The organism is Paraburkholderia sp., assembly GCF_049581445.1.
Lineage (GTDB): Bacteria > Pseudomonadota > Gammaproteobacteria > Burkholderiales > Burkholderiaceae > Paraburkholderia.
The window spans coordinates 1-56206 of the sequence record NZ_JBAURZ010000068.1 but is presented as its reverse complement, the minus strand read 5'-3'; the positions used below and the strand labels follow the sequence as shown (position 1 = coordinate 56206).

52 protein-coding genes and 1 tRNA gene are annotated in these 56206 nt (G+C 61.7%); 27 read left to right on the top strand and 26 right to left on the bottom strand.

The window, feature by feature from the left end:
• On the top strand, positions 1-1265 hold a 1265-nt coding region (locus tag WCA85_RS05490; protein ID WP_424062153.1), incomplete at its 5' end, for an ABC transporter permease.
• A 23-nt stretch (positions 1266-1288) separates the two neighbouring features.
• Entirely contained in the window at positions 1289-2635 is a 1347-nt protein-coding gene (locus WCA85_RS05485; protein WP_424062152.1) for an AAA-associated domain-containing protein, read from the top strand.
• A gap of 123 nt (positions 2636-2758) precedes the next feature.
• Here WCA85_RS05485 and WCA85_RS05480 read toward each other — a convergent pair whose 3' ends face one another.
• The 3 genes from WCA85_RS05480 to WCA85_RS05470 all read right to left on the bottom strand — a co-directional run bounded on the left by WCA85_RS05480 (position 2759) and on the right by WCA85_RS05470 (position 5293).
• Positions 2759-3298 carry a hypothetical protein gene (locus tag WCA85_RS05480; protein ID WP_424062151.1) on the bottom strand — a complete coding sequence of 180 codons (540 nt, stop codon included), beginning with the start codon at positions 3296-3298 and terminating at the stop codon, positions 2759-2761.
• 8 nt (positions 3299-3306) lie between these two features.
• The gene (locus WCA85_RS05475; RefSeq protein WP_424062150.1) at positions 3307-3876 is read right to left on the bottom strand and encodes a hypothetical protein; all 570 of its coding nucleotides are present in this window, start codon (positions 3874-3876) and stop codon (positions 3307-3309) included.
• A gap of 355 nt (positions 3877-4231) precedes the next feature.
• Positions 4232-5293, bottom strand: coding sequence for a sigma-54 interaction domain-containing protein (locus WCA85_RS05470; protein ID WP_424062149.1), 1062 nt, complete (start codon positions 5291-5293; stop codon positions 4232-4234).
• Positions 5294-5755: 462 nt separating this feature from the next.
• Between WCA85_RS05470 and WCA85_RS05465 the strand changes: the two genes are divergently transcribed.
• The 6 genes from WCA85_RS05465 (at position 5756) to otsA (ending at position 10455) form a co-directional block, all read left to right on the top strand.
• Complete coding sequence (locus WCA85_RS05465; protein ID WP_424062148.1) at positions 5756-6073, top strand: DUF883 family protein; 318 nt, start codon at positions 5756-5758, stop codon at positions 6071-6073.
• Positions 6074-6140: 67 nt separating this feature from the next.
• Positions 6141-6419 (top strand): hypothetical protein, encoded by a 279-nt coding sequence (locus WCA85_RS05460; protein WP_424062147.1) that lies wholly within the window; start codon positions 6141-6143, stop codon positions 6417-6419.
• Between the two features lie 329 nt (positions 6420-6748).
• Complete coding sequence (locus WCA85_RS05455; protein WP_424062146.1) at positions 6749-8155, top strand: sigma-54-dependent transcriptional regulator; 1407 nt, start codon at positions 6749-6751, stop codon at positions 8153-8155.
• A gap of 80 nt (positions 8156-8235) precedes the next feature.
• Positions 8236-8463, top strand: coding sequence for a hypothetical protein (locus WCA85_RS05450; protein ID WP_424062145.1), 228 nt, complete (start codon positions 8236-8238; stop codon positions 8461-8463).
• Between the two features lie 154 nt (positions 8464-8617).
• Positions 8618-8830: a hypothetical protein gene (locus tag WCA85_RS05445; protein ID WP_424062144.1), complete on the top strand. Its 213-nt coding sequence runs from the start codon at positions 8618-8620 to the stop codon at positions 8828-8830.
• A 200-nt stretch (positions 8831-9030) separates the two neighbouring features.
• Positions 9031-10455: an alpha,alpha-trehalose-phosphate synthase (UDP-forming) gene (otsA, locus tag WCA85_RS05440; RefSeq protein WP_424062143.1), complete on the top strand. Its 1425-nt coding sequence runs from the start codon at positions 9031-9033 to the stop codon at positions 10453-10455.
• A gap of 44 nt (positions 10456-10499) precedes the next feature.
• Here the strand turns inward: otsA and WCA85_RS05435 are convergent, their stop codons facing one another.
• The 5 genes from WCA85_RS05435 to WCA85_RS05415 all read right to left on the bottom strand — a co-directional run bounded on the left by WCA85_RS05435 (position 10500) and on the right by WCA85_RS05415 (position 15210).
• Positions 10500-11972, bottom strand: coding sequence for an MFS transporter (locus WCA85_RS05435; protein WP_424062142.1), 1473 nt, complete (start codon positions 11970-11972; stop codon positions 10500-10502).
• A gap of 132 nt (positions 11973-12104) precedes the next feature.
• Positions 12105-12608: a YbhB/YbcL family Raf kinase inhibitor-like protein gene (locus tag WCA85_RS05430; protein ID WP_424062141.1), complete on the bottom strand. Its 504-nt coding sequence runs from the start codon at positions 12606-12608 to the stop codon at positions 12105-12107.
• A gap of 201 nt (positions 12609-12809) precedes the next feature.
• On the bottom strand, positions 12810-13256 hold the full coding sequence (locus WCA85_RS05425) for a very short patch repair endonuclease (protein WP_424062140.1): 447 nt from the start codon (positions 13254-13256) through the stop codon (positions 12810-12812).
• The gene (gene dcm, locus WCA85_RS05420) at positions 13256-14554 is read right to left on the bottom strand and encodes a DNA (cytosine-5-)-methyltransferase (protein ID WP_424062139.1); all 1299 of its coding nucleotides are present in this window, start codon (positions 14552-14554) and stop codon (positions 13256-13258) included. The genes WCA85_RS05425 and dcm overlap by 1 nt, the downstream gene beginning before the upstream one ends.
• Before the next feature lie 350 nt (positions 14555-14904).
• A complete protein-coding gene (locus WCA85_RS05415; protein WP_424062138.1) occupies positions 14905-15210 on the bottom strand; it encodes a hypothetical protein in 306 nt (101 codons plus the stop codon).
• A gap of 153 nt (positions 15211-15363) precedes the next feature.
• Between WCA85_RS05415 and WCA85_RS05410 the strand changes: the two genes are divergently transcribed.
• From WCA85_RS05410 to WCA85_RS05400, 3 genes are all read left to right on the top strand, one after another.
• A complete protein-coding gene (locus WCA85_RS05410) occupies positions 15364-15555 on the top strand; it encodes a CsbD family protein (protein ID WP_424062137.1) in 192 nt (63 codons plus the stop codon).
• A 229-nt stretch (positions 15556-15784) separates the two neighbouring features.
• Positions 15785-16006: a hypothetical protein gene (locus tag WCA85_RS05405; RefSeq protein ID WP_424062136.1), complete on the top strand. Its 222-nt coding sequence runs from the start codon at positions 15785-15787 to the stop codon at positions 16004-16006.
• A gap of 223 nt (positions 16007-16229) precedes the next feature.
• The gene (locus WCA85_RS05400; RefSeq protein WP_424062135.1) at positions 16230-16931 is read left to right on the top strand and encodes a glutathione S-transferase N-terminal domain-containing protein; all 702 of its coding nucleotides are present in this window, start codon (positions 16230-16232) and stop codon (positions 16929-16931) included.
• Between the two features lie 80 nt (positions 16932-17011).
• Here WCA85_RS05400 and WCA85_RS05395 read toward each other — a convergent pair whose 3' ends face one another.
• Positions 17012-18733 carry a tetratricopeptide repeat protein gene (locus WCA85_RS05395; RefSeq protein ID WP_424062134.1) on the bottom strand — a complete coding sequence of 574 codons (1722 nt, stop codon included), beginning with the start codon at positions 18731-18733 and terminating at the stop codon, positions 17012-17014.
• 318 nt (positions 18734-19051) lie between these two features.
• Between WCA85_RS05395 and WCA85_RS05390 the strand changes: the two genes are divergently transcribed.
• Both WCA85_RS05390 and WCA85_RS05385 read left to right on the top strand, forming a co-directional pair.
• Complete coding sequence (locus WCA85_RS05390; protein ID WP_424062133.1) at positions 19052-19387, top strand: hypothetical protein; 336 nt, start codon at positions 19052-19054, stop codon at positions 19385-19387.
• A gap of 138 nt (positions 19388-19525) precedes the next feature.
• The gene (locus WCA85_RS05385; RefSeq protein WP_424062132.1) at positions 19526-20074 is read left to right on the top strand and encodes a DUF2867 domain-containing protein; all 549 of its coding nucleotides are present in this window, start codon (positions 19526-19528) and stop codon (positions 20072-20074) included.
• A 58-nt stretch (positions 20075-20132) separates the two neighbouring features.
• Here the strand turns inward: WCA85_RS05385 and WCA85_RS05380 are convergent, their stop codons facing one another.
• Complete coding sequence (locus WCA85_RS05380) at positions 20133-20384, bottom strand: hypothetical protein (protein WP_424062131.1); 252 nt, start codon at positions 20382-20384, stop codon at positions 20133-20135.
• 485 nt (positions 20385-20869) lie between these two features.
• On the opposite strand from WCA85_RS05380, the gene WCA85_RS05375 reads away from it, so the two are divergent.
• Positions 20870-21229: a DUF4148 domain-containing protein gene (locus WCA85_RS05375; RefSeq protein WP_424062130.1), complete on the top strand. Its 360-nt coding sequence runs from the start codon at positions 20870-20872 to the stop codon at positions 21227-21229.
• A 314-nt stretch (positions 21230-21543) separates the two neighbouring features.
• On the opposite strand, the gene WCA85_RS05370 is transcribed toward WCA85_RS05375, so the two are convergent.
• From WCA85_RS05370 to WCA85_RS05360, 3 genes are all read right to left on the bottom strand, one after another.
• Positions 21544-21816: a hypothetical protein gene (locus WCA85_RS05370; protein ID WP_424062129.1), complete on the bottom strand. Its 273-nt coding sequence runs from the start codon at positions 21814-21816 to the stop codon at positions 21544-21546.
• A gap of 174 nt (positions 21817-21990) precedes the next feature.
• Positions 21991-22065: transfer RNA gene (locus tag WCA85_RS05365), tRNA-Arg, on the bottom strand.
• A 395-nt stretch (positions 22066-22460) separates the two neighbouring features.
• The gene (locus WCA85_RS05360; protein WP_424062128.1) at positions 22461-22646 is read right to left on the bottom strand and encodes a rubredoxin; all 186 of its coding nucleotides are present in this window, start codon (positions 22644-22646) and stop codon (positions 22461-22463) included.
• 249 nt (positions 22647-22895) lie between these two features.
• Here WCA85_RS05360 and WCA85_RS05355 point away from each other — a divergent pair, with 249 nt between their 5' ends.
• The 4 genes from WCA85_RS05355 to WCA85_RS05340 all read left to right on the top strand — a co-directional run bounded on the left by WCA85_RS05355 (position 22896) and on the right by WCA85_RS05340 (position 30276).
• Positions 22896-24818: an ATP-binding cassette domain-containing protein gene (locus WCA85_RS05355; protein WP_424062127.1), complete on the top strand. Its 1923-nt coding sequence runs from the start codon at positions 22896-22898 to the stop codon at positions 24816-24818.
• A gap of 285 nt (positions 24819-25103) precedes the next feature.
• Positions 25104-27089: a DNA topoisomerase IV subunit B gene (locus WCA85_RS05350; protein ID WP_424062126.1), complete on the top strand. Its 1986-nt coding sequence runs from the start codon at positions 25104-25106 to the stop codon at positions 27087-27089.
• A gap of 62 nt (positions 27090-27151) precedes the next feature.
• Positions 27152-29476, top strand: coding sequence for a DNA topoisomerase IV subunit A (gene parC / locus WCA85_RS05345; RefSeq protein WP_424062125.1), 2325 nt, complete (start codon positions 27152-27154; stop codon positions 29474-29476).
• A gap of 341 nt (positions 29477-29817) precedes the next feature.
• Positions 29818-30276 carry a CopD family protein gene (locus WCA85_RS05340; protein WP_424062124.1) on the top strand — a complete coding sequence of 153 codons (459 nt, stop codon included), beginning with the start codon at positions 29818-29820 and terminating at the stop codon, positions 30274-30276.
• A 118-nt stretch (positions 30277-30394) separates the two neighbouring features.
• Here the strand turns inward: WCA85_RS05340 and WCA85_RS05335 are convergent, their stop codons facing one another.
• The 6 genes from WCA85_RS05335 to WCA85_RS05310 form a co-directional block, all read right to left on the bottom strand.
• Positions 30395-31603, bottom strand: a complete 1209-nt coding sequence (locus tag WCA85_RS05335; protein ID WP_424062123.1) for a chromate transporter — start codon at positions 31601-31603, stop codon at positions 30395-30397.
• 216 nt (positions 31604-31819) lie between these two features.
• The gene (locus WCA85_RS05330; protein WP_424062122.1) at positions 31820-34171 is read right to left on the bottom strand and encodes a bifunctional diguanylate cyclase/phosphodiesterase; all 2352 of its coding nucleotides are present in this window, start codon (positions 34169-34171) and stop codon (positions 31820-31822) included.
• Positions 34172-34677: 506 nt separating this feature from the next.
• Positions 34678-35562 (bottom strand): PhzF family phenazine biosynthesis protein, encoded by an 885-nt coding sequence (locus WCA85_RS05325; RefSeq protein ID WP_424062121.1) that lies wholly within the window; start codon positions 35560-35562, stop codon positions 34678-34680.
• 137 nt (positions 35563-35699) lie between these two features.
• Positions 35700-36164, bottom strand: a complete 465-nt coding sequence (locus WCA85_RS05320; protein ID WP_424062120.1) for a RidA family protein — start codon at positions 36162-36164, stop codon at positions 35700-35702.
• A gap of 35 nt (positions 36165-36199) precedes the next feature.
• Positions 36200-37408: a PLP-dependent aminotransferase family protein gene (locus WCA85_RS05315; protein WP_424062119.1), complete on the bottom strand. Its 1209-nt coding sequence runs from the start codon at positions 37406-37408 to the stop codon at positions 36200-36202.
• Between the two features lie 94 nt (positions 37409-37502).
• The gene (locus WCA85_RS05310; RefSeq protein ID WP_424062118.1) at positions 37503-38198 is read right to left on the bottom strand and encodes a VOC family protein; all 696 of its coding nucleotides are present in this window, start codon (positions 38196-38198) and stop codon (positions 37503-37505) included.
• Positions 38199-38511: 313 nt separating this feature from the next.
• On the opposite strand from WCA85_RS05310, the gene WCA85_RS05305 reads away from it, so the two are divergent.
• Positions 38512-39972 carry a PLP-dependent aminotransferase family protein gene (locus WCA85_RS05305; RefSeq protein WP_424062117.1) on the top strand — a complete coding sequence of 487 codons (1461 nt, stop codon included), beginning with the start codon at positions 38512-38514 and terminating at the stop codon, positions 39970-39972.
• 109 nt (positions 39973-40081) lie between these two features.
• Positions 40082-41980, top strand: coding sequence for a molecular chaperone HtpG (htpG, locus tag WCA85_RS05300; RefSeq protein ID WP_424062116.1), 1899 nt, complete (start codon positions 40082-40084; stop codon positions 41978-41980).
• A gap of 198 nt (positions 41981-42178) precedes the next feature.
• On the opposite strand, the gene WCA85_RS05295 is transcribed toward htpG, so the two are convergent.
• Positions 42179-42445 carry a hypothetical protein gene (locus WCA85_RS05295; protein ID WP_424062115.1) on the bottom strand — a complete coding sequence of 89 codons (267 nt, stop codon included), beginning with the start codon at positions 42443-42445 and terminating at the stop codon, positions 42179-42181.
• A 251-nt stretch (positions 42446-42696) separates the two neighbouring features.
• On the opposite strand from WCA85_RS05295, the gene WCA85_RS05290 reads away from it, so the two are divergent.
• Complete coding sequence (locus tag WCA85_RS05290) at positions 42697-44514, top strand: hypothetical protein (RefSeq protein WP_424062114.1); 1818 nt, start codon at positions 42697-42699, stop codon at positions 44512-44514.
• A 75-nt stretch (positions 44515-44589) separates the two neighbouring features.
• Here the strand turns inward: WCA85_RS05290 and WCA85_RS05285 are convergent, their stop codons facing one another.
• On the bottom strand, positions 44590-45093 hold the full coding sequence (locus WCA85_RS05285) for an OmpA family protein (protein WP_424062113.1): 504 nt from the start codon (positions 45091-45093) through the stop codon (positions 44590-44592).
• A 237-nt stretch (positions 45094-45330) separates the two neighbouring features.
• Between WCA85_RS05285 and WCA85_RS05280 the strand changes: the two genes are divergently transcribed.
• The 6 genes from WCA85_RS05280 (at position 45331) to WCA85_RS05255 (ending at position 50721) form a co-directional block, all read left to right on the top strand.
• Positions 45331-46086 (top strand): chorismate--pyruvate lyase family protein, encoded by a 756-nt coding sequence (locus WCA85_RS05280; RefSeq protein WP_424062112.1) that lies wholly within the window; start codon positions 45331-45333, stop codon positions 46084-46086.
• Positions 46086-46559, top strand: coding sequence for a DNA-deoxyinosine glycosylase (locus WCA85_RS05275; protein ID WP_424062111.1), 474 nt, complete (start codon positions 46086-46088; stop codon positions 46557-46559). Before WCA85_RS05280 ends, WCA85_RS05275 begins: the two co-directional genes overlap by 1 nt.
• On the top strand, positions 46556-47470 hold the full coding sequence (locus WCA85_RS05270; protein WP_424062110.1) for a spermidine synthase: 915 nt from the start codon (positions 46556-46558) through the stop codon (positions 47468-47470). Before WCA85_RS05275 ends, WCA85_RS05270 begins: the two co-directional genes overlap by 4 nt.
• A gap of 203 nt (positions 47471-47673) precedes the next feature.
• Positions 47674-47913, top strand: coding sequence for a DUF3311 domain-containing protein (locus tag WCA85_RS05265; protein WP_424062109.1), 240 nt, complete (start codon positions 47674-47676; stop codon positions 47911-47913).
• Positions 47910-49460 (top strand): monocarboxylate uptake permease MctP, encoded by a 1551-nt coding sequence (gene mctP, locus WCA85_RS05260; RefSeq protein ID WP_424062108.1) that lies wholly within the window; start codon positions 47910-47912, stop codon positions 49458-49460. Before WCA85_RS05265 ends, mctP begins: the two co-directional genes overlap by 4 nt.
• A 124-nt stretch (positions 49461-49584) precedes the next feature.
• Positions 49585-50721 (top strand): FUSC family protein, encoded by a 1137-nt coding sequence (locus WCA85_RS05255; protein ID WP_424062107.1) that lies wholly within the window; start codon positions 49585-49587, stop codon positions 50719-50721.
• A 71-nt stretch (positions 50722-50792) separates the two neighbouring features.
• Here the strand turns inward: WCA85_RS05255 and yjdN are convergent, their stop codons facing one another.
• The 5 genes from yjdN to WCA85_RS05230 form a co-directional block, all read right to left on the bottom strand.
• The gene (yjdN, locus tag WCA85_RS05250; protein ID WP_424062106.1) at positions 50793-51209 is read right to left on the bottom strand and encodes a VOC family metalloprotein YjdN; all 417 of its coding nucleotides are present in this window, start codon (positions 51207-51209) and stop codon (positions 50793-50795) included.
• Between the two features lie 223 nt (positions 51210-51432).
• Positions 51433-52386, bottom strand: a complete 954-nt coding sequence (gene tal, locus WCA85_RS05245) for a transaldolase (RefSeq protein ID WP_424062105.1) — start codon at positions 52384-52386, stop codon at positions 51433-51435.
• 226 nt (positions 52387-52612) lie between these two features.
• Positions 52613-53833, bottom strand: coding sequence for a benzoate/H(+) symporter BenE family transporter (locus tag WCA85_RS05240; protein ID WP_424062104.1), 1221 nt, complete (start codon positions 53831-53833; stop codon positions 52613-52615).
• 69 nt (positions 53834-53902) lie between these two features.
• Positions 53903-55078, bottom strand: coding sequence for a vWA domain-containing protein (locus WCA85_RS05235; protein WP_424062103.1), 1176 nt, complete (start codon positions 55076-55078; stop codon positions 53903-53905).
• Positions 55079-55192: 114 nt separating this feature from the next.
• The gene (locus WCA85_RS05230) at positions 55193-56035 is read right to left on the bottom strand and encodes an AAA family ATPase (RefSeq protein WP_424062154.1); all 843 of its coding nucleotides are present in this window, start codon (positions 56033-56035) and stop codon (positions 55193-55195) included.
• Between the last annotated feature and the right edge of the window lie 171 nt (positions 56036-56206).

The window sequence follows — 56206 nt, the reverse complement described above, 5'->3', positions numbered from 1 at the left end:
CGGTGCCGCGCGATCTGGATGAAGTCTCGCGCGGCTTTCACCTTACGTCGTGGCAGCGGTTCTGGAAGCTCGAGGTGCCGTTCTCGATGCCGGGCCTCATCTGGAACATGATGATGTCGATGTCGGGCGGCTGGTTCTTCGTGGTGGCCTCCGAAGCGATCACGGTGGGTAACAACACGATCACGCTGCCGGGCATTGGCGCGTATCTGGCGCAGGCCATCACTGACAAGAACATGCACGCGATCGGCTGGGTGATCCTGACCATGACGGTGGTGATCCTCGCGTACGACCAGTTCCTGTTCCGTCCGCTGGTCGCGTGGGCAGACAAGTTCCGCATGGAGAACACCAGTTCTGGGGATGCCCCCGAGTCCTGGCTGCTCGACCTGATTCGCCGTACGCGCCTGATTCACCGTCTGCTGGTGCCGATGGGCTGGGTCTTCGCCAACGCCGCGCGCGTGCCGATGCGCTTGCCAAGCTTCGACCGGGTGCGCTTTGCGATCCCCCAGCGTCAGAAGTCGTCGCGCCTGGGCGACATTGTGTGGGGCGCTCTGGTGATTCTCCTGACCGTGTACGTGGTCTACCGCGTCGTGGCGTATGTGCGCACCGGCGTCACGCTCGATGAAGTCGGACACGTGTTCGTGCTAGGCCTGATTACCTTGGTGCGAGTGCTCGTGCTGATCGCGATCGCTACGGTCATCTGGGTGCCGCTTGGCGTGCTGATCGGGCTGCGTCCTGCACTGGCCGAAAAGATCCAGCCGGTCGCGCAGTTCCTCGCCGCGTTTCCAGCCAACCTGCTGTTTCCGGTGTTCGTGATCGTGATCGTGCGGTTTCACCTGAACCCGGATATCTGGCTCTCGCCGCTCATCGTGCTCGGCACGCAGTGGTATATCCTGTTCAATGTGATTGCCGGCGCCAGTTCTTACCCCAACGACTATCGCGAAGCGGCGACCAACTTTGGCATTCGCGGCTGGCAGTGGTGGCGCAAGGCGATGCTGCCGGGCATTTTCCCGTACTACGTCACGGGCGCGATCACCGCGTCGGGCGGTGCGTGGAATGCGAGCATCGTGGCCGAGTTCGTCCAGTGGGGCAATACCAAGGTCGTCGCGCACGGTCTGGGCGCCTATATCGCGGAGACTACTGCCGCGGGCGACTTCCCGAAGATCATTCTCGGCATTGCCGTGATGTCCCTGTTCGTGACCTTGTTCAACCGCCTGCTGTGGCGTCCGATGTACGCCTATGCCGAATCCAAGCTTCGGCTCGATTGACACGAAATTAAAGGCAAAACGCGATGCAAAATCCTAAAGCTGCCGTAACCGCCGCGCCTGTTCAGACGCCGCCGAGGCCTCCGCGCCTGGGCGACGAGATTCTGAAGGTCAAGGACGTGTGCCGGGGTTTCAATAAGACCCAAGGCGAACTGCTGGTGCTCGACGACGTCAACCTGGCGCTGCGTGAAGGGGAGATCGTCGGCATGCTCGGCCGTTCGGGTTCGGGCAAGTCCACGCTCCTGCGTATCATCGCCGGTCTTATCGAGCCGACCGATGGCGAGGTCTCGTATCTCGGTAAGCCTCTTGAAGGCCCTGCCAAGGGCGTAGCGATGGTGTTCCAGACCTTCGCGCTGTTCCCGTGGCTGACCGTGCTGCAGAACGTGGAAGCCGGTCTCGAAGCGCAGGGCGTGGGCGCACGCGAGCGGCGCGAACGCGCGCTCGCGGCCATCGACCTGATCGGTCTGGACGGTTTTGAAAACGCTTATCCGCGCGAGCTGTCCGGCGGTATGCGGCAACGCGTGGGCTTCGCGCGCGCGCTGGTGGTCGACCCGACGCTGCTGCTGATGGACGAACCGTTCTCCGCGCTCGACGTGCTCACCGCCGAAACGCTGCGTACCGACTTGCTCGACTTGTGGACGCAAGGCCGCATGCCGATCAAAGCCGTGCTGATCGTCACGCACAACATCGAGGAAGCGGTGTTCATGTGCGACCGGATTCTGGTGCTGTCGTCGAATCCGGGCCGGGTGATCGCTGAGATCAAGGTGCCGTTCAACCATCCGCGCAACCGGCTTGACCCGGCGTTCCGCCGTCTGGTGGACGATATCTACGCCAAGATGACCGCGCGTCAGACCGACGAATCGACCAGGAAGGGGCTGGAACTGGGCAGCTGGCTGCCGCACGTGTCCACCAACCTGATGGCCGGTCTGATCGAAATGCTGGCCGCCGCGCCGTACCACGGCCGCGCCGACATGCCGGAAATTGCCCGTTCACTGCATCTCGAAGTGGACGATCTGTTCCCGGTGGCTGAAGTGCTGCAGCACCTGGGTTTTGCCGACGTGCGCGAAGGCGATATTTTCCTGACGCCGCCAGCGCGAGTGTTTTCGGAATTCGGCACCCAGGAACGCAAGATGATGTTCGCCGAGCATCTGCTGCGTCACGTGCCGCTTGCCGCGCGAATCAAGAAGGTGCTCAACGAGCGTCCGGGCCATCGTGCGCCGCGTGTGCGTTTCGAACAGGAGCTGGAGGATTTTCTGTCGGATAACGCCGCGGAAGAGACGCTTGACGCAGTCATCAACTGGGGCCGTTACGGCGAGATCTTCTCGTACAACGACCAGACGGAGATTTTCAGTCTGGAAGACGTCGAGTCCTGATCGCTAGCGTTGGCAGCGCAGTTGCAGCATCTGCTCGCAATTGCGCTGGTATTACGTTGTTGGTGCCGCGTCCCGCGCGGCGCTGCTTTAGGAGGCGCGGCCGCGCTTCAGACACCATCGGCATCACTGCAAATTGCCCCACCGTTCGACGGCAGGTTCGGCCGAGGCCCATTTCCAGCCTTTGTCTTGCAGGCACGCGCTGGCGGTGAACCAGGCCTCGTGGGCATCCGGCTTGTCCCCGTCAGCGACTGAAAACACGAAATCCTTGCAGATAGCGAGCGACGATGTGAACGCGCGCGTCACCCGGACCTCGCCATGGCCGTTCTCGATGGGCAGCGTGTGCTTGACGCGCCACGGCTTGGTGTCCCCAACCGGCATGCCGCCCGCGAGCGCCGCGATCTCATCCTGCTGATCGGTGTGCAGGACGAGCGTGTAGTGCTTGACGGCTGCGTCGGTGGCGGCTTGCACCGCGATACCGACGCCGATGCCGACTGCCGGATTCGAACTGACCAGACCGGTAGCGATACCGGCCGCTGCGCCGGTTGCCGCGCCCACCGACGCGCAACCGCTCGTCAGCAGACTCGCCCCGACGCATACCGCCCCGGCCAGCAGGAGGCGAAGGTTGATCGGCAAACCGAGTGGGACGCGTTCTGGGGCAGTCATGCGCGTACTCATTGCAGCGCGCCCCAACGCTCGGTGGCGGGTTCGGCCGAAGCCCACTTCCAGTTTTGCCCGTCTCGGCAGATCGAGGCGACGTAGAACGCGCTGGTTGCAGCGGCGTCCTTGGTGGCGTCGTGATCGACCGAAAAGACGATTTCCTTGCAGTCGAGTTCACCAGCGCTGATGTTCCGGCTGACAGTGACACGACCGTGTTCGTCGTCTTCAATCGGCACGGTGTGGGTCACGCTCCACGGCGCCACGGCGCCGACATCGAGCGGACCGGCCACCTTGGCGATGCCATCTTGCGAGTTAGTGTGGACCACTCGCTCGGAGTACTGCACGCCGGCTTCCGCGGCGGCGACGACGCCCAGGCCGATGCCGGTCGCGACCGTGGCATTGCGGGTGACCTGGGTGGCGATCGCAGCGCCTGCGATGCCGGCGCCGGTGGTAGCGCCCGCCGAATAGAGCGAGGTGCATCCGCTCAAGGCAACCGTCATCGCAACAGCGATGGCGACAAGTGAAGTGACGCTTGCGTGTGGCGCGCGCTGGGTCCAGCGCGCTATGGTGTGGTGGTTTTGCATGTCCCTGTCAGTGCTCCTGCGTGTGCCGTCCATCCCATTCGATCGCGGCGCGGCGGGCTGACAGCACGTCCTCTGCGACGCAGCAGCATTTTGCAGGATGCCATTTGTAATTGGCAGTGGGAAAATGCAAGCAATTGCAAAAGATGATGCGGCACCGAGCCTTTTCTGTGTGGGCTCAGTGCGCATTTAGACGTTACAGGAGGGGCTTTTACGCTGTCCGTGCGCAATGTTGGCCAGCGCGGTATTTATTGCGCGCGTGCAATGCGCAGCGGCGGCAAATGCTGCGACGGTCGAGGTGCTGCGCTCGCGTTAGCGGGTATCGTCGAACTAATCGCGCCGAGCCCGCGCGAAACACTCAGGACTCGCTTTCATCGTTGGGCGTTTCATCGCCGCCGTAAGTACTCAGCCGGTTGTACAACGTCTTCAGACTCACCCCGAGCGCCTTGGCGGCGCGTCGCTTGTCGCCGCCGCAGTACTTCAGGGTGCCGAGGATGATTTGCTTCTGCGCATCGGCGAGCGGCGTGCCGATCCATACGCTCATCGAATCACCCTGCGTCACCGCTTTCTTCACCCGCGAGGCGAGATGAGGATGCGGCAACTCGACGGTCTTTTCGGCGAGGATGAAGGCCCGGTAAATCGCGTTTTTCAATTCGCGCACGTTGCCCGGCCATGACCAGGTACGCAACGTTTCAAGCGAGCGTTTGCTGAAACTTTTGTTGGTGCTTTCCTGCGCGTTCAATGCAGCGAGGAAATGCTGCGCGAGCAGTTCGCGATCGCCGTCGCGTTCACGCAGAGGCGGTGCCCGCAATGGAAACACCGCGAGCCGGTACATCAGGTCCTCACGCAGACCGTTCTCCTTCACCGCAACGGCCGGGTCGCGATTGGTGGCTGCGATCACACGCACATCGCCGTGGATCAGTTCATTGCCGCCTACCCGAAAGAACGTGCCGGTCTCCAGCGCGCGCAGGAGTTTCACCTGGCGTACGGGGGCCATTTCAGTGATTTCGTCGAGAAACAGCGTGCCGCCGTTAGCATGTTCGAAGTAGCCGATACGTCCCTGGACAGCGCCGGTGAAACTGCCTTTCTCGTGCCCGAACAATTCCGCTTCGATCAACTCGTCCGGAATGGCGCCGCAATTGACGGCGATAAAGGGCGCGTTTTTGCGCGCGCTGTGATCGTGAATGGTGCGGGCGATCAGTTCCTTGCCCGTGCCCGATTCGCCAATGATGAGCGCGGTCGCGTCGGTCGAGGCGACCCGTTCGATTTGTTCGTATAAATCCCGCATGACGGACGATGAGCCGTACAGCAGACCATACGACTGCAGTCCCGCGACACCGTCTGTCGCGCGACGCTTCCCCTGTGCTGCCGCATCGCCTCCCGCAGCGACGGTGGGCGAGTCCAGATCGATTGACGCCATAACCAGGTTGTCCTGTGCAAATGTATTCGTTAGTGCCGCGCAGGCCTGTGGTGAGTGTGAGCCTGTGCCATCGCTCACTATCTCACAAATTACCGATTTAACCATCTGGCAAGGCGCAGAGCAATCCAAGTCTCACTCCTGATGCGGGCTCAGAAGCGGATGATGACGCGGCGCCAACTATCACCCTGTTACTCTGTCCAAGCTATATGACGACGTTGCGAAGCATGGGCGCGACGCTTCGGCAAACCTGACCGACGCGATGCAGGACAACGGCACAATTGACTTGTGAGAATACGCAGAATGATTCGGCCCGCGCTACTGAACGTCTTTAAGGCCACGCTGCGGATTGTTCCGACAGCGCAGGCATCGGGTACGCCGATTGCGTAGCTTAGGGTTTGGTGTTTGCGAAACGAGGCGAAGCGGCCTGACTGCCTTCGCCCCCAACCGACACAGGAGTGACGAATGACTGAAACCATCCAACAGCTTGGACTCGGCAAGCAGAAAATCGTCGAGGAGCTGCGCGTTCTGATTACGGACTCGGAGGAAATACTGCGCCTTGCCGCCACGGTTCCGGGTGAAGGTGTCGACGCGCTGCGTCAGCGTCTGGGTACCCATGTGGAATCGCTGCAAGCGGCGCTCGGCGATGCGCAGAATGCGGCGCAGCGGCGTTACCGGGTCGCCAGCGTCGGCGCCGAGCGCTACGTGCGCCGAAACCCGTGGCAGGCTGTAGGGATTGCCGCAGGCGTCGGCTTTCTGCTCGGCGCGCTGACGAAGCGCTGAAGCGCATCTGGCTGATCCAGCGAATGACTCCGAGATTGTCCCGAGATCGAATAGAAGGAGGTTGAAGATGGCACGGCCCAAAATAGGAATTTTTGGCACGCTGGCGATTGTTGGCGGCCTGCTGGCATTGCGCTGGGCGCAACGGCGGCGTGCGTCACAGGCGTATCTCGCCCGCGAATTGAACCGCTGGGAGGACGAGGGGGGATCCGTCGTGCCGACGTCGCAGGCAGCACCCGCAACTGAGAGCGCGCCGACGGCCGCCGCAGGCGCCCCGCGCGTCGGTCAGACGAATGGCGCGGCCCATCCAAACGGCATGGGGGAGGCATGGCCTTTCCCGCACAGTTGACGGTACTTTGAGCGGATTGGCGCGCCCGGCGCGGCGCGCTGATAAGGGCCGCGGGCATCGCTGATGAGCGCCGCGAACATTACAGTTTGTCCCAATAAAGCCGTATAATAGGGATATGCACAACAATAAGCCCGTTTGATTGCGCGTATTACGCGGATTGTTGCGAATTTGCACTAAGCCGAATTCGCGCAGCGGGGTGACGCATCCATTAAGTTGGTGTGCATTCACACCGTCACGTGCCGCATTCGTGGCGCGTTTTGCGCTCGGCTGTTTCTTCATGCCTTCACGCATGCCATCCACAACCAGAACTTTCGGGCTTTCGAGACGCGATGCCACACGTATTGATTGTCGATGACGACCCCGGCACCCGTGAGGCGCTTGCCGCCATCATTGGGGAGGACGGGCTGACCACCGCGACTGCGGGCGATCTGCGCGAAGCGCGCATCCAGTTGGTCCGGCAGATGCCGGACGTCGTTTTCACGGACCTGAAGCTGCCGGACGGCAGTGGGGTCGATCTGTTCGAAGATCTCGATCCGCGCTCCGGTGTCGAGGTGATTGTGATTACCGGCCACGCAACGGTGGAGTCGGCGGTCAACGCGCTGAAAATGGGCGCGACCGACTACCTCGTCAAGCCGATCAACATGCAGCGCGTCAAGGCGATCCTGTCGCGCCTGCCGCGCCCGGGTGACCTGAAGGCCGAAATCGGCACCTTGCGCGGCGAACTGCGCCGCATGGGGCGCTTCGGCCTGATGCTCGGCAATTCGCCGGTCATGCAGGAGGTCTACGACCAGATTGGCCGCGTGGCGCCCACTGCTGCTTCGGTGATGCTGGTGGGCGAATCGGGCACGGGCAAGGAAGTCGCCGCGCAGACCTTGCACCAGTTGAGCCTGCGCCGCAAACACGCGTTTCTCGCGGTGAACTGCGGCGCGATTTCACCGAACCTGATCGAATCGGAAATGTTCGGCCACGAGCGCGGCGCGTTCACGGGCGCGGACCGGCAGCACAAGGGTTATTTCGAGCGGGCGAATGGCGGCACGCTGTTTCTCGACGAAATCACCGAGATGCCGATCGAGCTTCAAGTCAAGCTGCTGCGTGTGCTGGAAACCGGCATGTTCATGCGCGTGGGCACGACCAAAGAGATCGAGACCGACGTACGCCTGATCGCGGCCACCAATCGCGACCCGGAGCAAGCGGTGCTCGAAGGCAAGCTGCGGCTTGACCTGTATCACCGCTTGAACGTGTTTCCGATCAGCCTGCCGCCGCTGCGCGAGCGGGGCAAGGATGTCGAACTGCTGGCCCAGTCGTTCCTCGACGACCTCAATGAGCGCCACAGCACACGCAAACACTTCCCGCCGGCACTGAAGGAAATGCTGCTGACCTATCCGTGGCCAGGCAACGTGCGGGAGCTGAAGAATTACGTACAGCGCGCACACATCATGTCCGGCAACGATTCCGATAGCACAGCTACCGTGCCGCTGCAGATCACGCTGTCGAAGCCGGCAGCGGGTACGGCGATCACGATTCCGTTCGGCACGTCTCTCGCCGAGGCGGATCGGCAGTTGATTCTGGCGACGCTGGAGCAATGCGGCGGCGTCAAAACGCGCGCCGCTGAGATTCTCGGCATTAGCCTGAAAACGCTGTACAACCGCCTCGTCGAGTATGGCAATGACGCAAGCCGTGGCGAAGACGGCGACGCATCCGATGAATCGCGTGCACTGGGCGGCGCCGACGCCTGACGTGCTTTGAATCCACGGGCGGCGTGCGCCCCGGCATAGGCTTTGCTGCGGTAACACCATACGCATAACAAGGAGCCACTATGCCGCTGGACGCCCCCGTGACCCTCGCCGCTGTTCCCGGCTCCGCGCCGCGCGAAGCACATCGCCCCGAGCCGACCGACCCGCCCAATCCGAACGAACCGGACACCGTGCCGGATCCGACCCGCGAACCGGTCGAGCCGTCTGCTCCGCCAATTGGCGACCCGCCGCCGCAGCCCAATCAAACGCCGCACATCTCGGTTGGCGTTCGCCATTACCCGATGCTGTGACGCCTGCATATAGCGTGCCGTACGCGGCACGCTTCTATCGATTTGATGTAGTTGTTACAAGAGCGGCGTCGGTTTTACCGGCAATTTGTCACCGCGAGTCCTAGACTGGATGGATGCCGTGCACGTGCGGCAGGCTTCCACAGGAGGCATCGACATGAGACATCCGGCTTTGCGGCGCTCCGCGCGCCATTCAAAGCGCGACTCGCGTCCCGGCAGCGGCCCCAGCGGTCCGCCGGTCGGCCCGGACCCCGCAGGGCAAAACCGCGTCGCGCCTGACGCTCCGCCGGATGGTGACCATAATCAGGGCGGCGTGCGACCGGAAGGGCTGGAATATCAGCGCGATCTCGGCTCTGAGCAGGACGCCTGACGGATTTCTGCCGGCCATCTTTGGTCGGACAACCAGCGAAGATTTTTCCCTGCTGCGCCAGCTTGTGGCGGGTTTTTACCTGCCCGTCACATTTACATACATTTTTCTTCTGCTGGTTCTAGCAATCAGGGCACGCGACTTGCGTGCACCAGTACGGCACATCCCCGCATGCAACGTTAACTGAATGAGGTGGAGCACCAATGAGCAGATTGATCGTGGTATCGAATCGTGTCGCGCCCACGCAGGAAGGCCGCCCCGCAGCGGGTGGTCTTGCGATCGGCGTGCTGGACGCCCTTAAGGAAACCGGCGGCGTATGGTTCGGCTGGAGCGGCGAGACGGTGGCAGAGCCATCGGCGCCGGTGATCGAAAAGCAGGGCAACGTGACGTATGCCACGGTGGGCCTCACCAAGCGTGACTATGACCAGTATTACCGTGGCTTCTCGAATGCAACGCTATGGCCGACCTTCCACTACCGGAACGACCTGTCGCGCTACGACCGTCAGGAATACGCCGGCTATCTGCGCGTCAACCAGACGCTTGCCAAGCAGTTGAAGGAGATGATCAAGCCCGACGACATCATCTGGGTTCACGACTATCACTTGCTGCCGTTTGCGCGGTGTCTGCGCGAGCTGGGCGTCAAGAATCCGATTGGCTTTTTCCTGCATATTCCGTTTCCGGTGCCTGAAGTGCTGCGCAGCGTGCCGCCGCATGAAGAGCTCGTGAAGGCAATGTGTAGCTACGACGTCGTGGGCTTTCAGACTGAGGCAGATCGGCAGTCGTTTGTTGATTACATCGAGCGCGGTCAGCATGGCACGTCGAGCGAAGACGGCATGATGCACGCCTATAACCGCTTCTTGAAAGTGGCGGCTTATCCGATTGGGATTTATCCCGACGCGATTGCGAAAGCGGCCGACCAGTTCACCGACCGCAAGCCGGTGCGCAGTCTGCGCGACGGCATGCGCGGCCGCAAGCTGATCATGAGCGTCGACCGCCTCGATTATTCGAAGGGACTGGTGGAGCGCTTCCAGGCGTTCGAGCGTTTGTTGCTGAGTGCGCCAGGCTGGCATGGCCGCGTCTCGCTGGTTCAGATTGCCCCGCCGACGCGAGCAGACGTGCAGACTTATCAACGCATCCGTCAGACGCTCGAAGGGGAAGCCGGGCGTATCAACGGCCGCTTTGCGCAGCTTGACTGGACGCCGATCCAGTATCTGAACCGCAAGTACGAACGCAATCTGCTGATGGCGCTGTTCCGTCAGTCCCAAGTAGGCTACGTGACGCCGTTGCGCGACGGGATGAACCTGGTGGCCAAGGAGTATGTCGCCTCACAAGACCCAGCCGATCCTGGCGTGCTGGTGCTGTCGCAGTTTGCCGGCGCGGCCGAACAGTTGCCGGGGGCTCTGGTCGTCAATCCGTTCGATCTATCGCAGATGGCCGAGGCCTTGGAGCGTGCACTGTCGATGCCGCTCGCCGAGCGACAGGCGCGTCATCGCGACATGATGGCGCCGCTGCGCGAAAACAATCTGTCGGTATGGCGCGATAACTTCCTCGCCGATCTGCGCAACGTCGCGACGGCGTCCAAGGTGACGGCCAAAGCGGTAAAGCTCAAGGACGTGGCAGCGACTTGACGCATCGTTACGGCGGCCTCGAAGGCCGCCGTTTTCGTCTGCCGTTAGCTCAAGGGCCTGGACACTGGAGTCGCGCGCTGCGTCACCCGCATCGTGCTCACGACTGAGGCCACGGCCGCGAAACCAGCGGCAACATAGAGCGCAACAGTCGGCCCGTGCTGAGGCGCCACGCCGAAGATCAGCGCGACCAGCGCAGCGCCAACCGTTTGCCCCGTCAGACGGGCGGTGCCCAGCATGCCGCTCGCGCCTCCGCTGCGCTCGCGAGGCGCCGAGGCGAGCATGGTGCGATTGTTCGGCGACTGGAAAATGCCGAAGCCCGCTCCGCACAGCGCCATGCGCCACGCAATCTGCAGCGACTCCGGATGCGCACCGAGCGTGGCGAGCAGTAACAGACCGGCCGTCAGCATGGCCAGACCAATGCCGCCCAGCCAACCCGCTGAGAGGTGGTCCGATAACACGCCCGAAAGCGGCGCGGCGGCGATGATCACGAGCGGCCACGGGGTCATCAGCAAGCCGGTCTGCACCTGGGACAAACCGAGCGTGTACTGCAGCATGAACGGCAGGGACACAAACGCGAGCATTTGCGCGGCGAAGGAACAGACCGAGGTGCCGATCGACAGCGCGAACACCGGAATACGCATCAGGTCGACGGGCAGCAGCGGAGCCGGCTGGGTCAACTGACGGCGCACGAAGAAGTAGCCAATCACGATGGCGCCGAGCACTTCGAGCGCGACATAGCCCGGGTGTTCACCGTGACCGAGACCGTCGATGGCGAAGATCAGCAGGCCGAACACGAACGCGTTCATCACCGCGCTCAGGTAATCGTACGGCGCTTCATGGCCGGCGTTGGCGGGCAGTGCCTTGAAGCCGCTAACGATGGCGGCGATGCCGATTGGCACATTGATCGCGAAGAGCCACGGCCAGGGCGCAACCGCGAGCACGCCTGCGGCTACCGTCGGACCCACCGCGGACGAGACCGCCACCACCATCGCATTGATCGCGACGCCACGACCCAACTGCGTCATCGGGTAGATGGTGCGCACCAGCGCGGTATTGACACTCATGATGCCGGCCGCGCCGAAGCCCTGGATCACCCGGGCTACCGCAAGGGTAGGCAGCGAAGAGGAGAGCGCGCAGCCGAGCGAAGCAACCGTGAACAGAATCAGGCCGCCGATGTAAATGCGCCGGTAGCCGATCCGGTCGCCCAGCGACGCGAGCGGCAAGAGCGAAATGGTGATGGCCAGTTGGTATGCGTTGACCACCCAGATCGACGCTGCCGCGCTCGCATTCAGGTCACGCGCGATGGTAGGCAGCGCGACGTTGGCGATCGCGCTATCCAGGACGGCCAGGGTGATGCCCAGCGCCACTACGACAATGGCCCAATATCGCTGTGGTAGCGGTAGGCCCAGTTCTGCTTCGTTGGCAGCGGGCTGATCGCGGCCGGCTGGATCGGTGGGTCCGCCGCCTGGCGCGCCCGAAGGTGTGGAACCGTGTTTGCCGGTAGCTTGTGCGTGCATCGTGTGTGGGTGTGATTGACTGCCGGGCAGACGCCTACGCCGGGGAACCCGCGCTCATCGGGTGGGCTGACGTGTAGGTTCAGCGGGCTGGTCCAGTGGCGGCAGCGTGCGCCGCCGCCACTGCCTGGGTGATTATTTCAGTTCGTACAGACCGGTGTAGGTTGTCGAATCGAGTTCGTTCAGGTGGGTCATAAAGCGCGCAATCGCATTGGTCGTGTCTGCGCTGATCGGTATGTGCGCGACCTTCAGCGCATGAAGCCTGAAAATGTACCGGTGCGCCTTGTCGCCACGCGGCGGCGCGGCACCGCCGAAGCCTACCGTGCCGTAATCGTTCCGCACCTGCAGCGCGCCCTGCGGCAGCAGGCTGCCGTCGGCCTTGCCGGCGTTGCGCGACAGCGAGCGGGCATCCGCCGGAATGTTGACAACCACCCAATGCCAGAAGCCGCTGCCGGTGGGCGCGTCAGGATCGTGCACGGTCAACGCAAAGCTTAGGGTGTCTTGCGGCGCCCCCTCCCACTGCAGCGCTGGAGAGATGTTCTCGCCATCCACGCCGAATGCCTTGTCGTCGTACTCATGCGCTTTCGGCATGAAGCCGTTAGCGGGAAAGTCGTCGGACCAGAGACGGAAATCAGCCATCGTATGCCTCCTTAAGGATGGTTCTAGAGATGGGCCGGGCTGCCGGCAAAGGTGCTCCGGAAAGACCCGGGTGAGCCAGATGAGTGTATCACCGGCGGCTGGTTCGATTGCCTGAGCCGGGCCGCGCCCAGAGATCTGAATTGCGGGATTGACGGGTGCGTTTGGACTGGTCGTTTGGACTGCTGGTTTGAAGTTCAGTACTCAGCCGCGCTCGTCGAACTCGGTGGCGTCGTTGTGCAGCCAGTCAGTCAGCCGTTCCAGCACGCCATTGAGATCCCGATTGGCTCCACGCAACGCGCATTCCCACACCACGGCGACACGCCATCCCGCGGCGAGCAGGGCTTCCTGCGCCCGGGCGTCGTTACTGCGGTTGCGGCCAATCTTGGCGCTCCAGAACTCAGGCCGGGTCTGTGGCCATTTGAAGAGCGGGCAGTCGTGGCCGTGCCAGAAGCAGCCATGCACGAATACCACGGCGCGATAGCGCGGCAACACGATGTCGGGGCGGCCTGGCAGGTCGCGGGCGTCGAGCCGAAAGCGAAAGCCCCGGCGATGCAGCAGGCTGCGGATCAGCAGTTCCGGCTTGGTGTTGCGCCCGCGGATGCCGGACATCATCCGGCTGCGGGTGGCGCTGTCGACAATGTCGACCATCAGGCGTAGCGCAGCCGCGCCCGTGTAGTGACGCCAGTTACAGTGCCCGATGCCGCGTTACGCTCCTGCGCGAGCAGAGCCTGGATGTGCGGCAGCATGATGCGCGCGACTTCCCGCATGACCGGCATCACGACGCTATTGCCGAACTGGCGATACGCCTGGGTGTCGCTGACGGGAATGCGGAAAGTATCGGGAAAGCCCATCAGACGGGCGCATTCGCGCGGGGTGAGACGGCGCGGGCGCAGCCGCTTGCCCTGATCGACGAGGATTTCACTCCCGTCCTTGTGATAACGCGCGGACAAGGTGCGGGTCACGCTGTCCGGATAGGCCAGACCGAAACCGAAACCGTTGCCTGCCGCGCGATGCTTTTCCGCGTAGTTCTGCAGATAGGTCCACAGGTTGGGCGTCAGGGTGTATTTCGGTTGTACGCGCTTTTTCGCGTGGTCGAAGAAACGGTCGTGATCCCACGTCAGCAGCGGCTCGCTGCCGTCCGTGCGATGCAGGATGGCCGAGAGTCGCGGGCCTTGCTCCGGCAGACGCAGGTCGTCCCACGAAAACGCGGTCTTGCCGCGAAAGCCGACGATGATGATGCGCTCGCGATGCTGCGGCGTGAAATGCTGGCCATCGACGATCCGGTAATGCACCTCATAGCCGAGTTCATCGCGCAGGGTCTGCAGGATCACTTCAAATGTGCGGCCCTTGTCGTGGGACAGCAGGTTCTTCACGTTTTCCAGCAGGAAGGCGGCGGGGCGCTTAGCGGCAATGATCCGCGCGACGTCAAAGAAGAGCGTCCCCTGGGTCGAGCATTCGAAACCATGCGGGCGGCCCAGCGCGTTTTTCTTGCTCACGCCTGCGATGGAGAAGGGCTGGCATGGGAAGCCGCCCAGCAGGACGTCGTGCGACGGCACATCGGCGGCGGGAAACGAGACGATATCGCCGATGAACGAATGGTCCGCGCCGTAGTTTTCGAGGTAGGTCTTCTTCGAGAAGTCGTTCCATTCGCTCGTGAAGACGCAGGCGCCTCCCTGGGCCTCGAACCCCATCCGGATACCGCCGATGCCCGCAAACAGATCAATAAAACGGAAATTCGCTTCGCCCGTCGCGCCGCTTTTGTGACCGCCCGCGCCCGCTTGCAGCAGGTCGCGCAGGGCCGGTTCGAGCATCGCCGGACAGGGCGTTTCACCCTTTTCCCAGCGGCGCACGGTTTTGATGTCTTTGCCGACGTGAGCGGCGATTTCTCGCTGGGTAAAGCGGTTGCGCGCCTGTTTGAGCAGCTCGAGCGGTGGGGCCTGGGTCACTAGCAGTCCTTGCTGGGGATTTTTGCGGACATTATGACCTAGAGTTGTCCCTTTCTCCCGTGATTTGGGGCTCGGTCGAGCAAAAATCACGCAGATTGAGGGAGCAAGTAGACGGTGGGCGGAAAATGACGGCGATGCGCGGGCCGTGGCCGCAGCGATAGCCCGAAAGCCGGGTATTCGGCCTGGTGCATTGCGGCTGTCATTTTGCGTTGTTAGGCTTCTACCGTGACGCAGGATCTCCGCGTTACGGTGTGTTCGAGCCGCGGCCTAGGCCCGCGGCTTTTTTTGTCTGTAGAAATGACAAGCCCCCGGCTCGATTGGCCGGCGCAGACGTGTCGACGGTTGGCGTTTTACCGCACGGCGCCGCGGCTTTCGTGCGCGGCGAGCGGCATCGCGTTCCAGGTGGGAAGCTGGTGGTGGGCGTCAAATTTGTCGAGTTGCAGCAGCAGGCTGTCGACGATGCGCAGTTGAGCGTGGGACAGATGGCTCGCGTCCAGCAACCGGTTCAGCCGATCGCGCCAGTAGGGCGGCGGCAGGATCGGGCCAGCAAGGTCGCCGAGCAGGGACGGCAGCATCACGCGGCGAATATGCGCGATGTCCTGGTCGATAAGCGTCGCAAACGATGAATTGTTGGACGCAGTCAGCGTGTGGTCCATGCCTCGTTAACGGCAGGTCAAAGCTTGACTTTAGGGTTATTTGCAAAATTTTTTTGGGCTTCAGCCGGACGTGGATTGGGCTGGGCATAGCCGTTGCTGAATGAAAGCACTGGCGTAACTTTGCGCTGGCATTCCAAAACGATGGAGCCTGACATGAACAAAGACCAAGTGAAGGGTGTTACCGAGCAGGTCAAGGGTAAGGTCAACGAGGCTGTCGGCAAGGCCACCGGGGACAAGACCCAGGAACTGAAGGGCGACCTTCAGCAGGGCGCGGGCGAAATTCGCAAGGCTTACGGCGACGGCAAGGAACAAGCCAAGGACAACGCCAAGCGAAACGCGCCGTAACGCGTCAGTCTGGCCAGCCCCGTTCCTTTAGGGGCGTTATGGTTTGAGGAAAAGGCGCTGCGGCGCCTTTTCTGCTTTCCGGAACCTTGGGCGGCGTGTTGTGTTGCGCTCTGCTGCGTTGTGCCCGATGCGATGCGGCAATGCTTGCCGATGGTTGTGCCAGGGTATGCGAAAGCTTCCGGGCCGCCCGCGGCTCGCCTAGACTGGGTGCATCGAGAGGAGGCATGCAATGACACCCGAAAAAATGATCGCGATGTTTGAGCGGCAGTTTCTGGAGGGGAAGGTACCCGTCGATGTCGAATATACCTGCGCCGGGTTTGCCGACTGGCTGGCGTCGGCTTGGGATTTGCTCGGCGCGGATGAACGCGTCGTGCTGATGTCGGTGGGCGCGACGCTCTGGCGCGAGGGTTACACCCGCCGCGCCGGGACGGCGACCAAAGATCCATGGTGAGTTGGTGGGTACACGAGGCAGCGGAAAGGGGCGCGGCGCTTGCCGCGCAGCCACCTAGGCAGAGCCGTCGCCGGTGCGGATCATGCCAGTGAGGGCGAGCAGGGTACTCGCAAGAAAAGTTATGCGAGAGCGTTTATATTGATCGCTTTGTTCGCCAGTGACGGCTACCTGCCGAGGGAGTGATAGGCAGGCATCGTCCATCGCTACCTAGACCAAGGCCTTCATGACTGATCTCTCCGCATTTCCGATTACCGCCAAATGGCCCGCCCAGCATCCGGACCGCATTCAGCTCTATTCGCTGCCCACGCCGAATGGCGTGAAGGTCTCGGTGATGCTCGAAGAAACCGGCTTGCCGTATGAACCGCATACGGTGCGCTTTGACGCCAACGATCAGATGTCGCCGGCGTTTCTTTCACTGAATCCGAACAACAAGATTCCGGCGATCCTCGACCCGAACGGCCCCGACGGCAAGCCGTTCGCGCTGTTCGAGTCCGGTGCGATTCTGTTCTACCTGGCCGGCAAGACCGGTCAGTTGATGCCGCAGGATGCCGCCGGTCGTTACGAAACGCTCCAGTGGGTGATGTTCCAGATGGGCGGCATTGGCCCGATGTTTGGCCAGTTGGGTTTTTTCAACAAGTTCGCCGGCAAGGATTACGAGGACAAGCGCCCGCGCGATCGTTACGTGGCCGAATCGCGGCGCCTGCTTAATGTACTCGAGCAACGGCTCGCTCAGCGTGAGTGGATCATGGGCGCCTACTCGATTGCCGATATCGCCACCTTTCCGTGGGTTCGTAACCTAGTGGGCTTTTATGAGGCCGCTGATCTGGTGGGATTCGCGGATTTCCCCGAGGTCAAACGGGCGCTCGACGCGTTCCTGGCGCGCCCGGCCGTGGTGGCCGGTGTAAATATCCCGAGCCGGAACTGAACTCGGGGCTAGTGGAGCGTAATGGGGCTATTGGATGCGCGGCCGGTCGTGCCGTGACCTCCACGGTTGGGGCCGGGCCGTCAGTCGATCCGGCGCCCGGCGCGGGCCCCCAACGCCTCGCGGACTGACGAGACCACGCTAGTCCATTCCCCCAGCGCCGGCTGGCGGAACAGTTGCGCGCTCGGATACCACGGGCTGTCCTTGCGTTCCAGCATCCAGCGCCAGCAAGTGTCGAGGCGGTTCAGAATCCAGACGGGCCTATTCATGGCGCCGGCAAGATGGGCGACTGCAGTGTCGACCGAAATGACCAGATCGAGGTTAGCCACGAGGGCTGCGGTGTCGGCGAAGTCGACGAGTTCGTCGGTGTAGTCGATGATGCGTGGTCCAAGCTCAGGCCTCTGCGCGAGTTGCAGCGCCGCCGGACCTTTTTGCAGACTGTAGAACTGCACCTGCGGGACGTCGAAGAGGGGCCGCAGCGTATCCAGCGCGATCGAGCGCCTCGCATCGTTTTTTCTGAGTTCAGCAACATGCGGCCGGTTGCCACCCGCCCAGACCAGACCAACTTTCAATGCACCCAGCGCGTCGTTGCCGATGCGCTGAGCCCACCGTTGCGCCGCCTGTGCGTCGGGGTGCAGATAGGGCGTGCCTGCTGGAATGGTTCCTAAGTCCGTCTTGAAGGCTAGCGGCAGCGAGAGCAGCGGGCAATGGCAATCGAATCGCGGCAGTGGCTGGCCCTGCTCGATCAGTTCGTCTACACCCTGCAGATTCGACAGAAGCCGCATCAGTTCCGACGGCACCTCCAGTAAGACGCGCGCGCCGAGAGTGCTCACCATTGCCGCGTAACGGCAGAATTGCAGCGTGTCGCCCAAGCCCTGTTCTGCGTGCAGCAGAATGGTCTTGCCGGCGATGGGAAAATCGCCCAGCCATAGCGATTCAGCGAGGGTTCGTTTGCCCGCCTTGATGCGGTTGCGTTCCCAGCGCCATTCGTACTTCTGCCAACCCTCCGCGAGCCGGCCCATTTGCAGCAGACAGAGCGATTCGTTCCAGTGCGCCTCGGCAAAACCGGGGTTCAGCGTGAGGGCGTGTTCGTAGCTGTGCAGGGCTTGCGCATGTTGATTCAGATCGACCAGGGTGAGGCCGAGATTGTTCCATGCGTCGGCGAGCGCAGGAGCCAGCTCTATGGCGCGCTGGTAGCTCGCTTGCGCGTCCTCGGGGCGGTTCAGATCGCTCAGTGCGTTGGCGCGGTTGCTCCATGCGTCGGCGTAGTTTGGCTGCAAGGCGATGGCTTGATCGCAGCTTGCGAGCGCGTCGGCAGGACGCCCCAGGTCGCGTAGCACGCAGGCGCGATTGCTCCAGCCTTGCGCGAATCCCGATTGCAACGTCAGTGCGCGCTCGAAGCTGGCAAGCGCCTCAGCCGGTTGATCGAGAGCAGCCAGCGCGTTGCCTCGGTTGTTCAGGGCATCGACGAAGTCGGCGCGCAAGGCGAGCGCCCGATTGGCGCTGGCAAGAGCTTCCTTGTAGCGGTGCAGCGTGTTGTAGGCATAGGCCAGATTCGAGTGAATCGGCGCTTGCATACCGTTGATGGCGACCGCCTGTTTCAGTAACGCAATCCCTTCTTCGAGACGGCCTGATTGCAGTGCAAGGGCGCCGAGCAACTGGATCGCATCGAAGTGCCTGGGCCGCAGCACCAGAATCTCGCGATAGAGTTCTTCCGCTTCGACATATGCCGCGTTTTGCTGCAAGGCCACGGCCTGACTAAGCAGGGTGTCGACCTGGCGCTGCTGATTCGCTGTCTTGCTCATAGAGTGCATGGTGACTGGGTCCACGCTAAAACCGCATGGTTTAACGTGACTCAGCCGGATAAGGAAACGCTTGAATGGTGATGGCTGAATGGCCCGCGCATCCTGAACGAAGCAGCGGTGCTTCGTTCAGGATGCGCAGGCAGGCAATTCGCCGCGATTATCGCCGAAAAGAATTGACGCCGCCGATGCAGACAGTTCAACACGATACGGGTCATGCTGGCGCGTCATTCAGCCAGCTTCACGGCGACGCCCGGTTGCTCATGCCATCGCAGGGCGGCGGGGTATGATGGGCGCGACGATTGCACGGGAGATTGGACGATGAAAGTCAGTCATTCGCTTTTGCTGGCGAGCGCGATTCTCGCCTCGATCTCACTCGCCGCGTGTACGCAGGCCGGCCCAGTTGAATTCTCCGCGACGGGCTCCGATGCGCCTACAACGTCGCGCGCCGACGATCTGGATTTTGGACCCATGGATCATTCCGTTGCCGCCTGCAAAGCCGTTGCACAGAAGGCGGGTGCGGGGCAATGCGTGAAAGTGCGGGCGTACGAGTCGTGTATGAAAACGCGCGGCTACATCACAGTGCTCGGTCCGGAAAATCCGTCCGGATGCGGAGAACCCCTCTGGGAGCAAGATGTGCGCAAGTGGGTTCAATGAGCGGGATGCGAATGCGACGGGGTGGGTGGTGGAAAAGATATACATTCCTAAATAATCACGAGATGTGACGATCGGGGGTTGTTGCTACGCTTCATACTGCGCGTGAACGTTTGATTCTCTACTAGGGAGTGTCGATAGATGGAAAATGCTGACTGGTCTGTCAAGCCGGTTGCGGTGCCGGGAGAATCAGCCGTCGCAGGATGGTGCGATGCCCCTTATCTGGCAGATGCCTACGCGATCCGTCTACCCCTTGACGCTAGCATCGACACTGAACAGTTATCACGCTTCCTGTTCTCTCACCAGCCATCATGGGTAGCGCGGCTGATGTCGGTGCGCGATACCGTGGTTGCCCGCTTCGGCATCAAAACCGCGAAGCAGTTGCGGCGCTCGTCAGGTGCGAGCGGTGAGGGGCGCGTCGATATCTTCAAGATCTACCAGCGCGCCTCACACGAGATCATCCTCGGTGAGGACGATAAGCACCTCGACTTCAGAGTGTCGGTGCTGCGCCAGATGAGAAACGAGGCGGCAGGCGAGTACCCGTACCTCGTTTTATCGACCGTCGTGCATTGCCATAACCGACTCGGACGCGTGTACATCACGTTGATTGCACCGTTTCACCGCATGGTGGTGGAGTCCACTTTGCGCCGGGCAGGACGCCTGGGCTGGCCCACAGCCGCCAAACTGTGATCGCGCGAACTGCTTGCGAGCGAATCTCTTCGCAGCGGTTCGCGTAAGCCTTGAACCGCTAGCCCGCCATTTCTACGCACGTTTGCGTCACAACGGGGACCCGCACACAACGATCGAATTCGTCCAGTTCCAGGAGCAGACTGTCGACGGCGCGTAACTGTGCGTTGTTGAGATGAACCGTATCCAGGATCTGATATAGCCGCTGACGCCAATAATCCGATGACAGATACAAGCCCACCACTTCACCATACAAGGCCGGCTTCATTACTCGTGCAATGTGTGCGATGCCTTCGTCGATAAACCTGTTCATACGGTCCTCGTCAATGCTGCTTGTCGTTCGTTAAATCTGCCCGCTTTCGTCAGATGATTTTCGCGGTCGTTGTGTGAGTCGCTTAGCCGTTTCAGTGAACTTCGCGTGTTGCGGATCCGGCTGTGTGCGCTCATCGCGTGAATCAAACAGTACGCTTGGGGTGCAAAAGACAATCCGATGAACACCACGGTTTTATCGCGCTATTTCGCGCGCTATGCGTTGATCCGGATAGCCGGGCTGAGGATTTACCCGGATGCGACACCAGCGTTTCTCGGTTGATTCGGGCCGCACACCTCACCTGCATACGCTGCGCGCACAGAACTTCCGGAGTAGGGCGCTCTTAACGGCGATTGTGCTGCTAACGACAACAGTGAATTCGGAAACGGGGTCTTCACCGCCGGATGGGCCGCTTCTACACTGTAGTTACCGGCTGCAGACAAACTTGTTTGTAGCGCCGCACAAAACAATTGTCGGAGGTCCAGATCATGAAAGCCCTTATCAAAGCAGTTGCTCTTGCCGTTGTTCTCGTCGCTCCAGTGGTCTCGTTCGCGCAGTCGAATGAACCGCTCACGCGTGCACAGGTTCGGGATCAATTGATCCAGGTGGAAAAGGCCGGCTACAACCCGGCGACGTCTAACGACTATGACTACCCGGCGAACATTCAGGCCGCGGAGGCACGTGTTGCGGCGGAACATGCGGATGCGCAAACCGCAACGGCACAGAACACGGCTACCCAAGCTAGTGCGAGCGGTTATGGCTCGAATGGGAATGGGACGTCGCAAGTTGGTGTGCGTACGTCTACGACGGTGAGTTCGTATTCGCCGCCGATCAGCAATGCTCGTTAAGGCCCTACGCCGTTGCCCAATGTATTAGACGAGGTTAGGTGACGAGTCAGAGACAACGCTCGTTAGTGACACGAAACAGGCCTGCATCTTTCAAGAGATGCGGGCCTGTTTGCTATTGCCGACGGGGGCGGTTTCCCACTTTGGGTGGCGCAAATGTTTTTGCAAAACGGCAGCCGTGCGCATTCCCCCTGGAGACTTGTTTGGGAGCCAAAGCGGCTGGCCGGCAAACAGGGCGGCCATTGATTGATGACCTGGGTTCGTGGTGCGGAGGGGGAATGACGACAAAGGGGGCGTTCTTCGTGGACAACTCCGGGCTAGTCTGTGACGAACACGGCGACCGGCTTCGGATGGTGCAGTTCGAATTCCCGAACCCGGCCCGCGCGAACATCTAGCACAAGCCGTTCGATCATGTCGATCTGCGCGGACTCCAGTTCGACATTGCCGCTCGACGCGGCCGTAATTTTGGCAAACCACGCGCGGCGACGCTCCATCAGATAAACGATGGCGCCAGCGCGCCCCAGGAAGAACCGCTCCATTGTTTGCGTGTGCGTCGCGACGGGCGACGCGTTGGTTGGTTTGGCGCGCAAGTTAGCATGCTGAGCGCGCGAGGGTGGGGGGAGCGAAGGTGGGGAAAGATTCCGGGCGGGGATGGGGCGGCGGCGGTGACTATCAAAGCAAAAAGCCCCGCTGCGGATGCTTGGCGGGGCTTGAGATATTCGCTCGTGAACGGCGTTGGGTCGCCGGCGTGCGCGACGTATAGCTGGTCCCCCCGACAGGAATCGAACCTGTATCTAGCGCTTAGGAGGCACTTGTTCTATCCATTGAACTACGGGGAGCAGAACCGCGAGCGGCGCGAGCAGGCACTTGGCCACAAGCCCACACAACCGCCTTCGGCCTATTGATTCCGTTGACAACCGCTACGTTCCTAAGTCGACCCGCCGTAGCGCGGAACACGTTCAATTCTAACTTCAGCCTGGCGTACGGCGTCATACCGGACACGACCCAAAAGCAAGCAGGCCGGCATTTAATTGCGCCGCAGGGGCCAGAGTATAACAAAGCCACCAGGGCATGCGAATGGCGTGTGACGCACAGGGCAGACACTCAACGCGCACGCCCTCGCCACACATAACACCACAAAACACAACGGCCCGGCAGCCTCCTTGGCTTGCCGGGCCGTTGCGCCCTCCGACACGCGTCCCGCAGGCCGCACACCGGCATCAATCCGTCGCCTTCAGAACTCCACGATGGCGAATTCCGCCTTGGCCACATCACACAGCGGGCAGCGCCAGTCTTCCGGGATATCGGCGAAACGCGTACCTGCCGCGATGCCTTCTTCCGGCAAACCTTCTTCTTCGTTGTAGATCCAGCCACAAATCAGGCAGACCCAGCTTTTATATTCAACTATTACTTCGCTCACGGCACACACTCTTTCTTCAGTTCATTACAACAATCCGCGCGGTCTGCCCCTTTTTGGGGCGCGCGGCGACCCGCAATATTACAGGAATTTGTCAGGGCGCCACTTAGGACCCTCGAGCGGGTGCAATGCAGCCGCCTCGTCCCGATTACGCCCTGGCCAATCGCCCTATCTCTTCCGGCATCCAGGCAAGCGCCTGCGCGCCCGGTACAATGGGCGCTTCCGACTCACCGCTGTCTTCTGCCAAACTCCATGTCGCTTTACACCATTACCGGGGCGCAACTCGCGTTCGGTCACGTCGCGTTGCTCGATCACGCAGATTTCTCTCTCGAAGCGGGCGAGCGCGTTGGGCTGATCGGCCGCAATGGCGCGGGCAAGTCGTCGCTGCTTAAAATCGTCGCCGAGCTCGCCAAGCCCGACGACGGTCTGGTTACCCGTCAGCAGTCGCTGACAACCGTCTACGTGCCGCAAGAGCCGGAGTTCGATACGGACGACTCGGTGTTCGACGCCGTCGCCGCCGGCTTGACCCACGCCCGCGCGGCGCTGGACGAGTACGATACGGTCGCGCACCAACTTGCAGAAACGCCGGAAGGCAGTGAACACGACGCGTTGATGTCCCGCCTGAACACGCTGCAATCGTCGCTTGACGCCCTCGATGCCTGGAACTGGCGCAACCGCGTGGAGACCACGCTCGCGCAGATTGGCCTTGATGGCGATGCACGGGTTGGCGCGTTATCCGGCGGCATGCAAAAGCGCGTCGCGCTGGCGCGCGCGCTGGTGGTGCAACCGGACGTGCTGCTGCTGGACGAACCGACCAACCACCTCGATTTCGACGGCATTCGCTGGCTGGAAGATCTGCTGATCTCGCAGCGTGCGGGTCTGCTCTTCATTACCCACGATCGCGCGTTCCTCGACCGGGTCGCCACACGCATCGTCGAACTGGATCGCGGACGCCTGCTGTCCTATCCGGGCAATTTCTCGGCCTACCAGGTGCGCAAGGCACAGCAACTGGAAGTGGAGCGGATCGAGAACGACAAGGCCGACAAACTGCTCGCACAAGAAGAAGTCTGGATTCGCAAGGGCGTCGAAGCGCGCCGTACTCGCAGTGTCGGGCGCATTGCGCGGCTCGTGCAGATGCGCAACGAGCGCTCCGAGCGTCGCAACGTGTTGGGCAACGTCAAGCTGGACGTGGGGCAGGGCGATAAGTCCGGCAAGATCGTCGCGGAACTGACCGATGTGACGAAGCGCTATGGCGCGCGCGCGGTGGTCGACCGGTTCACCGGCACGGTGATGCGTGGCGACAAGATCGGCTTCGTCGGTCCGAACGGCGCAGGCAAGACGACGCTGTTGAAGCTGATTCTCGGCGAGTTGCAGCCGGATGACGGCACGGTCCGGATCGGCACGAACCTGCAGGTCGCGTACTTCGACCAGATGCGCGCCCAGCTTGATCTGGACAAGAGCCTGGCCGACACGATCAGCCCTGGCAGCGAGTGGGTCGAAGTCAACGGCAACAAAAAGCACGTGATGAGTTATCTCGGCGACTTCCTGTTCGCCCCGGAGCGGGCGCGCTCGCCGGTAAAGTCGCTGTCAGGGGGCGAGCGTAACCGGCTCCTGCTGGCGCGTCTGTTTGCCCGTCCGGCCAACGTGCTGGTACTCGACGAACCGACCAACGATCTTGACATCCCGACGCTGGAACTGCTGGAAGAACTGCTCGCCGAGTATGACGGCACAGTCTTGCTGGTGAGTCACGACCGGGCGTTCCTCGACAACGTCGTCACGTCGGTGATCGCGTCGGAAGGCGAGGGCAAGTGGCGCGAGTACGTGGGCGGCTTCTCGGACTGGCAGGTGCAAAGCGCCCGTTCGCAGCAGATGGCGCAGGAAGCGTCAAAAGAGGCGACACGAGAGGGCGCGCCGAAAGACAGCGCCACGGGCCGCAACACTCAGCGTGCGGTGAAGCTGTCCTTTAAGGATCAGCGCGAACTGGAGGCGCTGCCGGTGCAGATTGCGGCGCTGGAGGCCGAGCAGAAGACCATCGGTGCGCAACTCGAAGACGGCTCGGTCTTCGCGAAGGACCCGGCCGAAGGCGCGCGGCTCACGGCGCGCTACACGGCGATCGACGAAGAGCTGATGGTCGCCCTGGAACGATGGGATGAGCTGGAGAGCAAGCGCAAGTAACGCAAGCCGCCTCATCCAAACAGTCAATCCGGCGTCCGGCAAATTGCTCCCTGTATCGAAATCAGTAAAATACCCCGCGAACAGGCTTGCCTTGGGCCGTTCGCGCCGGCCGCCGCGCCGTCGCGAGGGCCGGGCAGAAGCAAGCCAGAAAAGCGTTTGCCCGCGGTGCGGGCACCCCACTCACCCCATTGTTTCGTTTCGCTTTTTTTGAAAACTCAACGCATTGTCCACGGACCTGTCCACAGGAACTGTGGACAACGATGAACCGACGCACCCGAGTAAGCCATGTCTACGAAAAAGCCAAACGCCGCGTATAGCGAAGCGTCGATCAAGGTGTTGAAGGGTCTGGAGCCGGTCAAGCAGCGGCCCGGCATGTACACGCGCACCGAGAATCCGCTGCACATCATTCAGGAAGTCATCGACAACGCGTCGGACGAAGCCCTCGGCGGCTACGGTCGGCAGATCGTGGTCACGCTGCACGCGGACCAATCGGTGTCGGTCGAAGACGACGGCCGGGGCATCCCATTCGGCATGCACCCCGAAGAGGGCGTGCCGGTCGTCGAAATCGTGTTCACCCGTCTGCACGCAGGCGGCAAGTTCGACAAGGCCGCGGGCGGCGCTTACACGTTTTCGGGCGGCTTGCACGGCGTGGGCGTCTCGGTTACCAACGCGCTGTCCACGCGCCTTGACGTCACGGTCTGGCGCGACGGAAAGATTGCAGAGCTAGGCTTTGCCGGCGGTGACGTCGCCAGGGCTCTTACCGTGCGCGCTGCCGCCAAAGGCGAAAAGAAGTCGGGCACGCGGGTCACCGCCTGGGCCGATCCGAAATACTTCGATTCGCCGAATCTGCCGTTCGGCGAGTTGCAGCGTCTGTTGCGCTCGAAAGCGGTGTTGCTGCCGGGCGTCGAGGTCACGCTCATCAATGAGAAGTCCGGCGAGAGTCAAACCTGGAAGTACGAAGACGGCCTGCGCGGCTATCTGCTGGAAGGCATGAACGGCAGCGACCTGCTGATCCCGCTCTTTGAAGGCGAACGTTACGCAGAAAGCTCGCGATCGAACGAAGAAACCTTTGCCGAGGGCGAGGGCGCCGCCTGGGTTGTCGCGTGGAGCGAAGAAGGTCCGCTCACGCGTGAGTCCTACGTCAATCTGATTCCTACGCCCGCTGGCGGCACGCATGAATCCGGTCTGCGGGACGGGCTGTTCCAGGCGGTCAAGAGCTTTGTCGAGTTGCATAACCTGCAGCCGAAAGGCGTGAAGCTCCTCGCCGAAGACGTGTTCGCACGCGTGTCGTTCGTGCTGTCGGCGAAGGTGCTGGATCCGCAGTTTCAAGGGCAGATCAAGGAACGCCTGAATAGCCGCGATGCGGTGAAGCTGGTGTCGTCGTTCGCGCGTCCGGCGCTCGAGTTGTGGCTCAATCAGCACGTCGAGCACGGCAAAAAGCTCGCGGACCTCGTCATCAAACAGGCTCAGGCACGGACGCGTGCCGGCCAGAAGGTGGAGAAGCGCAAGAGTTCGGGCGTGGCGGTGTTGCCAGGCAAGCTGACCGATTGCGAATCCACCGAAATCGACCGGAATGAATTGTTCCTCGTCGAGGGCGACTCGGCGGGCGGCTCGGCGAAGATGGGTCGCGACAAGGGATATCAGGCCATCCTGCCGCTGCGCGGCAAGGTGCTGAACACGTGGGAAACCGAGCGCGACCGCCTGTTTGCCAATAACGAAGTGCACGACATTTCGGTGGCGATCGGCGTCGATCCGCATAGCCCGGACGACAAGGTCGATCTGTCGAACCTGCGCTACGGCAAGATCTGCATTCTCTCGGACGCGGACGTCGACGGTTCGCACATCCAGGTATTGCTGCTCACGCTGTTTTTCAAGCATTTCCCGCAACTGATCGAACGTGGGCATGTGTGTGTCGCGCGTCCGCCGCTGTTTCGTGTCGATGCGCCCGCGCGTGGCAAGAAGCCGGCGCAGAAACTCTACGCGCTCGACGAAGGCGAACTCGAAGCGATTCTCGACAAGCTGCGCAAGGATGGTGTGCGCGAAACACAGTGGTCAATCAGCCGCTTCAAGGGTTTGGGTGAGATGAGCGCGGAGCAGTTGTGGGACACCACGATGAATCCCGATACGCGGCGTCTCACGCCGGTGGCGCTCGGTGAACTCGACTACGACGCCACGGTGGCGCGTATGACGATGCTGATGGGCAAGGGCGAAGCGGCGTCGCGGCGCAGCTGGCTGGAAGAAAAGGGCAACGAAGTGGAAGCGGATATCTGAGCGCGCTCATCGCGCCTCGTTACGCCAAACCGCTTCACGCCAAACACGGATACGGAATCTAGATGGACGACGATAACACTCTCGACCTTTTCACCGAGCCACCGCCGCCCGAGGGCGATTTCCTGACGCTCGGCAACTACGCGGAGCGCGCGTACCTCGACTATGCCGTGAGCGTGGTCAAGGGACGTGCGCTGCCGGATGTCTGCGACGGCCAGAAGCCGGTGCAACGTCGCATCCTGTATGCGATGAACGACATGGGCCTCTCCGACAACGCCAAGCCGGTGAAGTCGGCGCGCGTGGTGGGCGACGTTCTCGGTAAGTACCATCCGCACGGCGACCAGTCGGCCTATGACGCACTCGTGCGGCTCGCGCAGGACTTTTCGATGCGCTATCCGTTGATCGACGGGCAGGGCAATTTCGGTTCGCGCGACGGCGACGGCGCCGCGGCCATGCGATACACCGAAGCGCGTTTGACGCCGATCGCCAAACTGCTGCTCGACGAGATCGACCAGGGCACGGTCGATTTCATGAAGAACTACGACGGTGAGTTCGATGAGCCCAGGCTGTTGCCGGGCCGTCTGCCGTTCGTGTTGCTGAACGGCGCATCGGGCATTGCCGTGGGTCTCGCGACGGAAATTCCGTCGCACAATCTGCGTGAAGTGGCGGCGGCAGCGGTGGCGATGATCCGTCATCCGAAGCTCACGCACGCCGAATTGATGCAGCTTATCCCCGGGCCGGATTTCCCGGGCGGCGGCCAGATCATTTCGAGCGAAGCGGAAATCTCCGCCGCCTACGAATCCGGTCGCGGCAGCCTGAAGGTCCGTGCCCGCTGGAAGATCGAGGAACTCGCTCGCGGCCAGTGGCAACTGGTGATCACCGAATTGCCGCCGAACACGGCCGCGCAAAAGGTGCTCGAGGAAATCGAAGAGCAGACCAACCCGAAGATCAAGCTCGGCAAGAAGACGCTCACGCCTGAGCAGTTGCAGACCAAGCAGACCATGCTTGCGCTGCTTGACGCGGTGCGCGACGAATCGGGCAAGGATGCGCCGGTGCGTCTCGTGTTCGAACCGAAGTCGAGCCGTATCGACCAGACCGAATTCGTCACCACGCTGCTGGCCCATACGAGCCTGGAATCAAATGCCTCGCTCAATCTGGTGATGGTCGGCGCCGATGGCCGGCCGCGTCAGAAGGGCATCGCCGAGATCCTGCAGGAGTGGATCGGCTTCCGGTTCGTGACGGTGACGCGGCGCACGCAGCATTGCTTGTCCAAGGTCAACGACCGGATTCATATTCTCGAAGGCCGGATGATCGTCTTTTTGAATATCGACGAAGTCATCCGCATCATCCGCGAGTCGGACGAACCGAAGCCCGCGCTGATCGCCGCGTTCTCGCTGTCAGATCGTCAGGCTGAGGACATTCTTGAAATCCGTCTGCGTCAGTTGGCGCGACTGGAAGCTATCAAGATCGAGAAGGAACTGGCGGAGTTGCGCGACGAAAAGGCCAAGCTCGAAGAACTGCTGGGCAGCGAATCGGCCATGAAGCGCCTGCTCATCAAGGAAATCGAAGGCGACGCGAAGCAATATGGCGACGAGCGTCGTACGTTGATCCAGCAGGAAAAGCGCGCGACTTTCGAAGCGCGCGTGGTCGACGAACCGGTCACGGTGGTCGTTTCGCAGAAGGGCTGGGTGCGGGCGCTGAAGGGTCACGGGCTCGATCCGGTCGGCTTCACCTTCAAGGCGGGCGACGCGCTTTACGCCGCGTTCCAGTGCCGCACGCCGGATACGCTGATCGCCTGGGGCAGCAACGGGCGTGTCTATTCGGTCGCGGTCGCGCTGCTGCCGGGCGGACGCGGCGATGGCGTGCCGGTCACGTCCCTGATCGAACTCGAATCGGGCAGCCATCTGATGCACTACTACGCAGCGCCGGCGGATCAGGCGTTGTTGCTTGCGTCGAGCAATGGCTTTGGTTTTATCGCCAAGGTGGGCGACATGGTGAGCCGCGTCAAGGCCGGCAAGTCGTTCATGACCATCGACGCAGGCGCGGCACCTTTGGCGCCGATGCCGATGGTGCCGGATGCCACCCGCGTGGCCTGTCTGTCGGGCGGTGGCCGTCTGCTGGTATTCGGTCTCGACGAGATGAAGACGCTTTCGGGTGGCGGCCGTGGCGTCACCTTGATGGCGCTGGACGAGAATGAACTGCTAACGCAGGCGCTGGCGATCGGTAAGGCGGGTGTCGTGCTGCTGGGCACGGGTCGAGGCGGCAAAGCGTCTGAAGAAACGCTGAGCGGCGCGGCGCTGACCCCGCATCTCGGCAAGCGTGCCCGCAAGGGACGCTTACCGGATACGAAGCTCAAGCAACTGAGCATGCGCCCGGCGCTGGCCGCATGATGAAGTAACCGCAACACCGGGCAATACCGCGTGCGTCGTCCTTCAACCACAGCCGGCGCACGCGGCAGGTAGCAAGACTTAACAATTTGGGGATCAGCGCACTATAGAGGACGCCCAAATGAGGACGCCAACCTTTGCCGCTTCGCATGGCGTCTCGCGAGCTGTAAAAAAGTTCGCGGCGCCCTGGTGTTCTCGGTAGTCCGCTGAGACAATAAATAAAACGATGGCAGAGTGCGGAACTGCACGAACAGCGTGCGGTCGAACGCGGTCATTAGCCGTGTCTTAATACAGGCCTCAAGGTCAAAACAGACGGCGCGCCATCACACGGAGAGGAAAACAATATGAGCAAAGCCATCGAAGTCGCGCTCTTTTTACATCTGCTCGGCGTCGCCGTGTGGGTTGGCGGTATGGTCTTTGCGCACTATTGCCTGCGCCCAGCGCTCGCAGATTTGTCGCCTCAGTTGCGCTTGCCTTTGTGGGAATCGGTGTTTGGTCGGTTCTTCAACTGGGTCGCTGCTTCGGTCATCGTGATCTTGCTCACGGGCGGCTTCCTGCTCATGCAGTTCGGTGGCGGTCACGCCTCTTGGCAACTGCATGCCATGGCGGGCCTCGGCATTGTGATGATGCTGATCTTCGGGCATATCCGCTTCGCGGTCTTTCCGCGTATCCGCCGCGCCGTGCAGGCGCAAAACTGGCCGGACGGCGCGCGTGCTGTTGGGGTGGTGCGCCGCCTCGTGGTGGTCAATCTGGCACTCGGTATCGTGACCATCGGTGTGGCTGTGTTGTCCGGTGGAGTTTGAGCCGTTCGCTAAAGATCAAACGGTTCTCAACGAAGAACGCCGCGTATGCGGCGTTCTTCGTTTCAGGTCCACGTGAGCGAAGGCCTTTGGGTGGACTCGTCGGCGGGTCGGCAGGCTGCTATGCCGTTGCCGCATAAGCGAGCCACAACCCACATGCACCGGCCACCGCGCCATAAACCATATACACCGGCACCTTGAGTTTGGCGAAGCACGTGCCCGAGAACAGCGCAGTCATCAGATAGGGCAACTGCAACGGCACCCGTTGGGCAATGCGCAACACAGCGACCGCCAGAAACGCGGTGGTCACCGCACGCAGGATGCGCATGCCGTGTTCGAAGCGCGGGTTGGCCTTCAATTGATGCAGGTGACGTTGCGCCAGCACGACAAGGCAGCCTGATGGCACGAACAGCGCAAGAGTGGCGATCAACGCGCCGGGCCAACCATCGACCAGGTAGCCGAAGAACGGCACCACGTTCAGCAGCGGCCCGGGAGACAGTGGCGAAAGCGAGAAAGCAAGCGTGAAATCGTTGTCCGAAATGCCGATCCCAGGCGTCACGAACAACGCCTTGAGCACGGGCAACGCGGAGAAGCCACCGCCAAACAACGTCATGCCGGCGCCCGCGAGTCGCGGCCACAACAGCGCCAGTTCATAGCGGTGCGGCAGCGGCACAGCGAACAAAACCAGCAACACACACAAGCCGATAATCACGTGCCAGTCGGTACGCCCAATCGACACATTCAACGGTACCTTACGTTCGCGGCTATTCAGCCAGCCGACTGCGAACGCCGCACCCAGCATCGCGACATACGCGGCGGGACTACGCGCATAAGCGAGTGTGACGCAGCCAAGCAGCGCCGCGAGCCATTCCAGTTTGCCGCGCACGAGCGCACGCGTCTGTTTGTACCAGGTCACTGCGATGAGCGTGCCCAGCACGACACTGAAGTGATTCAGCAAGGTCTGCGATGCAACCGCACGTACGATAGGTGTGCGATAGAAGATGGCAAACAGCGTCATCAGCATGAAGAAGGGCAGCACGCTCGCAATGCCCGCGACCCACGCGCCGGCCTTTCCGCGCAACGCATGCCCAAGCTGCACGGCGACGTTGCAGCCGACCGGCCCCGGTACCATCCACGCTAGCGCGATCAGATCGGAGAACGCCACTCGCGAGAGCCTGCCCTCGCGTTCGACATAGTGGTTCTCCAACTGGGCCATCAAAGCGAGTCCGCCCCAAGACATAGCCGACAGGCCGCATACGACCCGGAACAGCGTCCATAGCGGTTCTCGTTCACCTTGTTGGGTGACTTCCTGGCTCGTGATCGTGTACATGACAGTCTGCGCGCCGTGCGGATGTTTGAGGCCGTGTCGTAATACGGCGCGCTTTGCGTGGCCGGAACAGCGCGCTCTGCCGTGAGTACGTGGTTGAATGTAGCCGGTTTTTTGTGCATACGCCAGGACGGCGCAAGGTTTTGACGCACTTCGTCAATGCGACCGGTTCAATGCACTGCACCTGACTCAATGCACCTGACTCGGAAGCGACGAAGACTAACCTCGGGTGCTCGACGTGGCGCTGTCGGCGGCGGCTTCGCGTGCACTGCGTCGCTCCGGCATGCCGCACACGCCGAAGCGTTCGAGCAGTGCCGGAATAGCGTCGACAGGCACCGGGCGCGAGAACAGAAAGCCTTGCGCTTCGATATGGCCAAGCGCTGCCAACCACGCAATCTGTTCTTCCGTCTCGGTGCCTTCGACCACTACGGTGAGCCCGAGCGAGCGCGCGAGATTGACGATCGCGGTCACCATCACGCACACGCTGCGGTCGCCAGGAATAGCCTGCACGAACGAGCGGTCCACCTTCAGCGTATCGACAGAGAAGCGGTTCAGATAGGAGAGCGACGAATAGCCCGTGCCGAAGTCGTCGAGCGCAATGCGCACGCCGAGTCGCTTGAGCGCGAAAATTTTCTCCGAGACGAGTTCCGGGTATTCCATCATCGCCGTCTCGGTGATCTCCAGTTCGAGGCGGCGCGCCGAGATGCCGGTTTCCTCGATTGCGTGCGAAATGGTCTCGTAGAGATCGCCGCGCCAGAATTGCACGGCAGAAATGTTCACCGCAAGCGACATGGAGTCGTAGCCTTGCTGCTGCCACTGAGCGAGTTGTCGGCAGGCCGTCTCGATCACGAAGTCGCCGATCGGCACAATCAGCCCGGTTGATTCGGCGACCGGGATGAATTCATTGGCCGGGATCAGGCCGTGCTGCGGATGGTTCCAGCGCACCAGTGCTTCGAAGCCGGTGATGCAACGGAGCGTCAGATCGATCTTCGGCTGGTAAGCCAGAAACAGTTGACCCTCGGAGAGCGCCACGCGCAGTTGCTGCTCCCACTTCATCAGATGGTCCGCGCGATGCGAGAGCTGCGGCGAGTAGAACTGATAGCAGTTCTTGCCCGCGTCCTTGGCGCTGTACATCGCGAGATCGGCTTTCTTGAGCAGGTCGATTTCGCTCTCGTTCGGCACCGAATACAGCGCGATACCGATACTCGCATGCAGCACGAATGCGCTGCCGCGTACCTCAAACGGCTTGGCAAAGACCTCGGCAGCGGCTTCGGCAAGATCGACGGCACGCTTCTCGACTTCATCGCCCTTGATCACCACGACAAACTCGTCGCCGCCAATGCGGCTTAGCGCGCCGCCGTCGTCCACGGCATCCGCGAGACGCGCGGCGGTCATCTGCAACACGATATCGCCGGCGTTGTGACCGAGGGTGTCGTTGACGGTCTTGAAGTTGTCCAGATCGATAAAGAGAATGGCGAGCCGGCTCAGGTTCGACGGATTCGCCACGTCGTGGCGCAAGCTCTGCAATGTCGAGTAGCGGTTGCGCAGGCCGGTCAGCAGGTCAAACTCAACCAGATGCGTCATCTCGCGCTCGCGTCCCAGCAGTTTGCCGATCAGGCCGGTGGCCACAGCAAAGAAGCTCAGCATGGCGAGCGAAATGAAACCGGCCATCAACAGGTAGACGTTGCGTGTGTGATTGTAGTCAGCGAATTCTTCAGCTTGCGATAGACCGACTAGCACACCGAGCGGATAACCGTCGATATGCCGGTACGAGAAGATACGCGTGACGTTGTCGATCGAATCGACGTACGTGCCCGAGACATGTTCCGAGGTGGGATAGGAACCGGTGGCCGAGAACTTGCCGTTGTTGGAGTCTGCGTTGCCGGTGCGGCGCGCGAGCACAGCGCCGTTGTCCGAGATGACCGCGATCACGCCGTCGCGGCCAATCGCGGCGTTGTTATAAAAGTCGCTGGTGAAATAGCTCGGGTCTTCTGAGACCACCACCACGCCGGCAAACGACCCGTCCGGATGATTCAGTCGGCGCGTCATCTGCAACGTCCATTGTCCGGATACGCGGCCGAGCACCGGCTTGCTGATGTAGAGGCTGTCGTCGTTCTCGTGCTCGTGAACCTTGAAGTGATCACGGTCAGACAAGTCGATGCGTTTCGGATTCTGTTCCGCTGTGTTGGAGACCAGCGTGCCATGCTCGTCGATGATGGACACCTGTACCAGCGTGTCGCTCTGTACCACGCCTTTCTCGACCGTGCTGGCGAGATCGAAGTGGTCAGGCGTTTTCTCGAACTCGTATTTGACAAAGCGGGTGATCTGATCGACCTGATGGATCGCCTTGACCGTGTGCTGTTCGAGCGCGGCTGAGAGTATCGCGGCGGATGCCATAGCTTCGCGCGAGGTGGCGTCTTTCTCGACCGACAGGCGCGCGAAGATCACCGCCCATAACAGGATCAACACTAGCACGCCGAGTGCGGGAATCGCGAGCAGGGTGCGGCGACGCGGCACCACCGTATCGTGGCGGTGCCGGCCATCGCGTGCGAAGAAGCGGGATTGGGTCATCAGATGGACCGCGCCCGTCTGCCGTCTGGCAGCGGCCTGATGTAAAGCGACTGCGCGTAGTTCGAGTTTGGCTGCATGGTGAGCGAGGTGCCGGGACTGCTGCGCAGGAGTGCGGTCGTGACGTTGCGCCGGCCCGTCGTTGGGTCGGCAAGGACTCTTTGATATTACTGAATGGCGTTGGATTAAGGAAGGGCCGGCGCTGCGGGTATACGCTCGCCTCGCCGGGCGCGCGGGCGGCGGCGATGCGGACCAGGAAGGGGCTGTGGCGAACTGTACGCTGCGCCGATATTTTTGAAGATTTCATCGAAGCAAGCTGCATCTTTATGCGGCTTGCGTGCCACGCTTAGATCCCAACAACGTCGAGTTGTCCTGATGAGGCGTTTTGTGTACAAGCTTGGCTGAATCAGGCGAAACCAGCGCGTGGTTTATTGTGGTCCGCGGTGGACTTGCCTTGGTCTGATTGCATGCAATCAGACCAAGGCGCGCCGCATATAGTCAGGCTTTGCTCATGGCAGCCTGAAGGTGCCGTCGACGATCGTGACCGTCGAGCCGCCGACCCACGTCTTGTTCGCCGCGTCGTCATAGCGCACCGACACCTGGCCCGCGCGCCCAAGCACGGTGCCTTGGCGAGCTGTGTAGGCGAGGCCTGGCCGGCGTTGTTGTGCACTCAATAGTCCGGCTATTGCCGCATTTGCGCTGCCAGTGACCGGGTCTTCGCCGGCGCCAAGATTGCCCCCCACCATCAGGCAACGGACCTCGAAGGTGGCCGGGCCGTTTGCGTCGTGCGGGCCGTAGACGGCGACGCCGTGCGTGTGTACGGCTGCGACGACGCGGGCGAGCGCGGCAGCATCCGGCTCAATCGCGAGGCAGGCTGCGGCTGAGTTCACGCGCACGACGAGCCACGGCGCGCCGTTGTCCATGCCGCAGGGCTGCGCGCTGAAATCAATCGCATCGGTGCGCAATGCGTCGCTCAGCGCGCCGTACAAGTCGGCGGGCAGTGGCGTGACACGAGCAGGCGGTGCTGCGAAGGCCCATGCACCACCATCGAGCGCGTTCAGTTCCACGAGACCTGCGCCGCATTGCTGAACCAGCGTGCCAGGCGTCTTAGGTTGATAGCCGCTTTCGAGCAATGCGTGCGCCGTGCCCAGCGTGGGGTGGCCCGCAAACGGCAATTCACCACCCATCGTGAAAATGCGCACGTGATAGTCGGCCGCGGGCTCGGTTGGCTTCACGAGAAAGGTGGTCTCGGACAGATTGGTCCAGCGGGCGATGGCCTGCATCTGGGCATCGTCGAGATCGTCTGCGTCGAATATCACGGCGAGCGGGTTGCCTTTGAACGGAACCGCGGTGAACACATCGACCTGTTTGAAACGGACAGTGCGAGCAGTCATAGCAGCGATATATCCTTTGAGTGGCGAGACGCAAAAAACAAAACGCGCCGTGAATGGCAAGCCACCTCACGACGCGCAACGGGTGTCAGACTCAGTAAGGGTACCTATGCAAAAGGCCGCCCCTACGCTTGTGAGCCTTATTCGACTTCCGCAATCATTTCGATTTCGACGCAGGCGCCAAGCGGAATTTGCGCCACGCCGAAGGCCGAACGTGCGTGCTTGCCGCGTTCGCCGAATATATCGGCGACCAACTCGGACGCGCCATTCGTGACGAGGTGCTGTTCGGTGAAATCGGGCGTCGAATTCACGAGGCTCATCAGCTTGACGATGCGCTTGACGCGGTTCAGGTCGCCCACGTGAGCGTGCAGCGTGGCGAGCAGGTCAATCGCGATCGAGCGCGCTGCCACCTTGCCTTCTTCGGTGCTGAGGTTGTCGCCAAGCTTGCCGGCCCATACCTTGCCGTCCTTCTTGGCGATATGGCCCGACAGATACACGGTGTTGCCGCTTTGGGCGCTCATCACATAAGCCGCTGCGGGCGCGCCTGCGGTGGGCAGTTCGATGCCGAGTTCCTTCAACTTGTCGTACACGTTTGCTTGAGTCATGACATGTCCTGGTCAATGAGAAAGAGGGCGCGCTCTTAAACGCGAGCGCGAATCAGGGCCGCGAGGCGTGCCACGCCTTCGTCGATCTTGGCCGGCGGCACGGTGACGAACGACAGGCGCAACGTGTTGTGCTGTGGCTCGTTTGCATAGAACGGGCCACCCGGCACGAAGGCCACATTCTGGGCGACCGACTCCTCGAGCAGCTTCATGCTGTCGATATGCGCCGGCAACGTCACCCACACGAACATACCGCCTTCCGGCCGGTTCCAGCTTACGCCTTGCGGCATGAAGCGTTCGAGCGCCGACAACATGGCGGCGCACTGGTCGCGATACAGCGCGCGAATGGTCGGGATGTGCGTGTCGAGGAAGCCGTCCTTGATCACCTCATGGACAATGCGCTGCGTGAAGCTCGGCGTGTGCAGGTCGGTGGCCTGCTTGGCCTGGACCAGTTTGAAGTGTAATTCCTCAGGCGCAATGATGTAGCCGATACGCAGGCCCGGCGCGAGCACCTTCGAGAACGAGCCCAGGTGCACGATATGGTTGGGCGCCATCGAGAGCATGGTGGGCAGCGGTTCGCCCGCATAGTCGAGCGCGCCGTATGGGTCGTCTTCGATAATCGGGAACGGGGCTGTCTGCGCCATGGCGGCCAGCGCGCGGCGGCGCTCCAGCGGCAGACGGCGGCCAGTCGGGTTCTGGAAATTCGGTTGCGCGTACAGCAGACGGGCGCCGGCGGTCAGCTCAGGGGTGAGCGCCTCGGGGATCAGGCCGTTGTCGTCGGTGGCCACCTGAACGTAGCGCGGCTCGTACATGGAGAACGACTGGAGCGCACCCAGATAGGTCGGCGTTTCAACCAGCACGGGGCTGTCCGGGCAGACCAGCACCTTGCCGAGCAGATCGAGCGCCTGCTGCGAGCCGGTCGTGATCAGCACCTGCGACGGGCGGATTTGCACGCCGTTCACCGCACTGTTGTTCGAGTACCGCGCGGCAATCCATTCGCGCAGCGGCATATAGCCCTCGGTGGCACTGTACTGAAGTGCCGCGGCGGGCGAATCGCGCAGGATCCGATCAGATGCTTCGCGCATTTCCTCGGCGGGGAAGGTGGCCGGCGACGGCAGGCCGCCTGCAAACGAAATGACCTCCGGCCGTTCAGTGACCTTCAGAATTTCCCGGATCGCCGAGCTGGTCAGCTTGCGTGCGCGTTCGGACAGTTGCCACGTGGGGGCTTGAAGGTCGCTTTGATCCATGGTTTCCTCAACAGGTGTTGCTTGGGCGAAATCGTCAAAACTTCAATTATCGCGCGAGTTGCTGTTGCGCGAGTGGCTTGGGACCGTCGCGCCTTTATTTGAGCGTGCGTGGGCCGTCGGGTGTATCGAATTCAGCCACCAGTGCCGGGGCATCTACGCCGTCCTGCGTGACGAGCTGGATCAGATGACCAGCGCCGAGCCAGTCCAGTTGCGCCTTGATCGTCTCGGCTTGCGGGTGGAAACCCTTAAGCGACGTCAGCGCCAGTTCCGTTTCCGGGAGCACCTGCGACGGGTGTTGCGGCGTGTCCCACTGGATCAGCGTGGGCAGAAGGCCGTCGCCTGTGCCTTCCCAACTCGGGAACGCGCCGTCGTCCGGCACCGCCAGGCCCCAGGTGAAAGCGCCGCGCGTCATGGGTACGACGGGCGGGATGCGCTGCGGATACTGCGCCTGCCAGCGCCGCAAATTTTTCGGCCGCTCTACCCGCACCACCCAATGCGACAGATACGGGCCGTCCGCGAGTCTCGTCTGCGTTTGCGGCGCGTCGAGTGCGAATAGACGCGCTCGCGGCGCGGCGCCGCTGGCGGATTCCTCGGCCTCCGGGTCGATCGCGATAACCTCGAGATACACGCCACCCCACAGGTTCAGGAGCCGGTTGTGCGTACGCATCAACGGATGCGCGCCGCCGCCGGACGGCGCCACGCCAAGCGTGTCGGCGACGTATTGAGTCCCCTCGTCGAGGGTTCGGGCGGAGATCACGAGATGATCGAGACGGAGCGGATTGACGGTCATGTTGGCTAAAAGACGGTTTCTGCGGTGCGCCTGCGGTTTTGCGGACTCGTGCCGGCTTGGTGCGGACGGAGTACCGCTTTGCATGGCGGTCTAGTGCGGGCCACCGGCGCGCATTGCGAGGCCGGGCCGTTAGCATAACCGCTCGGCGCGCTGCCGGGGCACGATTTCCGTACGCCGTGTGAGCCGGACACCAGCCTCAGCACGCCGCGTGCGTGTTGCGTTCCGACTACCGGTTCAAACTCACTGTAACGCCCGTCACCTGCACAGTAACGGTACAATCGACCCGATAGTTTTCAATACAGTCGGAGCCATCATGTCCGTGCCGCTCGACCAGATTCCCGCTCCACACGATGCGTCATCGCTGACGCTCGTCGATCAGCTCGTGCAGTGGGCGCGCCGCCGCATCGAGGAGCGGGTGTTTCGCTCCGGCATGCGCATGCCGTCCATCCGCAAGCTGGCGCTCGACAAAGGCGTGTCGCGCTTCACGGTGGTCGAGGCGTACGAGCGTCTGGTGGCACAGGGTTATCTGGATTCGCGGCGCGGTTCCGGCTTTTATGTGCGCGAGCGGCTCGCCACGCCAATGCCCGGCGAGCGCCGCCAGGGCGCCGAGGCTGCGCCTGCGGCCGCGTCAAATACCATTGACGTGGTCTGGCTGCTGCGCAATATGCTGCAGACATCGGCACGGCCGGAACGGGGGCCGGGTCTTGGCTATCTGCCAAGCCGCTGGCTCGACGGCGAACTGATCACCGGGGCGTTGCGTACATTGGGGCGGCAGACTGGCGCGCAGATGCTCGGTTTCGGCACGGCTCAGGGCTTCCTGCCGCTGCGTCAGCAGTTGCAGACGCGCCTGGAAGAGCTTGAGATCGGTGCCTCCCCTGAGCAGATCGTGATGGCCTCCGGGATCACCCAGGCAATCGATCTGATCGCGCGTATTTTTGTACAACCGGGCGACGCGGTGATCGTCGGCGATCCGGCGTGGTTCCAGATGTTCGGGCGGTTTGCCTCGCAGGGGGCGCGCCTCGTCGGCATGCCGTACACCCCGGAAGGGCCGGATCTGGATGCGCTGGAAACACTGGTGCAGACGTGGCACCCGAAAATGCTGGTGATCAACTCGGTGTTGCAGAACCCGACTGGCACATCGCTCACCGCCGCGCAGGCGTTTCGTATCCTGCGCCTCGCCGAGGAATACGATTTCATCGTGGTGGAAGACGACATTTACGGCGACCTGTGCCCGCCGGGGTATCCGGCCACACGCCTCGCAAGCCTCGACCAGCTCAAGCGCGTGATCTATCTGGGGAGCTTTTCGAAGACCTTGGCGCCCAACCTGCGGGTCGGCTTTATCGCCTGCGCGCCGGAAGTGGCCAACGCGGTCACGGACCAGAAGATGCTGGTGGGCATGACGAGCCCGGAACTCAACGAGCGCGTGCTGTACAAAATACTCACGGAAGGACACTACCGGCGTCACGTGGAGCGATTGCGCGGGCGTCTCGACGGAGTGCGCGACAAAGCCGCGCGGATGCTGGAGAAAACCGGCCTGAAGCTGTTCCAGGCGCCTGGCGCCGGTATGTTCCTGTGGGCCGACACGGGCGTCGACTCGGACGTACTTGCTGCTGCCGCGCATGAGTCAGGCTTTTTGCTGACGCCGGGGAGTCTTTTTTCGCCGCAGCAGTCGCCGTCCAGTTGGACCCGTTTTAATGTTGCCAATTGCGGCGATCCCGAGCTGCCGGCATTCCTGTGCCGGTATCTGGACGGTGTCGCGCGGCGCGCCTCTTGAAATCGCGCCGATAGTACCCAATTTAGCCCCGATCCGCGCTGTGGCCGGCGCTCGCGCCCGGCCAAGCCCGACTTGAATCAATCGCTACAAACAGAGAGGAAATCTGACCATGGCACAAGAAACCATGAGCTTTCAGGCAGAAGTGAAGCAGCTTCTGCAACTGATGATCCATTCGCTGTACAGCAACAAGGAAATTTTCCTGCGTGAGCTGATCTCGAACGCCTCGGACGCCGCCGACAAGCTGCGCTTCGAAGCGATCGAAAATAACGCGCTGTACGAGTCCGATCCCAATCTGCGGATTCGCATCTCGTATGACAAGACCGCACGCACCATCACGATCGACGACAACGGCATCGGTATGAGCCGCGACGAGGCGATTTCGCACCTCGGCACGATCGCCCGTTCGGGCACCAAGGAATTCTTCGGCAGACTGTCCGGCGACCAGCAGAAGGATGCGGCGTTGATCGGCCAGTTCGGCGTGGGTTTCTATTCGGGCTTTATCGTCGCGGACAAGATCACCGTCGAATCGCGTCGCGCCGGTCTGCCGGCCGCTGAAGGCGTGCGCTGGGAAAGCGCGGGCGAGGGCGATTTCGCGGTGGAGACGATCGAACGCGCCCAGCGCGGCACGACCATCACCCTGCATCTGCGCGCCGAAGAAGACGAACTGCTGTCGTCGCACCGTCTGAAGTCGATCATCCAGAAGTACTCGGACCACGTCGCTTTGCCCATCCTCATGAAGAAAGAGGAATGGGACGCGGAAAAAAGCGAAATGGTCACGAAGGACGAGGACGAGACCGTCAATCAGGCCAGCGCGTTGTGGACGCGTTCGAAGAACGACATCACGGATGAGCAGTACAAGCAGTTCTATCAGCACCTCTCGCACGATCATCAGGATCCGCTTACGTGGACGCATAACCGCGTCGAAGGCCGTAGCGAGTACACGCAGCTGCTATACGTGCCGGGCGCCGCGCCGTTCGACATGTGGAATCGCGAACATCGCGGCGGCCTGAAGCTGTACGTGAAGCGCGTGTTCATCATGGACGATGCTGAGCAACTGCTGCCCACGTATCTGCGCTTTGTGAAGGGTGTGGTGGATTCGAGCGATCTGCCGCTGAACGTTTCGCGCGAAATCCTGCAGGAAAGCCGTGATGTGAAGGCGATCCGCGAGGGCGTGACCAAACGCTCGCTGTCGATGCTCGAAGACCTGGCCAATGCCGATAACGACGCTGACAAGGAAAAGTACGCCACGTTCTGGAAGGAATTTGGCCAGGCACTGAAGGAAGGGGTCGGCGAGGACTTCGCGAACAAGGAGCGTATTGCAAAGCTGCTGCGCTTTGCCTCGACGCATACAGATTCGCCGGAACAGACCGTTGCGCTGGCGGACTATGTCGCTCGCATGAAGCCCGAGCAGACCAAGATCTACTACGTGACTGCCGACACGTTCCAGGCCGCCACCCATAGCCCGCACCTCGAAGTGTTCCGCAAGAAGGGCGTCGAAGTGTTGCTGCTGACCGATCGCGTCGATGAATGGATGCTGTCGTTCCTGAACGAGTTCGACGGCAAGCCGCTGCAAAGCGTGGCGCGCGGCGATCTCGATCTGGGCGCGTTGAACGATGAGGAAAAGCAGGCACAAGAAAAGGTCAGCGAAGAGCTGAAGCCGCTCGTCGAGAAGATGAAGGAAGCGCTCAAGGACAAGGCCAAGGAGGTACGTCTGACGTTCCGCCTGACCGATTCGCCTTCATGCCTCGTGGCTGACGATGGCGAAATGAGCGGTTACCTGCAACGTATGCTGAAGGCCGCGGGTCAGCAGGCGCCGTCATTCCATCCGATTCTGGAAGTGAATCCGGAGCACGCGCTGGTGAAGAGCTTGCATACGGACAGCGCTAACTTTGATGACTGGTGCCATCTGCTGTTTGATCAGGCGCTGCTCGCCGAAGGCGGCGCGCTGGAAGATCCGGCGAGCTTCGTCAAGCGGACCAACGCATTGCTGTTGGCCCGTGCGAGCTGAGCTCAACACGCAGGCCGTAATGGCGTGAAGTGAGGTTGACTGATGGAAAAATGCGCTGCTTTGGCAGCGCATTTTTTTGCCTGTCGATTTTGCTTATCGTGCCTGGAGAGTTGCCCGATGAGTTAACCGATTCGACGCAGCGGATTCAACGCTGATTCAACCGGACTTAAAGGGACTCAACCACCATAAACTCACGGCTTACGCACCGTGAGCGATTTGATGCAAATGACGGACCTGCGAGAGTACGGACCCCGCAAGTTCCTTGGCTTCGACACACGCGTTGTGATCGGCCAGCACTTTCGCCGCGAGGCTGCCAATGGCGGTGCTGGTCTGCTTCGACGTGTGATGTTGCGCCAGCGCGGAGCCCGCCAGTTCCTTTTCCAGGTGGAACGCACTGTGTCTTGCCAGTACGACAGCGGCGAGATGCGCAATGCGATCAGACGTTTCTTTTCCGTTTTTGTTCAAGCCGTACTCCTTGGTTATTTTCCTGTATGACTTTGAGATAAGAGGTGTCGTTTGGCCAAACGAAAATCAGTATGGTTTACTAACTAACGTTTAGCAACCACGATATATTGAGATTTGAATATGAGATGCGCTAACGCAAAGCAGGCCTAATCTGTGATGTTCCAGTTTCGCTTGTCCGGGTGATTGTCAGGCACGACACGTTGCCTTGGACGTTGGAACGCTCGCCACCTCGCCACTGCGTGATCTCTCTCATGTCCAATCCCACTTCAGCCATCTCAACCGATCCTGTCTATCTCGTCTGGGCGACGCTGCGCGAGCAAGGCTTCGACGCGGCTCAGCAATGTGCGATTTCGCTGACGCAGGACGGTGTGACGTCGCAGGTGCACGCCGATCTTTGCGCAAGCGCGGGATATGTCGAGCAGGCTTATCACAGTGCATCCTTGGCGCAAAGGGAAGGGAACAGCGGCGTGCGCCATGCACGACTGGCGTTGTTTACAGACGCACTCGGCAAGCATGACATCGCGAGGCACTACAGCGAGCTGGCAGTCAGTGCGCAACCCGAAGCGCAGACAGTTGAGTGGATTGTCTGGTTGATCGACCACTGCAGCGCATGGTCGGCGGCGGCGCATCTGTTGCGTGCCTATGAACACCGCGTGCCGGACGCCGCCCGTGCGCCCTGGTGGCTGGCGGTCTGCATCGCCCAATTGCCTGGGACAGCGGCCAAGGTCGAGCGGCGTGAAGCGCTGGCGCGGGCCTATGGGCTCAATCCGGAAATTCATTCGGCATTGCCGCTGCATCTCGCGTTAGCCTATCGGGAGATCCAGGATTGGGACGGCGTCGAACGGGTTTGCCGCGAAGTTCTGGCAAAGCGTCCTGCGGATAGCGAAATCGCTTGGCAGTTAAGTCATGCGCAATGGCAACGCAATGACGCGGCAGCCGCCGAAGCGACGATGCGCGCCGTTGATGCCGCCGCGCCTGGCAATGCGGCAGTCCTCACTGCGATTGGTCAATATCTTGTCGAACAGGCCCGCTACCGCGAAAGCGAGACCGCGCTGCACGCTGCGCTCGACGTGGATCCCGCTGACGCAACGGCGGCAGTCGATCTGGCGGAGCTTGAATTGCGGCGAGACGACTGGTCAACAGCATGGCCTCGTTATGAAGGAAGACTGGCGCGAGACGACCGCACGGCTAACAACATTGTGATGGTCATGGCCCGTCTCGCACCACGCTGGGTCGGTCAGTCGCTCGCTGGCAAGACACTGATGGTGCACAGTGAGCAGGGCAACGGCGACGATATCCAGATGGTGCGGTTTCTGCCCGAGTTGGCGGCTCGCGTGCACGATGAAGGCGGGCGACTGGTGCTGGTGGTGCGCCGCGCGCTACAGCCGCTGTTCGCGCGGCACTATGTGGACTGCGTGTCCATCGAGGATGGACCGCTCGGCCAACCGGATTACTGCCTGCCCATGATGAGCGTGCCGTACATGCTCGGCTTGCAGCCTGAAGCTGTCGGCGCCGCCGCTTATCTGCAAGCTGATGACGAACGCGTGGCGCATTGGCGCGAGCGGGTGAAGCCAGTCAGCGCGGATGCCGCCGCGTTGCAGATCGGGCTGGTGTGGTCCGGCAGTCCTACGCATCGACGCGATACGAAGCGCTCGATTCCGCTTGCCGAACTGGCGCCGGTCCTCACGCTACCCAATGTCGTGTTTCACCCGCTCACGCCGGGTCTTACCGAGGATGTCGCGGCAATGACGGCGCAAGGTTATCGCGTACGCGATCTGACCGGGCACTACGCAGCGGGCTTCGACGATGTGGCAGCGCATGTGACTGCACTCGATGCGTTGTTGACCATCGACAGCGCGCCGTTGCATCTGGGCGGTGCGCTCGGACTGCCCGTGCTAGCCATGCTCGATCACGTGTCGCACTGGTGTTGGGGCGTGGCAGAGACTCAGCGCTGGTACCATTCCGTGGTGCTTTACCGGCAACCGCAGCCTGGTGCGTGGGCGCCGGTGGTCGAGCGCGTCGCCGCACGCTTGCGGGCGCTAAGGGTCGCGGATCACGCACGGGTGTGAAGCGATAACCTGCAAAAGCTCAGCGTCAGACAGATATCATCGGCCGCAGCGCAAATCGCGCCGCGGCCGATTTTTTTAGCGACCCATTAGCGTGTCCATGGTCTCGCCGCGCACGAGAATCTCGGTGCGCCGGTTCAACGCCCGTCCTTCAGGGGTATCGTTACCGGCCACGGGCTTGTTATAAGCATCGCCCTTCGTCCGGATACGCGCGATGGCCACGCCACGAGCTACTAGTGAATATCCTACTGCCTGGGCACGGGCTTCCGAGAGTTGCTGGTTGTATTCGAGCGTGCCGACATTGTCGGTGTGACCTTCGACCAGAACTGGTTTCTTGCTGCGATTGAGCAGGACCGCGGAACGGTTGATGACCTTGACCGCATCCGGACGCAGGTCGGATTTGTCGAAGTCGAATAGTGCGGCTTCGGGGAGCTTCACCGACACGCCGTCGGCGACCTGCTTTACCTCGATGCCCGCGGCCTGGTTCAGCGAGGTCTCCTTGGAGAGGTTCAGCGGTGAAGCGCAACCCGCCATCATCAGAACTGTCATCGCGCACGCGCTGGCGCCCAGTAGATTTCTCATTTTCGTTGTTCCCCTTCGATTTTTGGATACATGGCGTGTCCGCCGCTATTGGCGGCCTGAACCGCCGGCTCGTTACATGCCGCATTGTTTTATCGCGAGCGGCTAGCCACCGAGAATCGGAACGCTCCGAAAACGGTGCATCGGTTGATGCGGCTCAGTGTTCGAGCGGCAGCCAAGGGAACTTTCTAGAGTGTTTGCGAGGTGAATCCCTACGCGTGGCCGCTATAATCCGACTCCATGTCTATCCGTTTCGATGCTGCCGACACCCATTGGCGTGTCGCGCCTTTAGCCGGTTTCACCCGCGACCAGAAAGACTGGCTCACGCGCGGTGGCTCGCTGACCGCCCACTTGCGTACGCTCGGCGCGGTTGCTGTGCGTGTCACCCGTGAAGCCGTGGCAATGCCCTGGGCGGATGAGCACCTAGCGCTCGACGTTGCACGGCGTGCGCCTGTGTGGGTGCGTGAAGTGGTTTTGTCGGTTGACGGCATACCGTTTGTTGCGGCTCATAGCATTGCGCCGCTGGCGGCAAGCGTGGGTGTGTGGCAGGCGATGCGACGCTTGCGCACGCGCCCGCTCGCCGAGTTGCTGTACAGCGACAGCAGCGTGGCGCGCTCGTCGCTGGTGAGCCGCCGGCTCACGGCACGCCATCCACTGTACCGATTGGCTGCATGTGAACTCGACGGAGCGCCTCCACAGGCGCTCGTCGCACGCCGCTCGGTGTTTGAGCGTCACAGTGCACCGCTGATGGTTACGGAATGCATGTTGCCTGCATTGTGGGCGCATCTCGCATGTGCTTCGCCCGGTTCGTCCGGGCAGGCGTTGCAGGGTGCGCCGCGCGGGCATGTACGCGAACACGGGCGAGCGCTGGAGCATACCGCGTCGCGGGCGCATCCTGTGGTGAGAGCGGGGCTTGTGAATGGGCCGCCAGGCGGACATACAAACGAGCCTGGCATTGACCCGCCTCGTGAACACGAGCCCAAGGTGACGCGCTAATGCTGCGCGGCTTCCCGCCAGTCGTCGGCAACGACACCCATACCTTGATTCTTGGCAGCTTTCCAGGCGAGGCGTCACTGGCGGCGACCCAGTACTACGCTCACCCGCGCAACCAGTTCTGGAAACTGCTTGGCGCCGTGCTCGACGAACCGCTCGTCGAACTGCCTTATGAAGAGCGTCTGTTGCGTCTGCTGCATCATCAAATCGGCGTGTGGGACGTACTCGCCGCGTGCGAACGTGAGGGCAGCCTCGATGTGGCGATCCGCAACGCCACCCCCAACGATTTCGCCGCGCTGCGCGCCCACGCGCCGCTGCTGGCCAAAGTCTGCTTCAACGGCAAGACGGCGGGCCGCTTCGCGCCGGTGATCGGCGCGGCGGGCTACACCACCCTGGTATTGCCTTCGTCGAGTCCGGCGAATGCTATGCTCTCGTTCGACCAAAAATTGCGTCTCTGGCGCGACATCCTCACATGACGAAACTCATCAAGCGCGCTTCCGCCGAGGCGCGCGCCTTCCGCAACAAAGAGGCCCAACCCGCCGGCGCGAAACAGAAAATGACGCGCACGAGCCAGCGCGCTGAACGCGACGAGGATCTCGACGACGCGCCGCAAATCGAAGCGCCGCGCAAGCGTCGCTTCGCGCCGGTGACGTTCTCGGAAGAGGGCGGCGTGCGCTATCTGCATTTCGGTACGGAATGGGTGCAGGGTGCGATGCGCCTGCGCAAGCCCGATCACATCGAGCTTGAATACGCGCAGCAGATGATGGCCTGGCTGCTGTTCCTCGAAACCCCGAAGCGGATCGTGCAACTCGGCCTGGGCGCTGCGGCGCTGACCAAGTTTGCCTATCGTTTCCTCAAGCAGGCGAAGGTCGAAGCGGTTGAACTGAATCCGGCCGTTGTCGTGGCAGCGCGCACGATGTTCGAACTGCCGCATGACGATGCACGTCTCACGGTGCATGAAACCGACGCATGGGACTTCGTCAACGATCGCGCCAATCACGGCACCATCGGCACCTTGCAAATTGATGTCTATGACGCCACGGCACGCGGTCCGGTGCTCGATAGCGTCGCGTTTTATCGCGCCGTGCGTGCCTGCCTGACAGAAGCCGGTGTGGTGACAGTGAACCTGTTCGGCGACCATCCGAGCTTCGTGCGTAACATGAAGCGTCTGAACGAAGCGTTCGACGGCCGCGTGGTCGCGTTGCCCGAAGTGCACGACGGTAACCGCGTGGCCATCGCGTTCTCGGGGCCGGCCCTCGAGGTGCCGTTTGCCACGCTGCAGGCGCGCGCCAAAGTCATCGAAACGACGCTCGGGTTGCCTGCACGCAAATGGATCAAGGGTCTGCAGGAGTCGACGGGACAGACTGCCGGTTCGTTCACCATCTAAGCAGACCGAAGCGGACTCCCGCTTCAGCTCAACGCAGGGTGGCCATGTCATCCACCACGCGCCTCGGGTCCGCCCTGCTTGACCGTACCTTCGCGGCTCCTATACTCTTTCAATGCTTTCGGGGTACCCGTGGCGCGTCCGCTGTCGGGCTTAGCACCCGCCGACCACGGGACACAATTCAATAAAAGGACATAGGAGACGTGATGGCTCAAGACGCCGGCGCGAACAAGGCCAGCAAGCGCTGGCTCTGGTTGCTGTTGCTTCCCTGGATCGCAATGATCTGGGTGCCTTCGTACAACAAGGTCGAACCCCAACTGTTCGATTTCCCATTCTTCTACTGGTATCAGCTGCTGTGGGTGCTGATCAGTGCCGTCATCACTGCGCTCGTCTACTTCAAGACCAAGAAGCGTTCAGCTGATCGCTCGCAAGGGGGCGTGCAATGAATCAGATCGCCACCTTCGTATTCGTTCTGTTCTTTATTGGCGTCACCATTCTCGGCTTCATTGCGGCTCACTGGCGGCGCGGCGATCTCGCGCATCTGGAAGAGTGGGGTCTCGGTGGGCGGCGCTTCGGTACGATCGTCACGTGGTTCCTGCTTGGCGGCGACCTTTATACCGCTTACACCTTCGTCGCTGTTCCGGCGCTCGTTTTCGGTGCAGGCGCAACGGGTTTCTTCGCGTTGCCTTACACGATCCTGATTTATCCTTTCGCCTTCGTCGTGTTCCCCAAACTATGGAGCATTGCGAAACGTCAGGGCTTCGTCACCTCGGCTGACTTCGTCAACGCCCGCTACGGCAGTCGCATGCTCGCGCTGGCTATCGCCTTGACCGGCATCATTGCGACCATGCCGTACATCGCGCTGCAACTGGTCGGTATTGAAGTGGTGATCGGCGCACTCGGTTTCGACACGACCGGGTTCGTTGGCGACTTGCCGCTAATCATTGCATTCGCGATTCTCGCGGCCTACACCTACACGTCCGGCCTGCGCGCGCCGGCCATGATCGCGGTGGTCAAGGATCTGCTGATCTACGTGACGATCATAGCCGCCGTCATCGTGATTCCGCCGCAACTGGGTGGTTTTGGCCATATCTTCGCCGCGGTGCCACCGGCCAAGCTGCTGTTGAAAGCCCCCGACGTGTCAAGCCTGAACGGCTATAGCGCCTATGCGACATTGGCGGTCGGCTCCGCGCTGGCGCTGTTCCTCTACCCGCATTCGATTACCGCCGTACTGTCGTCGAAGTCGGGCAACACGATCCGCCGCAATATGGCCATGCTGCCCGCGTACTCATTGGTACTCGGTCTGCTCGCGCTGCTTGGCTTCATGGCATTGGCAGCGGGCGTGAAGGACATGCCGGAATTCGTGCCGTACTTCAAGGCATTCGGCCCGAACTTCGCGGTGCCGGCGCTGTTTCTGCACTTCTTCCCGTCGTGGTTCGTCGGCGTGGCGTTTGCGGCCATTGGTATCGGCGCGCTGGTGCCGGCGGCTATCATGTCGATCGCCGCGGCCAACCTGTACACGCGCAATATCCACAAGGAGTTTATCAACCGCCACATGACCAACGAGCAGGAGACCAACATCGCGAAGCTGGTCTCGTTGATCGTCAAGGTTGGCGCCGTGGCGTTTATTCTTGGGCTGCCGCTGACGTATGCGATCCAGTTGCAGTTGCTCGGCGGCATCTGGATCATCCAGACGTTGCCGGCGATTGTGCTCGGCCTCTACACGCGCATGCTCGATTACCGGGGCCTCTTGATCGGCTGGGCAGTCGGCATTGCAACGGGGACGTGGATGGCCATTTCGTTGAAGCTCGCCAGTTCGATCTTCACGATCCACCTGTTTGGCATCGCGATTCCCGGCTACGCCGCGGTGTGGTCGCTGATCGTCAACCTGGTGGTGTCGGTCGTAGTAAGCCTGCTGGTGCGCGCAGCGGGTATGAAGCACTCGGAAGATCGGACCCGTCCTGAAGATTATCTGGACGTCGTCGAGAGTTAAGCCTCGGTCGTGCCACCAGAACCCGACCGCCTCCTATGGATCACGCCCGCAGACGAAAATTTGCGGGCGTTTTTGCTTTTCTGGTGCACGATATCCCCATTGCGTCTCTAGCTTCCGGGCGACCATGGCCTCTGCTGACTCCGACCCCCTGATTCCCCGCCGCTCCGGCTTCAGCCGCATGGTGCGGGTGATTGCGTCGCCGTATTACCGCTACCGCCACGCGAGGTTGCTGCATAGCGTGCGCGTCGGCCTCGCGATGATGGTCTCGATCATCGCCACGACCGGCATTGATATTCCACACGGCATATGGTCGTCGGTGACGGTGCTGGTGGTGATCGGCGGCTTGCAGCACCACGGTAACATTCGCAAGAAAGCCGCTGAGCGCGCCGCCGGAACCTTGCTCGGCGCGTCGATCGGGCTGGTGCTGATCCTGCAGCAAAACCTGTTCGGCTCGCTGTGGCTCACGTATGTGCTCATGTCGTTAGGGGCGGCCATCTGTGCCTGGTACGCCATTGGCAAGGGGGGCTACATCGGCTTGCTGACGGCGATCACCATGTGCATCGTCGCGGGCCACGGCGACAATCTGATCGGCACGGGCTTGTGGCGCACATTGAATGTACTGATCGGCATTGTGATCGCGCTGGCGTTTTCCTTTGCCTTGCCGCTACATGCGACGTACTCGTGGCGTTACCTGCTCGCAGACAATCTGCGCAGCAGCGGGCGGATCTACTCGCGGATCGTGGGTGGTTCGTTATTCGACCAGGATGAGCAGGTCAAGGTATTCCTCGAACTCAACAAACGGCTCATACAGTTGCGCACGCTGATGCCCTCGGTGGCGAAGGAAATCGAGTTGCCATCGGGAAAGCTGGAGACCATTCAGCGAGTCCACCGTTCGATGCTGAGCGCGCTGGAAATCATGGCGACCGGCACCCTCGTGCATGCCGATGCGGCAGCGCGCGCGGCCTTCGCGCAACAATGCGGAGTAGAGGCGCATGCGGTGCGCGCCATGCTGCTTATGATGGCGCGCGGCCTGCGCTTCGGCGGCGCGAAGCGCTTTCTCAATCCGCAGCCGGTGCCGGTCTGTGCGCCGCCTGGTGCGCTAGCGCCGCACCTCGCCCCGGAGCTTCAGGGGCCGTACTGGCTCGGTGAGCGCTTCATCGAACAGGTCGACCGGCTACGTACGCTGCTGCTTGAAACCGAGCCCAACTGGAACATCGAACGTCACGGCACGCGTGTCGAAGCGACGCCAGAGCCGCAATGACACGCGTCCTAAGGCTGTGGCGACGCGCATCCCGAGCCGTGGCTCAGTGAATGCGCATTCGCGCAGCCGCTTCAGGCGCCGTCAGGGATCGTCACCATCCAGTGAACGCCGAACTGGTCGGTCAGCATGCCGAAACCCTTGGACCAGAACGTCGCCTGCCATGGCATGTTGACTTTGCCACCTTCCGCGAGCGCGTTGAAAAGCTTCTCACCTTCGGCCAGCGAGTCAGCAGTGACCGACAGGCTGAAACCGCTGTGTATCACCTGCGGGCTCATGCAGTCGTCGGACATCATCACGATCGACTCACCTATCCGCACTGAGGCGTGCATTACCTTGTCGTCCGATTTCGGATCGGCGGGGCGGTTGGTTTCCGGCGGGGCGTCCTTGTATTGCATCTTGAACAGCACTTCGGCGCCAAGTGTGTCGGCATAGAAGCGCAGCGCGTCCTCGCAGCGGCCGTCGAAAAATACATAAGGCTGGATTTGCATCGTCGTCTCCCGTGAATCGTCAAATGAACTCGGCGCACGCTACCGTCATGCGCAGCCGTGGCAGACAGCACAACGCCACAGCGAACGATTGTAGTCGTCCGCTGTGGCGTCGATTGTGAAATTCGGTGAAAGCCGCCAAAACCTGACGAAGCTCAGCGAGCGCTCAGCGATGCCGCAACGCGCGAGACCCGGGCGGCCCGACGCGTTGCGTGTAACGGCGCGATTAACGCAGTTCTTCGATCAGCTTTTCCAGCTTGACGGCGTCCGCGGCAAAAGCGCGAATGCCTTCGGCGAGCTTCTCGGTGGCCATGGCTTCGTCGTTGACGAGGAAGCGGAACGACGATTCGTCGACCGGCACCCGTTCGATATTGCCGCTATCGCCCATTTCCGGCGACAGCTTGCGCTCCACCTTGTCCGTGCTGTCCTGCAGCTTTTGCAGCAGGTCGGGGCTGATGGTCAGCAGGTCGCAGCCCGCCAGTTCCAGAACCTGGCCCGGCGTGCGGAAGCTCGCGCCCATCACCTCGGTCTTGTAGCCGAACTTCTTGTAGTACGCATAGATGCGGCGCACCGAGTGCACGCCCGGATCGTTGGCGCCGCCGTCCTTCGCCTCATCCCAGGCGCTGCCGGCGTTCTTCTTGTACCAGTCGTAGATGCGGCCAACGAAAGGCGAGATCAGCTGTGCGCCCGCTTCGGCGCAGGCAGCGGCCTGGGCGAGCGAGAACAGCAGCGTCATGTTGCAATGGATGCCTTCCTTTTGCAGTTGCTCGGCGGCGCGGATGCCTTCCCACGTGGACGCGAGCTTGATCAGGATGCGTTCACGGCCAATGCCGGCCGCTTCGTACAGCTTGATCAACTCGTGACCCTTGTCGATCGAGCCCTGGACGTTGAACGACAGGCGCGCGTCGACTTCGGTCGAGACGCGGCCCGGAATGATCTTAAGAATTTCGGTGCCGAATGCGATCAGCAGATGATCGATGATGGCGCCGACCGGCTTCGACGCGTGATCGCGCACGGTTTTTTCGAGCAGCGGGCGATAGTCGTCCTTCTGCACAGCCTTCAGGATCAGCGACGGATTGGTCGTCGCATCTCGCGGTTTGTACTGGGCGAGCTGCTGGAAGTCACCGGTATCGGCGACGACGATCGTGAATTGCTTGAGTTGATCGAGTGCGGTAGTCATGTCGAGCCTTTAGGGCGCACAGGCGCAATGGTCCAAGGTGGAGGATTGTCACCGCTGACCAACCGGAGCGGTTGCTTCGGTTGGCGTGGCGGCAGCATTTCACGCTGCGGCATTGCCCATCATCTTGCCGGGAAATGCCGCCCGATACTTCTATTCTATGGCGGATCGGACGATGCGGTTCTTTCACTCGCATCCGCTGCCTCGTTTATCCTGCTGGCAGGCCTTTTCAGGCCCGTCGCGCGTTTAGCACGAGCTGCGTCAGAACGCCCGCCACCAGCCCCCAGAACGCCGAGCCGATCGACAGCAGCGTCAGGCCGGACGCGGTCACCATGAAGGTCACCAGGGCGGCTTCGCGCTGTTTCAGATCCTGCATGGCGTTGGCAAGGCCGCTCATGATCGAGCCGAACAGCGCGAGCGCGGCCACGGAGACCACCAGCGCCTTGGGCAGCGAGGCGAACAGGGCGGCAATGGTCGCGCCGAAAATGCCGGCGATCAGGTAGAACAGGCCGCACCAGAGCGCGGCGGTGTAGCGTTTCTTGTGGTCCTCGTGAGCTTCAGGGCCGGTACAGATGGCGGCAGTAATCGCCGCAAGATTGATGCCGTGTGAGCCGAACGGCGCGAGTACCAGCGACGCGATGCCGGTGGTGGCGATCAGCGGCGCGGATGGGGTCGTATAGCCGTCGGCGCGCAGCACGGCGATGCCTGGCACGTTTTGCGAGGCCATCGCTACGACGAAGAGCGGAATGCCGATGCTGATGATCGCCGCGACCGAGAATACCGGCACGGTCAGGACCGGCTGCGCGAGGGCGACGTGAAAGTGGCTGAAGTCGAGCAGCCCGAGGCCGCCCGCTACTGCCGTGCCGACAATCAGCGTAGTGACGATCGCATAGCGCGGTGCAAGGCGCTTGATGATGAGGTACGTGAAGAACATCGCCAGCACCAGCGCGGTCTGGAATTGCGCGGCGCGGAAAATCTCGATGCCGATCTCGAACAGGATGCCGGCAAGCAGCGCCGAGGCGATCCCGGCCGGAATCTTTTTCATCAGCGTATCGAACCAGCCGGTCAAACCGACCACGGTGAGGAGCAGCGCGCAGACGATGAACGCGCCAATCGCCTCGGGATACGCCACATGCGGCAACGACGACACCAGCAATGCGGCGCCCGGGGTCGACCAGGCGATCACGATCGGCGCGCGAAAGCGCAGCGACAGCCCGATCGTGCACAGCGCCATGCCAATCGACAACGCCCAGATCCACGAGGAAATCTGCGCATCGGAGAGGTGTGCGGCCTGGCCCGCCTGAAACATCAGCACGAGCGAGCTGGTGTAGCCCGTCATCATCGCCACGAAGCCGGCGACCACGGCCGAGACGGAGGTGTCGGCAAATGGTCTCAGGGGCGCGCGTGGCGCCGTGGATGGGGTCAACTCTGGGGACGACGACGGAGGCATGCAGGTTGTCTCGGAGGTTCGGTGGTGAGGTCTTTAGAGGTCTTTAGCGCTTGCACCAGCGGGCAAAACTCATTTGCTTAGCGTGCGCATCGCGGTTTCCAGCCCCGCGAGGGTGAGAGGATACATCCTGTGACCTAGCACCTCACGAATCACCGACACCGATTGCCGGTATTCCCACAGTCCTTCCGGCTCGGGATTCAGCCACGCATGGTGCGGGAAGTGGTCGGCAAGACGCCGCAGCCACACTGCGCCCGCCTCCGGGTTGTTGTATTCCACCGAGCCGCCCGCCTGCAGCACTTCGTACGGGCTCATCGTGGCGTCGCCGACGAAAATCAGCTTGTAGTCGGGCGTGAACTTGTGCAGCACGTCCCACGTGGGCATGCGTTCTGCATGACGGCGGCGGTTGTTCTTCCACAGAAAGTCGTACACGCAGTTGTGGAAGTAGTAGAACTCGAGGTGCTTGAACTCCGCCTTGGCAGCGGAGAACAGTTCTTCCGTGCGCTTGATGTGATCGTCCATCGAGCCGCCTACGTCCAGCAGCATCAGCACTTTCACGTTGTTATGGCGCTCCGGCACCATCTTCAGGTCGAGCCAGCCGGCGTTCGCGGCGGTGCTGCGAATCGTGTCGGGCAGGTCCAGTTCCTCGGCGGCGCCTTCACGCGCGAAACGGCGCAAACGCCGCAGCGCGACCTTGATATTGCGCGTGCCGATCTCGACCTGATCGTCATAGTCGCGGTAGGCACGCGCTTCCCATACCTTCACCGCCGTGCGGTTGCCCGCCGCGTCGCCGCCAATGCGGATGCCTTCCGGGTTATACCCGCCGTGGCCGAACGGCGACGTGCCGCCTGTGCCGATCCACTTGTTGCCGCCTTCGTGGCGTTCTTTTTGCTCGTCGAAAAGCTCTTTCAGACGCTCCATCAACTTGTCGATACCGCCCATCGCCTCGATCTGCGCTTTTTCTTCCGGCGAGAAATCGCGCTCCAGTTTCTTTTTCAGCCAGTCGAGCGGTACGTCGAAAGCCAGTTCCGACTTCAGCGCCACTCCGTTGAAATAGGCGCCGAACGCCTGATCGAACTTGTCGAAATACTGCTCGTCTTTGACCAGCGTGAGGCGCGCGAGGTAGTAGAACTCGTCGAGCGAAGGCGGAATGACGCCGGCCTTGAGCGCTTCGAGCAGCGTCAGATATTCCTTCACGGAAACAGGTAGTTTCGCGGCGCGCAAAGAATAAAAGAAGTCGATCAGCATGCGGGTTCCTCTGTTTCAGCGCGGCGGCGACACGATTGCGCCTGCGCGGCCGGGCCGGTGGTCACACGGTAAGCGGGACGATCGCGCTTGCCGCTACCATGCCACCGCGGGACATCACCGGTTATTGCGGTTCATGAAGATAAGCCGTTCGAACAGGCCGACGTCCTGCTCGTTCTTCAACAGCGCGCCATGCAGCGGCGGAATGATCTGCTTGTGATCCGACGAGCGCAGCGCCTCGGGCGGAATGTCTTCGGCGAGCAAAAGCTTGAGCCAGTCGAGCAATTCCGAGGTGGACGGCTTCTTCTTCAGACCCGACACATTGCGCAGTTCGAAGAAACTGGCCATCGCCGCAGCCAGCAGTTCCTTCTTGATGCCCGGATAGTGGACCTCGACGATCTGCTGCATTGTCACCGGGTCGGGAAACCTGATGTAGTGGAAGAAGCAGCGGCGCAGGAATGCGTCGGGCAATTCCTTCTCGTTGTTCGAGGTGATGATGACCAGCGGACGGTGTTTCGCGCGCACCAGTTCATGCGTCTCGTAGACGTAGAACTCCATGCGGTCGAGCTCGCGCAGCAGATCGTTGGGGAATTCGATGTCGGCCTTGTCGATCTCGTCGATCAGCAGCACGGTTTGCTCGTCTGCTTCGAACGCCTGCCACAGAACACCTTTGACGATGTAATTGCGGATATCTTTGACTCGCTCGTCACCAAGCTGCGAATCGCGCAGGCGCGACACCGCATCGTATTCGTACAGGCCCTGCTGGGCCTTGGTGGTGGACTTGATGTGCCACTGCAACAGCGGCATGCCGAGCGCGGCCGCGACTTCCTCGGCGAGCATCGTCTTGCCGGTGCCGGGCTCGCCCTTGATGAGCAGCGGCCGCTGCAACGTCATCGCGGCGTTGACCGCGAGCTTGAGGTCGTCGGTGGCGACGTACTGCGAGGAGCCTTCGAAACGCATGGCGAGATGCTCGTTCGGGGAAAAATTCCAGTATAAGTCAGAAGGCCTGTTGGCCCGATACACGCTGACGTATGGTGTCAGCCGCACTGGCCGGTGCGCTGCCCGGTGGGCGGGCAGGGCGCAAAGGCTGGCAGCGGCGAGGCTGTGCGGGTTTTCCCGGCGGTCGGGCGC

Bases quoted from the DNA above. Each gene is read 5' to 3' on its own strand.
- htpG (WP_424062116.1), top strand. From the start codon at position 40,082: ATGGCACAAGAAACCATGAGCTTTCAGGCAGAAGTGAAGCAGCTTCTG.
- tal (WP_424062105.1), bottom strand. From the start codon at position 52,386: ATGACTACCGCACTCGATCAACTCAAGCAATTCACGATCGTCGTCGCC.
- WCA85_RS05335 (WP_424062123.1), bottom strand. From the start codon at position 31,603: ATGTACACGATCACGAGCCAGGAAGTCACCCAACAAGGTGAACGAGAA.
- WCA85_RS05395 (WP_424062134.1), bottom strand. From the start codon at position 18,733: ATGAGCAAGACAGCGAATCAGCAGCGCCAGGTCGACACCCTGCTTAGT.
- WCA85_RS05275 (WP_424062111.1), top strand. From the start codon at position 46,086: ATGCTGCGCGGCTTCCCGCCAGTCGTCGGCAACGACACCCATACCTTG.
- WCA85_RS05230 (WP_424062154.1), bottom strand. From the start codon at position 56,035: ATGCGTTTCGAAGGCTCCTCGCAGTACGTCGCCACCGACGACCTCAAG.
- parC (WP_424062125.1), top strand. From the start codon at position 27,152: ATGGACGACGATAACACTCTCGACCTTTTCACCGAGCCACCGCCGCCC.
- WCA85_RS05450 (WP_424062145.1), top strand. From the start codon at position 8,236: ATGCCGCTGGACGCCCCCGTGACCCTCGCCGCTGTTCCCGGCTCCGCG.
- WCA85_RS05475 (WP_424062150.1), bottom strand. From the start codon at position 3,876: ATGCAAAACCACCACACCATAGCGCGCTGGACCCAGCGCGCGCCACAC.
- WCA85_RS05235 (WP_424062103.1), bottom strand. From the start codon at position 55,078: ATGCTGATCGACTTCTTTTATTCTTTGCGCGCCGCGAAACTACCTGTT.
- WCA85_RS05385 (WP_424062132.1), top strand. From the start codon at position 19,526: ATGGAAAATGCTGACTGGTCTGTCAAGCCGGTTGCGGTGCCGGGAGAA.
- WCA85_RS05255 (WP_424062107.1), top strand. From the start codon at position 49,585: ATGGCCTCTGCTGACTCCGACCCCCTGATTCCCCGCCGCTCCGGCTTC.
- WCA85_RS05375 (WP_424062130.1), top strand. From the start codon at position 20,870: ATGAAAGCCCTTATCAAAGCAGTTGCTCTTGCCGTTGTTCTCGTCGCT.
- otsA (WP_424062143.1), top strand. From the start codon at position 9,031: ATGAGCAGATTGATCGTGGTATCGAATCGTGTCGCGCCCACGCAGGAA.
- WCA85_RS05485 (WP_424062152.1), top strand. From the start codon at position 1,289: ATGCAAAATCCTAAAGCTGCCGTAACCGCCGCGCCTGTTCAGACGCCG.
- WCA85_RS05415 (WP_424062138.1), bottom strand. From the start codon at position 15,210: ATGGACCACACGCTGACTGCGTCCAACAATTCATCGTTTGCGACGCTT.
- WCA85_RS05425 (WP_424062140.1), bottom strand. From the start codon at position 13,256: ATGGTCGACATTGTCGACAGCGCCACCCGCAGCCGGATGATGTCCGGC.
- WCA85_RS05465 (WP_424062148.1), top strand. From the start codon at position 5,756: ATGACTGAAACCATCCAACAGCTTGGACTCGGCAAGCAGAAAATCGTC.
- WCA85_RS05445 (WP_424062144.1), top strand. From the start codon at position 8,618: ATGAGACATCCGGCTTTGCGGCGCTCCGCGCGCCATTCAAAGCGCGAC.
- WCA85_RS05410 (WP_424062137.1), top strand. From the start codon at position 15,364: ATGAACAAAGACCAAGTGAAGGGTGTTACCGAGCAGGTCAAGGGTAAG.
- WCA85_RS05380 (WP_424062131.1), bottom strand. From the start codon at position 20,384: ATGAACAGGTTTATCGACGAAGGCATCGCACACATTGCACGAGTAATG.
- WCA85_RS05355 (WP_424062127.1), top strand. From the start codon at position 22,896: ATGTCGCTTTACACCATTACCGGGGCGCAACTCGCGTTCGGTCACGTC.
- WCA85_RS05240 (WP_424062104.1), bottom strand. From the start codon at position 53,833: ATGCCTCCGTCGTCGTCCCCAGAGTTGACCCCATCCACGGCGCCACGC.
- WCA85_RS05320 (WP_424062120.1), bottom strand. From the start codon at position 36,164: ATGACTCAAGCAAACGTGTACGACAAGTTGAAGGAACTCGGCATCGAA.
- WCA85_RS05310 (WP_424062118.1), bottom strand. From the start codon at position 38,198: ATGACCGTCAATCCGCTCCGTCTCGATCATCTCGTGATCTCCGCCCGA.
- WCA85_RS05330 (WP_424062122.1), bottom strand. From the start codon at position 34,171: ATGACCCAATCCCGCTTCTTCGCACGCGATGGCCGGCACCGCCACGAT.
- WCA85_RS05280 (WP_424062112.1), top strand. From the start codon at position 45,331: ATGTCTATCCGTTTCGATGCTGCCGACACCCATTGGCGTGTCGCGCCT.
- WCA85_RS05270 (WP_424062110.1), top strand. From the start codon at position 46,556: ATGACGAAACTCATCAAGCGCGCTTCCGCCGAGGCGCGCGCCTTCCGC.
- WCA85_RS05350 (WP_424062126.1), top strand. From the start codon at position 25,104: ATGTCTACGAAAAAGCCAAACGCCGCGTATAGCGAAGCGTCGATCAAG.
- WCA85_RS05455 (WP_424062146.1), top strand. From the start codon at position 6,749: ATGCCACACGTATTGATTGTCGATGACGACCCCGGCACCCGTGAGGCG.
- WCA85_RS05265 (WP_424062109.1), top strand. From the start codon at position 47,674: ATGGCTCAAGACGCCGGCGCGAACAAGGCCAGCAAGCGCTGGCTCTGG.
- WCA85_RS05460 (WP_424062147.1), top strand. From the start codon at position 6,141: ATGGCACGGCCCAAAATAGGAATTTTTGGCACGCTGGCGATTGTTGGC.
- WCA85_RS05285 (WP_424062113.1), bottom strand. From the start codon at position 45,093: ATGAGAAATCTACTGGGCGCCAGCGCGTGCGCGATGACAGTTCTGATG.
- WCA85_RS05435 (WP_424062142.1), bottom strand. From the start codon at position 11,972: ATGCACGCACAAGCTACCGGCAAACACGGTTCCACACCTTCGGGCGCG.
- WCA85_RS05340 (WP_424062124.1), top strand. From the start codon at position 29,818: ATGAGCAAAGCCATCGAAGTCGCGCTCTTTTTACATCTGCTCGGCGTC.
- yjdN (WP_424062106.1), bottom strand. From the start codon at position 51,209: ATGCAAATCCAGCCTTATGTATTTTTCGACGGCCGCTGCGAGGACGCG.
- WCA85_RS05400 (WP_424062135.1), top strand. From the start codon at position 16,230: ATGACTGATCTCTCCGCATTTCCGATTACCGCCAAATGGCCCGCCCAG.
- WCA85_RS05405 (WP_424062136.1), top strand. From the start codon at position 15,785: ATGACACCCGAAAAAATGATCGCGATGTTTGAGCGGCAGTTTCTGGAG.
- WCA85_RS05430 (WP_424062141.1), bottom strand. From the start codon at position 12,608: ATGGCTGATTTCCGTCTCTGGTCCGACGACTTTCCCGCTAACGGCTTC.
- mctP (WP_424062108.1), top strand. From the start codon at position 47,910: ATGAATCAGATCGCCACCTTCGTATTCGTTCTGTTCTTTATTGGCGTC.
- WCA85_RS05480 (WP_424062151.1), bottom strand. From the start codon at position 3,298: ATGACTGCCCCAGAACGCGTCCCACTCGGTTTGCCGATCAACCTTCGC.
- WCA85_RS05290 (WP_424062114.1), top strand. From the start codon at position 42,697: ATGTCCAATCCCACTTCAGCCATCTCAACCGATCCTGTCTATCTCGTC.
- WCA85_RS05325 (WP_424062121.1), bottom strand. From the start codon at position 35,562: ATGACTGCTCGCACTGTCCGTTTCAAACAGGTCGATGTGTTCACCGCG.
- WCA85_RS05470 (WP_424062149.1), bottom strand. From the start codon at position 5,293: ATGGCGTCAATCGATCTGGACTCGCCCACCGTCGCTGCGGGAGGCGAT.
- WCA85_RS05305 (WP_424062117.1), top strand. From the start codon at position 38,512: ATGTCCGTGCCGCTCGACCAGATTCCCGCTCCACACGATGCGTCATCG.
- WCA85_RS05315 (WP_424062119.1), bottom strand. From the start codon at position 37,408: ATGGATCAAAGCGACCTTCAAGCCCCCACGTGGCAACTGTCCGAACGC.
- WCA85_RS05390 (WP_424062133.1), top strand. From the start codon at position 19,052: ATGAAAGTCAGTCATTCGCTTTTGCTGGCGAGCGCGATTCTCGCCTCG.